Here is a 56004-nt window from a genome sequence, read left to right on the forward strand (position 1 = left end):
CCCCAACAGTCGGACACCGCCGTGAGATGCGGCGGCGCCGCAGGCGGCGAGTCCGGGCGGCCTGACGGGACGCACGTGCGGCCGGCAGAACGGGACGGCGAGGGCGCGCTGCACGCCGATGCCGCCGGGGGCCGCGTGCTGACCGGGAGCGAATACGACGGGGACGGGGTCGCGTTCCGGAGGAACCGGGCGGCGCCCGGGAGCGGTCTTGGTGGGGAGGAGGTCGCGTTCCCGGGGGAGCGGGGGGCGGCCGGGAGTGGTCTTGGCGGGGAGGGGGTCGCGTACCGGGAGGATCGGGAGGTGACGGCGCGGGAGCTGGCGGCGGACGCGCTGGCCGGGGACCCGGTGGCCGTACGGGCGATGCGGCGGGCCGGGCGGGCGCTCGGCGTGGCGATCGCCTCCGCCACGCACCTGTGCGACCTCGGCCTGGTCACCGTCGGCGGGGGGCTGGCGCAGGCGGGGGAGCCGCTGTTCGGCCCGCTGGAGGAGGCGCTGCGCGAGCACGCCAGGATGGGCTTCGCCCGGAACGTCGAGGTGCTGCCCGCCGCACTCGGCCAGGACGCGGGCCTCGTCGGCGCCGCCGCCCTCCACCTGGCCACCGACCGCTACTGGCCCACCTGACCCCCGACCCAAAAGGCCCGAAAGCAACGCTTCGGTCTGCGGGTCGGGGGAGCGGGGCGGCCTTTGGCTTGCGGAGGCTGGGGGCGGCGCGGCCTTCGGCCTGCGGGGCTCGGGATTCTACGTGCGCTTCGGTCTGCGGGTCCGGAGAGTGACGCGTCCCTTGCCTATGGAGGTCGGGGAGTCCAGTGCACGGCAGCCTAGGCCCGGTGTCTCCTCGCTGCTCGGGGAGGGGGCACCGGGCCTGGCCTCGGTCAGGGGTGGGTGGTGGTGAGGGTGGGGCCGTCGTCGGGGTCGGGGCGGGAGTTCGTTGACGGGCCCTCGTCCTGATGGCCGCCGGACCTGCCCTGGCCGGGAGGCGGCAGGGGGAGGGAGGCGGGTTCGCAGGGAGCCACCTGGCCCTCGACGATTTCCAGGCTGGTGGCGGAGGGAGGTGCCGTGTCGCCCTGGGCGCTCTTCGAGACGGTCAGGACCAGCGTGGAGCCCTTGGGGACCTGGCCCTTCTCGATGGTGAAGGCGATGCCGTCGCCGTCCTTGCGGATGCCCGTCGCGAAGGCCCCTCCCGCGTCCGCGTGACGGCCGCGCGGCGCCTTGCAGGTCTGGCCCTCGGGCAGATAGTCCACCGCCGCAGGGACGCCGGCCGCGGCCAGGTCGCGTTCGAGGCCGTCGGGGTCGGTGAAGGCGTGGATGCGTACGCTGACCCCGCCGTCGGAGCCCTTGCTGACCGCGTACGCGGGCTCCGAGCCCACCCCGGCCAGCACCACCACCGCGGTGGCGGCCGCCGCGACCCCCGCCACCGCGGCGGTCAGCCCCACCAGCCGGCGCGGGCGCCGTGCGGGCGCCGTCACTACCGCCGTCACTTCAGGCGTCACGTCCGGCGTCGTCTCTGTCGCCATCCTCGTCCTCATCTCGTCCTTGAGTGCACTGAGAAGGCGGTCCTCGAAGGTGCTCACGTCTGTCCTTCCACGTACACGGCCGATGGCGAAGCGACGCCGGAGAGGGCACGTCTGGCCCGGTGGAGTCTGACCCGCGCGGTCACCTGCCTGATGCCCAGCGCCGCGGCGGCCTCGGTGACGGTGAGCTGGTCGATCGCGACCAGCTCGAGCACCGCCCGCTCGCCCTCGGGCAGCACCGCCATGGCCTCCAGAGCGCCGCGCATCTGCCGCTCGGCGTCGATGCGCTCCTCCATCCTGGCCAGGTCGTCGTCGTCCATCAGCCGCCGCCCGGCGACCCGGCCCGTGGCCCGCGACTCGCGAGCCGCCCGCCGGTGCTGGGCCGACACCACGTTGCGTGCGATGCCGTACAGCCAGGCGACCTCGCTGCCCCGGCCGGCGCGGTAGGTGTGCGCGGAGTCGAGCACCGCCAGGAAGACGTCCGCCGTCAGGTCCGCGGCCAAGTGGGGGTCGCTGACCCGGCGGACCACGAACCGCTGGACGGCGTCGACGTGGCGGCGATAGAAGGCCTCAAAGGCCCCGGGGTCTTCGTTGAGGCGCACCGGCCTCGCTCCCTTCGTCGTTCGCCCTTACACCCCTACTTGGACCGGGCGGCGGGAAGCGTTTCCGAGCGCGGTCAGGCGGGACGGCTGGGCTGGTAGAGCCAGGCGTCGAAGAGGGGGCCGAGGTCCTTGCCCGACAGCCGCTCGGCCAGGCCGATGAACTGCTCGGTGGTGACGTTGCCGTAGCGGTGCTCGGCCGTCCAGGTCTTGAGCAGGGCGAAGAACGTGGGGTCGCCGATGGCCTTGCGCAACGCGTGGAGCGTCATGCCGCCGCGCGTGTAGACGGACTGGTTGAACAGGTCGTCGGGCTTGGCGCGGCCGGGCGGGTAGGACCACATGGGGTCGGACGCGGGCCGCGCGTGGAGCTCGTTGAACGTGGCGTCGGCGGTCTTGGTGCCCTTGTGCTCGGACCACAGCCATTCGGCGTAGGTGGCGAAGCCCTCGTTGAGCCAGAGGTCCTTCCACCGCTCGATGGTCAAACTGTTGCCGAACCACTGGTGGGCCAGCTCGTGCGCGATGATCGACTCGTCGGGCTCGAAGCCGCCGTAGAGGGGCTTGGTCTGGTTTTCCAGCGCGTAGCCGGCGGAGTAGTCGTCGACGACGCCGCCGGTGGAGGAGAACGGGTAGGGGCCGAAGACCGTCGTCCAGTAGTCGGTGATCTCGCCTGAGGCGGTGTAGAGGTGGTCGAGCGAGCGCTTGAACCTGGGGTCGGTGGCGGCGAGGTTGAGTATGCCGGCGGCGGTCCTGCCCTCGCGCAGGTCGAACTTGCCGAGCGTGGCCGTGGCGAGGTAGGTGGCCATGGGGTGGCGCTCGCTCCACTTGTAGGTGGTCAGGCCGCCCTTGGTGGCGGGCTTGGCCGTCATCTCGCCGTTGGCCAGCGCGGTCACCCCGGCGGGCACGGTGATGGTGAAGTCGAAGGTGGCCTTGTCGGCGGGGTGGTCGTTGCTGGGGAACCAGGTCTTGGAGCCGTTGGGCTCGGAGGCCACGAAGGCGCCGTCGGGGGTGGGGATGAAGCCGTAGGTGCCGAGGTTGGCGCTGTCGTTGGCGGGCCTCGGCCGGCCGGAGTAGGTGACCTTGACGGTGAAGGAGGACGAGGCGCCGATCGTCCTGGCCGGCCGCACGGTCAGCTCGGAGCCCTGCCGGGTGAAGGTGGCCGCCGCGTCGTCGACGCTCACCCCGCGCACGTGCAGGCCGGTGAGATCGAGGTTGAAGCTGGACAGGTCTTGGGTGGCGGCGGCGCGGATGGTGGCGACCCCGTCGAGGCGCTTGGCCTTGGGCGTGTAGGTGACGTCGAGGTCGTAGTGGGCGACGTCGTAGCCGCCGTTTCCGTCTTTCGGGAAGTCGGGGTCGCCGATGCCGGCCGCCCCCGCGCGCTCGCCCCCGACCACCGAGTTGCCGATCGGCGGCGGCTCGTCGCTCGCCGTACAGGCGGTCAAGGTGCTGAGCGCCGCCAGCAACGCCACCCCGCTTCTGGTGAAACGCATACGAGCCCCCTTCGTATCGTGACCAGAAGTTTACGCTGCGTCAGGCGATGACGACGACGGTCCTCGCGGCTTTGTCGTGCAGGGCCTGCTTGCGCGGGTCGAAGAGGATCCAGCCGAGATCGAGCAACGCGCCCAGACAGCAGAACCAGACGAGCACGCTCTCCACGGCCTGCCTGACGGCGACCTGCCCCACGCCCATACTGCCGCCGGATTCCGCCACGACACGGATGCCGAAGAGTTTCTTTCCCAGAGTCTGACCATTCCAGAAGGCGTGGAGCAGCCAGAAATAGAGAAAGGCGACCAGGCCGGCGAAGAAGGTGTGCTCGACGGGATAGCGCGCCCACACGCCGGCGTCCCAGGCGTAGGTCCAGGTCGTCCAGGTGAAGGGGGTGGTGATGACGTTGACGATCAGCCAGTCGAGCACGCCGGCGAACAACCGCCGCCAGCGCCCCGCCAGCCCCGGAGGCGGCAGTCCCATGCGGGGATGGATGACCGCCGCCCTCCCGAGGCAAACCACCGGCTACATCAAAGGTTGCCCCTGCGCTCCTGCTCGCGCTCGATGGCCTCGAACAGCGCCTTGAAGTTGCCCTTGCCGAAGCCGAGCGAGCCGTGCCGCTCGATGAGCTCGAAGAAGACCGTGGGCCTGTCCTGCACCGGCTCGGTGAAGATCTGCAGCAGGTAGCCGTCCTCGTCGCGGTCCACGAGGATCTTGCGATTCTTCAGCTCCTCGATCGGCACCCGCACCTGCCCGATGCGCTCGCGCAGCTCGGGATCGTCGTAGTAGGAGTCGGGGGTGTCGAGGAAGCGCACCCCGGCGGCGCGCATGTGGTCGACGGTGGTGAGGATGTCGTTGGTGGCGAGCGCGATGTGCTGCACGCCCGGCCCGCCGTAGAACTCGAGGTACTCGTCGATCTGCGACTTCTTGCGGCTGACCGCCGGCTCGTTGAGCGGGAACTTGACCTTGCGGCTGCCGTCGGCGACGACCTTGGACATGAGCGCGGAGTACTCGGTGGCGATGTCGTCGCCGATGAACTCGGCCATGTTCGTGAAGCCCATCACCTTGCGGTAGAACTCCACCCACTCGTCCATCTTGCCCAGCTCGACGTTGCCGACGCAGTGGTCGACGGCCTGGAAGAGCCGGCCGTTCTTGGTGGCGGGCGGGGCGACCAGCGGCTCGGCGGCGGCGTAGCCGGGCAGATAGGGGCCGCCGTAGTTGGACCTGTCGACCAGGGTGTGCCGGGTCTCACCGTACGTCGCGATGGCCGCGAGCTGCACCTTGCCGTGCTCGTCCTCCATCGTGTACGGCTCCACCAGCCCCCGCGCCCCGTGCGCCACGGCGTGCGCGTAGGCGGCCTCCACGTCGGGCACCTGGATGGCCAGGTCGATGACCCCGTCGCCGTGCGCGGCCACGTGCCGGGCCAGGTCGGTGCCGGGCCGCAGCGACCCGCGGAACTCGAACGTGGCGCCGCCCGAGGTCAGCACGTACGCGGCCGTGTCCCGATCACCGTTCTCCGGGCCCCGGTAGGCGACCAGTCGCATGCCGAAAGCGGTCGAGTAGTAGTGGGCCGCCTGCCTGGCGTTGCCCACGGCGAACACCACGGCGTCCATGCCGTTGACCGGAAAGACATCACTCATACCACCAACTCTCGATTTTCCTGGACGAGTTGCGCAAGAGTTACTTATATGAGTGCACAATCTGCCTAGTATCAGCCCGCCATAGACGGTAAATCTGTACAGCATGACGATCGATGACCTCGACGCCCGTCTCATCGCCCTGCTCGCCGCCGAGCCCCGGCTCGGCGTGCTGGAGTGCTCGCGCCGGCTCGGCGTGGCGCGCGGCACCGCGCAGGCCAGGCTCGACCGCCTCGTGGACCGCGGCGTGATCACCGGCTTCGGCCCCGACGTGTCGCCCGCCGCGCTCGGCTATGACGTGACGGCGTTCGTGACGATGGAGATCAGGCAGGTGGCCGGGCACGACCCGGTGGCCGACCGGCTGGCGGCCATCCCCGAGGTGCTGGAGGTGCACACGATCACCGGCGACAGCGATCTCCTCTGCCGCGTCGTGGCGCGGACGAACGCCGATTTGCAGCGGGTTATCGACTTGATCGTCGATGTACGGGGCGTACTCCGGACTAATTCGATCATCGCCCTTGACACTCCGGTTCCCTACCGAGTGCTGCCTTTGGTCGCCGATGTTCCACGTCGCGAGGGCCGCCAGTCGTAGTATCGCTAGGGACGAGGCACCGTTGTGGATCGTTTACCCTTGGCATTCGCCCAGCTTGCGGGGGTTGGGCGAGGGTCGACGAGGGGGGTGGCCGAAGGGTGCGTAGTGGCGGTGGAAAAGGAATGCGGAAGCGGCGGATTCTCCGAATAGTCCTGATATCCAGCGGCGCGGGAATCCTCGTACTGGTCGGGCTTTTCGCCGTTGCGTGGGCACTGACTCCCATTCCGGACGAGACCCAGAAGCAGGCGACCGCACAGGGTTCCGTGATCTATTACCGCGACGGAAAGAGCGTGCTCGCCCGGCAGGGCGTCGACCGCCGGCGGGTCGATCTGTCGCAGGTGCCCAAGCACGTGCGCGACGCCGTCATCGCCGCCGAGAACCGCTCCTTCTACGAGGACGCCGGCGTGTCGGTCAAGGGCACCGCGCGGGCCGTCTGGTCCACGCTCACCGGCCGCCAGCTCCAGGGCGGCTCCACCATCACCCAGCAGCTCGTCCGCAACTACTACAGCGGCCTCAGCCAGGAGCGCTCGGTCACCCGCAAGTTCAAAGAGATCCTCATCGCGATGAAGGTCGACCAGTCCAAGTCGAAGGACTGGGTGCTGGAGCAATACCTCAACACGATTTACTTCGGACGGGGCGCCAACGGCGTCCAGTCGGCCGCCCGCGCCTACTTCGGCAAGGACGTCGAGAAGCTCAGCGTGGCCGAGGGCGCCTATCTGGCGGCGGTGATCCAGCAGCCCAGCCGCTTCGCCGACCCCAAGGGCTCCGACCTCGCGGCGGCCAGGGCGCGCTGGCAGTCGGTGATCAAGGCGATGGGGCAGACCGGCGCGCTGACCCCGCAGCAGGTGGCCGCCGAGCGCTTCCCCGAGCTGGTCGAGCCGAAGAAGCCGTTCGAACTCAAGGGCCAGGCCCAATACATGCTGGAGCAGGTCACCGCCGAGCTCAACCGGCGCGGCTACAGCGACGAGGACATCAACGGCGGCGGCCTCAAGATCGTCACGACCTTCGACAAGAAGCTCATGCAGGCCGCCAAGCGGGCGGTCACCGAGGTGCTGCCCGACGCCACGCCGAAGAAGGTGCGCACCGGGCTCGCCGCCGTCGATCCCGCCACGGGCGAGGTCGTGGCCTTCTACGGCGGCAAGCCGTCACAGTCGAAGTACTACGACAGCGCGTTCTCGGCCAAGGTCATGGCGGGGTCGACGTTCAAGCCGTACACGCTGGCCGCCGCGCTCGACAACGGCTTCGACCTGTCCACCAGGGTCGACGGCAACTCGCCGCTGCGGGTCGCCTCGGCCGCACAGGCCATCCCCAACGACGGCGACCGCTCGTACGGGCAGATCAACCTCATCTCCGCCACCCAGAACTCCGTCAACACCGCCTTCGTCGACCTCGGCCAGAAGGTCGGACTCGACAAGGTGGCCGAGGTCGCCGAGGCGGCCGGCATCCCCGCGTCCCAGCTCGACCAGCACAAGCACGCCGCCGCCTTCCCGCTCGGCGTGGCGTCCGTCAGCGCCGTCCAGAACGCCTCGGGCTTCTCCACCTTCGCCAACAAGGGCGTGCACATGGAGGCCCACGTGGTGAAGTCGGTGACCGACGCCGAGGGGCGCGAGCAGGTCGTCGAGCCGGTCGCCACCAAGGTGGTCGGCGAGCAGGCCGCCGCCGACACCACGTACGCGATGCAGCAGGTCGTCAAGTACGGCACCGGCACCGCCGCCCGGCTCTACGACCGCCCCGTCGCCGGCAAGACGGGCACCACGGACGAGTCGAAGTCGGTCTGGTTCAACGGCTTCACCCCGCAGCTCTCGGTCGCGGTCGACATGTTCCGCGACGACAACGCCACCGTCACCATCCCCGGCTACGGCACGCAGTTCGGCGGGCAGCTGCCGGCGCAGATCTGGCGGGCGTTCATGACCGAGGCGATGGCGGGCAAGCCCGTCGAGGAGTTCCCCGAGCCTTCCGAGTACGGCTGGTCGTCCGGCTACACCGAGCCCGACCGCGACCGTGACCTGCCCAGGCCCGACTACACCGCGCCGCCCGCCGACCCCGGCTGGGACGACCCCGAGTCCGACCCCGTCCTGCCGCCCACCGACGAGCCGCCGACGGACGAGCTGCCCGACGACCTGGGCCGCTCGGACGGGCCGCCCGAGGAGATGGCGCCGCCGGAGACGGACGAGCCCGACCAGCCGTCCATCCAGCAGGACGACCTCCAGGACACCCGCCCCCCGGACGGCCGCAACCGCCAGCCCGTCGCTTAGCCGGCGAGCCCGGGAGGCACCGCACGAGCCTTACCCCGGCCGGTCCGGCCGTGGGGCGCCGTGCGGGCCTCAGCCGGCCGCTCAGGGCGTGCGGGGCTCAGCCGGCCAGTTCGGCTTTGAGGTCTTCGACGGTGGTCACCGGCATGCGGCAGGTGAAGCCCCTGCACACGTACGCCGCCGGTGCCCCGCCGACCGGGCCGCGCCCCTCCAGCAGGGCGGGGTAGCCGTCGCCGCCGGGCCGGCCGAGCGCCACCACAAGGCCGGGCGCGTCGGACAGCAGCGCCGCGCGGTGCAGCTCCGCCGTACGCGGGTCGTCGGCCGCACCCACCACCGCGACCTCCACGGGCCCCGACAGCGCCGCCCGCGCCACGGCCAGCCCCCACCCGGCGAACCTGGCGTGCCCGGTGGCCAGCACCGACACGGTGCCGAGCGCGGCCAGCGCGGCCTCCCGGTGCCGGGCGGACCCGGTCAGGGCGGCGTACGACAGCAGCGCCCCGGCGGCCGCGTACTGGCCTGAGGGGGTCGCGTTGTCGGTCGGGTCCTGTGGACGCTGGAAGAGGCGTTCGGCGTCGTCAGCGGTGTCGTAGAAGCCGCCGGCCCCATCGGAGAACCGGTCGAGCAGGGTGTCGAGCAGGGAGCCCGCGAGCCGGAGCCACCTGGGCTCGCCGGTGACGCCGTACAGGGAGATCAGCCCCTCGGCGAGGTCGCCGTAGTCCTCCAGCACGCCGGCGTTCGTGCCGGCCCGGCCGTCCCTGGAGGTGCGCAGCAGCCGGTCACCGTCGATGTGGACGTCCGCCAGCAGCTCGGCCGCCTGCGTGGCCGCCGCGACCAGGTCGGGCCGCTCGAACGCGACGCCGGTCTCGGCCAGCGCCGCGATGGCCAGGCCGTTCCACGCGGCCACCACCTTGTCGTCGCGGCCCGGACGGACCCGCCGCTCCCTTGCGGCCAGCAGCCGCCCCCGCACGTCCTCGTAGCGGGCCTGGTCCTCCGGGTCGCGCAGGAGCTGCAGCACCGAGGTGCCGTGCTCGAACGTCCCCTGCGGGGTCACCTCGAACAGCCCGGCCGCCCACCGGCCGTCGTCCTCGCCGAGCACCTCACGCAGCTCGTCCGGCGTCCAGACGTAGAACTTGCCCTCCACGCCCTCGCTGTCGGCGTCGAGCGCGGAGGCGAACCCGCCCTCGGCCGTGCGCAGCTCGCGCAGCATCCAGCCGGCGGTCTCCAGCGCCACCCGCCGCGCCAGGTCGCCGCCGCCGGCCCGCCACCAGTGCGTGTAGACGCGCAGCAGCAGGGCGTTGTCGTAGAGCATCTTCTCGAAGTGCGGGACCACCCAGCGGTCGTCCACGCTGTAGCGGGCGAAACCGCCGCCGAGCTGGTCGTACATGCCGCCGCGGGCCATCGACTCCAGCGTCTTGACGCTCATCTCGCGCTCGCCGGAACGCAGCAGGAACTCCAGCACCATCGACGGCGGGAACTTGGGCGCGCCGCCGAACCCGCCAGAGGCCGCGTCGAACGACTCCCGCAGATTCTGTACGGCCTGCCGCAGCGTCTCCTCACCCGGCTCAGGCCCGCTGGGCAGCGAGGTGTGCGCGTTGAGCGCCTCGACGACCTTGGCGCCCTGACTGACCACGGAGTCGCGGTCGCCCGTCCAGACGCGGTGCACCTCCTGCAGCAGCCTCCTGAACTGGGGCCGCGGGAAGTAGGTGCCGCAGTAGAACGGATGTCCTTCCGGCGTGGCGAACACCGTCATCGGCCAGCCGCCCTGACGGGTCATGGCCTGCGTGGCGTTCATGTAGACGGCATCGACGTCGGGACGTTCCTCGCGATCGACCTTGACGTTGACGAAGTGCTCGTTCATCAACGCGGCCGTCTCGGCGTCCTCGAAACTCTCGTGGGCCATGACGTGACACCAGTGACAAGCCGAGTAGCCCACGCTGATCAGCAGGGGCACATCACGCCGCCGCGCCTCCGCGAACGCCTCCTCGCCCCAGGGCCACCAGTCGACGGGGTTGGCCGAGTGCTGGAGCAGGTAGGGGCTCGTCGCGTCTTTCAAGCGGTTCATCAGGACCTCCCCGGCCCACACTAGCCACCCCGTCGTGGCGGACCTCACGGCGACGTGCGGCATCGCGCAGGCACGCGTAGGTTACGAGGGGTGGATATCAAGTTCGTCTGCGCGCACGCAGGCCGGCCGGCGACGGCCGTGACCCGCAGGGACGTCGCGCGTGCCCTGCTCGCCGTCCCCTCGGGCGTGGCGCTCGTGGCGCTGCCCGATCTGCGGCGGGCCATGGTCGCGGCGGGCAACCCGCTGTCGGTGGCCTTCTGGGAGTCGGCCAAGGCGACGCTCAGCGCGATCGAGGCGGGCGTGGCGACGGTGGGCGACGTGCAGCGGTGGGTCGAGTCCACGGGCACCGAGCCGATCCTCATGACGCCCAGCTACTTCGTCTGGCCTGAGGAGGACGAGCGCGGGCCGGTGGCGACCGAGATGTTCGCGCGGCTGGTCGCCTACCTGGAGGACAAGGTCGAGGCGGGGGAGATCGACCCAGACGCGCTGGCGGCCGGCGACCAGGAGGCGCGCGCGGCGTACGAGGAGCTGCAGGAGAGCTGGCTGAGCACGCCGCTGTCCGACGGCCGGGTGCCCGGGTTCGCGGTGAGCGACGAGCTGGACGAGGAGCTGTTCTCGGCCTGGGACGAGGAGGAGGAGTTCGCGCTGTCGGAGCTGCGGCGCATACTCGCCGAGCTGCCCAAGCAGCCCGAGCTGCCGATGGCGGAGCTGGAGACGGCGGCGACCAGGCTGCGCGCCCTGCTGGCCCTGCCCGGCTACCCCTCCAGCGTGCTGCGGGCCTGCGCGGGCTTCGACGAGCGGCCGCTGCCCGACGACGACGTGGAGCTGTGGCTGGCGGTCGCGGCGGGCATCGCGGGGCCGATCGCCGACCTGTCGGAGGGCGCCGACGTGCTGGAGGAGTTCGCCGACCTCGACAGGGAGCTGAGCGAGGAGGACACCGCACTCGCCAACCTGTGCGCCATCCAGCACGCCGACTGGCTGGCCGGAGTGGCGGCGCTGGTCAGGATGGGGCCGGGTGTGCTGGCCTCGCCCGAGCGGATGGCGCGGCTGATCGCCGAGTCGGAGGACATCGACATCGACGACCAGGACGACGAGGACCTCCACACCACCGAGAGCCTCTTCGCCTCGGTGGTGAGCCTGTGGGGCCTGCTCGGCATCGTGGACGCCGACGACGTGCTGACCCCGCTGGGCTGGTGGGGCCTGCCCAAGGCGCTGGAGCGCGCCTGGTCGGGCGAGGACTGAGCCCCGGGTCAACTCTCGGTGTCGAGGAGCTCCTGGAACTCGGGGTGCCGCTTGATGTATTTGGCGACGTACGGGCAGAGCGGCTGCACCTTCAGCCCCGTGTCGGCGCTGGCCCGCAGGGCGTGGGCGACCAGCGCGGCGGCCAGCCCCTGCCCCTCGTAGGCGGGCTTGACCTCGGTGTGCAGGAAGACGATCTTCGTGGGCAGCAGGCGATAGTCGGCGAACCCCGCGACCTCGCCGTCCACGCGGATCTCGAAGCGGCTCTCCGCCGGGTTGTCGACGACGTCGGCCATCTACTTGCCGGCCTTGTCGTCGGCGCCGCGCGCCGCCTTGCCCGACGCCTGGGCGGACGCCTGGGCCGGCTCGGCCTGGTCGCTGTCCTGCTCGTGCTCGCGCGGCACCTGGATCTTCGACATCTGCTTGTTCATCGACTTGATCAGCATGTAGAGCGCGAAACCGAGCACGGCCACGACCACGAACCCGAGCAGGCCCGGGCTGACTTCACCTGCTGCTAGAACGGTCACGACTCCAGTCTGCCACCGCGATGCCGTGGTCCGGTCAGTGGCAGGCCGGTTCGACCTCGTCGGCGTGGATGCCGGCGAACAGGTCGTCCTCGGGCACCGCGGTGTCGACCAGCGAGCGGGCCAGGTGGTAGTCCTCGGTCGGCCAGATCTCCTGCTGCAGCTCGCGCGGGCAGACGAACCAGAAGCCGTCGTCGGGGTCGACCTGGGTGGCGTGCGCCAGCAGCGCCTGGTCGCGGATCTCGAAGTAGTCGCCGCACGGCACGCGGGTGGTGACCGGCCACTTGGCGGGACGGTCCTCCCAGCGGGAGATCCAGTCGGCGTAGGGGGAGCCGAGCCCGCGCTCCATCATGGCCTCGTGCAGCGCCTCGAAGCGCTCCTTGGTGAAGCCCATGTGGTAGTAGAGCTTGAGCGGCTGCCACGGGTCACCGGTGCCGGGGTAGCGGTCGGGGTCGCCGGCCGCCTCGAACGCCTCGACCGAGACCCTGTTGGTCATGATGTGGTCGGGGTGCGGGTAGCCGCCGTCGTCGTCGTACGTGATGATCACGTGCGGCCGGAACTCGCGGATCGCGGCGACCAGCGGCGCGGTGGCGTCCTCAAGCTTCTGCACCGCGAAGCAGCCCTCTGGCAGCGCCTCGTCCTCGCTCTCCGGCAGCCCGGAGTCGACGAAGCCCATGAAACGCTGCTGCACGCCGAGGATCTCGCGGGCCCGCGCCATCTCGGCCCTGCGCACCTCCGCGATGTTGGCCACGACCTCGGGCCGGTCCATCTTCTTGTTGAGCACGGATCCTCGTTCGCCGCCCGTGCACGTACAGACCAGCACTTCCACGCCCTCGCGCACATAACGCGCCATGGTGGCGGCGCCCTTGCTCGACTCGTCGTCGGGGTGGGCGTGGACGGCCATCAGCCTCAACGGTGCACTCACGGGCTCGAAGCTCCTCAGTAGGGACCGGTCACTCGCCCAGAGAGGTTAGTTTCTGCTGGGCGGTCGCGAGGGCACACCCCTCGCGGGCGACAATTGTCTCGGATAACGCCGAGGGAGTGCAGGGAGATTCCGCCATGGTCACCAGAGATGCCGGGAACGGGCCCGTTCTCGGCACACCCGACGACTTCCCCGACCGGCCCAGGAGAGGCGGCCGGCTCGTCGTCCACGTGGTGATAGGCGTGCTGGTGGCCATCATCGCGGGCGGCTGGGGCTACGTGATGTGGTCGATGACGGCGGGCGGGTCGGAGGCGCCGTCGCAGGTGGTGACGTTCGAGATCACCGGTCCGACGCGGGCGGAGATCACCTTTGAGGTGTACAAGCCCGACGATAGGGTGGCCGTCTGCCGGATCAGGGCGCTGGACGTCGATCACGCGGAAGTGGGCAGCAAAGAAGTAAGAATCCCGGCTGGTGAGGGTAGTAAGCAGCTCAAGGAAAGCCTCGACACGAGCGGTCAGGCGACTTCCGTCCACATCCAGTACTGCAATCTCGTATAGTGAGACATTTGGGGAAGCGTTCGAGCGACGGACTTGTTAGCCTTTCGCAATTCAACCGTATGCAACCTCAAGTGATCTCAGGGCCCCCTAGGCAAGCAAGGAGAACCCGTGGCCGACTCTCGCGATGAGAACGTCACATGGCTGACGCAGGAGGCGTACGACCGTCTGAAGGCGGAGTACGAATATCTCTCTGGTCCCGGGCGCGTCGACATCGCCAAGAAGATCGAGGCCGCTCGGGAAGAGGGCGACCTGCGTGAGAACGGCGGCTATCACGCCGCCAAGGACGAGCAGGGCAAGATGGAGGCCCGGATCTTCCACCTCAGGCAGATCCTCGACAACGCCCAGGTCGGAGAGGCCCCCAAGGCCGAAGGCGTCGTCGGGCCCGGCATGACCGTGACGATCCGGTTCGTCGGTGACGACGACGAGGTCACCTTCCTGCTCGCCTCCCGCGAGGAGAGCGGAGCACCGATCGACGTCTACTCGCCCAAGTCCCCGCTCGGGGCGGCGATCAACGGCAAGAAGATCGGCGAGAAGGCGACCTACTCCATGCCCAACGGACGGCAGAACACCGTCGAGATCCTCGAGGCTGTGCCGTACATCGGCAACTGACCCCACCGAACGACGACCGCCGGGCCCCCGATGGCCCGGCGGCATTTTCGCATGGGTCCGGAATTCGCCAGGATCTGAGCTTCCTGGTCAGGAACCGGCGGCGGCGTAACACGGCCAGGCTGGTGCCGTTCATCGTGGTGGCCCTGGTCGCGGTGCTGACCGCCGACGTGCTCTTACTCGCGCAGCCCGAGAGCCTCTTAGAGCCCGAGGTGCCGCGCGCCACGCCGAAGCAGTCGCTGCTGGCGCAGAAGCGGCCGGAGCGCGTCCAGGCGTCGCCGACGGCCTCACCCACGGGTCAGGCCATTCAGCCGGTGGCGCCGCTGAGCAAGCTGCACAAGCCCAACCTGTTCGTGCTCACCCGCAAGCCCTTCACCCAGGAGCTGCTGCAGAAGGTGGCCAAGGTGCCGGGCGTGCGGGCGCTGGAGCTGGCCGACGCCGCCTCGATCATGCTGGACGGCAAGCGGGTGCAGACGCTGGCGGTCAACCCGTCCACGTTCCGCGCCTACACCCCCAAGGTGACCGCCTCGTCCGACGCGCTGTGGCAGAACGTCGCGGCCGGCGACGTGGCGGTCTCGTTCGTGCTGGGCAACGACGGCGGGCTGCCGCTGCACAGCCGGGTCTCCGCGGGGCAGGCGCTGCAACTGCGGGTCGGCGCGTACGCCACCACCGGCTTCGGCGCCGTCGACGCCGTCGTCTCCAAGGACATCGGCCGCAGCCTGGGCCTGCCGCGCGACAACGCGCTCATCGTCAGCGCGCCCAAGGCCGACTCCGACGTGCTGCGCAAGCGCATACTCGCCAGGCTGCCCAAGGGCACGCAGGTGGCGATGGTCAACCCGGTGCTGCCGCAGCCGAAGCAGAAGGTGACCCAGAACTGGCCCGCCGGGTCGTTCATGACGGGCGAGCAGCTCACGGTGGCGCTCAGGGCGGCCGTGTCGAAGCTGGGCCGCCCGTACGTGTGGGGCGCCGAGGGGCCCGACACCTTCGACTGCTCGGGACTCGTGCAGTGGGCTTTCGCGCAGGCCGGGGTGCGCATGCCCCGGGTGACGCACCAGCAGTGGGTGACGGGGCCGCAGGTGCCGTACGCGCAGGCGCAGCCGGGCGACCTGCTCTTCTGGCGAAACGACCCGACAAATCCCGCTTACATTTCCCACGTGGCGATTTATTGGGGTAACGGGAAAATGCTGCATGCGCCGCGTACCGGAGACGTCGTGAAGATCGTTCCGGTGAGCACCCGCAACCTGGCCGGAGTCGTGAGGGTCAGCCCGATCGCCGCCGCCAAGGTGCGCTGAGAACCACCCAGAAGAACCACCCCCGGAACCACCCCGCAGAACCTCCGCCTTCAAGCGCGTGCAAAAGCGCCGCAAGTATGTAATGTTGATTACATGGCAACAGATGACGTGACGGCGCAGGTGCGCGGGTGGTTCACCGGACGGCTGCCCGGCGACTGGTTCACCGGCGCTCCCGAGATCATCGTCGACCGCGAGGAGATCGCGGTCCTGGGTCCGCTCCCCGACCCGCCGCAGGACGCGCCCGAGGCCGAGCGGGCCGCGCTGATCGACGGGCTGGCCCGCCGCTTCAGGGAGGAGACCAGGGAGCGGCGGATCGAGATCGCCAGGGAGGCCGAGCACAAGTTCCGCCAGAAGGTCTCCTGGGGCGTGGTGTGCGGTGGCGAGACTGTGATGTTCACCACACTGTCGGTGCCCGTCATGACCCGGTTGCGCCAGGCCGAGCGCCAGGTGCTCGACACGCTCGTGGCCGCCGGCGTGGCAAGAAGCCGCAGCGACGCGCTCGCGTGGTGCGTGCGTCTGGTCGGCAGACACACCGACACGTGGCTGGCCGATCTGAGAGACGCGCTGCAGCACGTCGACCGCGTTCGCGCCGCGGGCCCCGACGTCAATTCCTGAGACCCGCCAGCGGAAACGGACCGGCGAATGGACTAAACCACTTCGGAAATTGGTTCAGACCAGCCGTATTGGTCTGGACCACTGCCGGGAATTGCCTCTTTTAAATCTCCTCTCCTTGGGTAGGCTCCCCCAATCGTCAGGGCCGCTGCCTGCGGCGACGGCCTGACCGACAGGTCTATGCCAATTGGCGTGAAAGCCGCTTCGTCGTTAATGATGACTGGGCCCTGGGAGAGTGGAGGAGTCAGCGCCGTGTCCGTTTCCGTAGAAGTAACCGCACCCACCAGCAATAAGGAATTGGCTGCGTGGGTGAACGAGGTCGCCGCCCTTACCCAACCGGACCGCGTCGAGTGGTGCGACGGGTCTGAGGAGGAGTGGACGCGGCTCACCAACCTCCTCGTCGAGCAGGGGACGTTCACGCGCCTGGCCGCCCGGCCCAACAGCTTCTACGCCAAGTCCGACCCGAGCGACGTGGCCCGCGTCGAGGACCGCACGTTCATCTGCTCGGAGCGCGAGGAGGACGCGGGGCCGACCAACAACTGGATCGCGCCCGCCGAGATGCGCCGCACGTTCGGCGAGCTGTTCAAGGGCTGCATGCGCGGCAGGACCATGTACGTCGTCCCGTTCTGCATGGGTCCGCTGGGCGGGGAGATCTCGCAGCTCGGGGTCGAGATCACCGACTCCCCGTACGTCGCCGTCTCCATGCGCGTGATGACCCGCATGGGCGATCGGGCGCTGCGGCTCATCGAGGAGCGCGGCGACTTCGTCAAGGCCGTGCACTCCGTCGGCGCGCCGCTGGAGCCCGGCCAGGCCGACGTGCCGTGGCCGTGCAGCTCGACGAAGTACATCAGCCACTTCCCCGAGACGCGCGAGATCTGGTCGTACGGCTCCGGCTACGGCGGCAACGCGCTGCTCGGCAAGAAGTGCTACGCCCTGCGCATCGCCAGCGTCATGGCCCGCGACGAGGGCTGGCTGGCCGAGCACATGCTCATCCTGAAGCTCACGCCGCCGTCGGGCGAGACCCGCTACATCGCCGCCGCCTTCCCGAGCGCCTGCGGCAAGACGAACCTCGCCATGCTCCAGCCCACGATCCCCGGCTGGAAGGTCGAGACGATCGGCGACGACATCGCCTGGATGCGCTTCGGCGACGACGGCCGCCTCTACGCGATCAACCCGGAGGCCGGCTTCTTCGGCGTGGCCCCCGGCACCGGCGAGGTGACCAACGCCAACGCGGTCAGGACGCTCTGGGGCAACAGCATCTTCACCAACGTCGCGCTCACCGACGACGGCGACGTGTGGTGGGAGGGGCTCACCGAGCAGCCGCCGGCGCACCTGACCGACTGGAAGGGCCGCTCGTGGACGCCGGACGGCGACGAGCCTGCCGCCCACCCGAACGCCCGCTTCACCACCCCCGCCGCGCAGTGCCCGACCATCGCGCCTGAATGGCAGGACCCCAAGGGCGTGCCCATCTCGGCGATCCTGTTCGGAGGGCGCCGGGCGACCGCCGTTCCTCTGGTGACGGAGTCGCTGAGCTGGGAGCACGGCGTCTTTCTCGGAGCCAACGTCGCCTCCGAGAAGACCGCCGCGGCCGAGGGCAAGGTGGGCGAGCTGCGTCACGACCCGTTCGCGATGCTGCCGTTCTGCGGCTACAACATGGGCGACTACTTCGGCCACTGGCTGGAGATCGGCCGTCGCAAGGGCGCGAAGCCGCCGCGCATCTACTACGTGAACTGGTTCCGCAAGAACGCCGAAGGCAGGTTCGTCTGGCCGGGCTTCGGTGAGAACAGCCGGGTGCTCAAGTGGATCGTGGAGCGCCTCAACGGCGAGGCGAAGGCCGTGCCCACGCCGATCGGGCTGCTGCCCGCCGACCTCGACACCGAGGGCCTGGACCTGTCCGATGAGGACCTGCGTACGCTGCTGAGCGTCGACAAGGACGTCTGGCGCGAGGAGGCGGCGCTGATCCCGGCCCACTTCGAGAAGTTCGGCGACCACCTGCCCAAGGAGCTGTGGGACGAGTACCACGGCCTGCTCGAGCGCCTCGGCTGATCGAGGCCCCTCGGGGCCGCCACCTCGGCGCCGGCCGTCACTGAGACGGCCGGCGCCGTTCTTCTGCGCACGGGCGGGGAGCTAAAGGAGCAAAACCCCGGTTCGAGCGGACCGTCCTTTTACCGTGCAATTCAGGAGTCACGTCTCAGGACATGACGTTGATCGACCGCACGAGGGGAGGTCGTTCATGAACCTTTTTCTGCTGATCGCCGCGGTGATCCTGGCCCTCTTCACCGTCGCCGCGGCCGCAGGACGCCGGCGGGCCGTTCGCAGCGGGACGCCCATCGAGCTCGGACGCCGCACCGTGGACCGGTACGAGCTGGCCTACCTGGCGGGCGGCCCGGTGCGGGCCGCCGAGACCGCGGTCGCGCTGCTGGTGAGCTCCGGCGCCGTGCGCCTCGGGAGCGGCGGGCGGATCTACAAGGTCAAGCGCGGCCCGGCCGGCGAGGAGTCCGTCGAGAACGTCGTCATCAACCTGGTCGTCGGCCGGTCGGGGCGGAACGTGGCCGTGCTCAAGAGCGAGGTGGCGGGCAGCATCGCCGTCGACGCGATCAGGCGCCGCCTCGCGGAGGACGGGCTGGTCGTGGGGGACGGCGGCGTGTGGCGGCTGCGCGCCTGGGCGCGCCGGCTGCTCGTGACGGCGGTGGCGGCGGTCATAGGGGCGGCTTTCGCGGGGGTGGGGCTGTCCGTCGAACCCCGTTCGTACGCGCTGCTCGCCCTGCTCGTCTTCGGGGGCACCGCCGTGGCCGCGGGGATCATGCTCCGCGGCCACCGGCGGTCGATGGCGGCGGCGCTGACGCCGGCCGGCCAAGAGGTCCTGGACGCGGCCAGGCGGGCCGCGAACGCCGACGACGAGGCCACGTCCATCGCGCTGCACGGGACGGCCGCACTGCGCGACGACACCCTGCGCAAGGAGCTCCGCCGCCAGTCACGCCGGCCCGCCCACGCGGGCCGGACCCCTGCCCGGAGGTCCAGCGGCGGCTACGTCCCCGGCGGCGCGACCTACGGCGCTTCCTCCGGTTGCGGAGGTGGCGGCTGCGGCGGCGGGAGCAGCAGTTGCGGCGGCGGGAGCGGCTGCGGAGGTGGCGGCTGCGGCGGCGGCAGCTGACCGGACCACGGCTCGCCACGGCCGGCGCAACGGGGAAGCACCGGCCGTGGCGAGCCGCTTGGAGTGGGACGGGACTTGGCGGAGCGGGATGGTTCTCGGCGGAGGTGCGGGACGGATGAGCCGGGATGAGGAGGCCGGGGTGACGCGACTGGGTGTGGGGATCGGGTGGCGGTCGGAGCTGGACCTGACGATCGAACGCATGGACGGCGTCGACTTCGTGGAAGTGGTCGCCGAGAACATCAGGCCCGCCCGCCTGCCGGAGTCCCTGCGGATCCTGCGGGGCAGGGGCCTGCCGGTGATCCCGCACGGCGTGTCGCTCGGGATCGGCGGGGCGGAGCCGCCCGACCAGGCGAGGCTCGCACACCTGGCGGCATGCGCAGAGGCACTGGGCTCGCCGCTGGTCAGCGAGCACCTGGCGTTCGTCCGCGGCGGCGGCGTGGAGGCCGGCCACCTGCTGCCGGTCCCGCGCACCCGGGACTCGCTGAGGGTCGTCATCGAGAACGTGCGCCGCGCCCAGGACGCGCTGCCCGTGCCGCTGGCCCTGGAGAACGTGGCCGCCATCTTCGGCTGGCCGGACGACGAGCTGACCGAGGCGGAGTTCCTGGCCGAGCTGGTGACGGCCACGGGCGTGGGCCTGCTCATCGACGTGGCCAACCTGCACACGAACCAGGTCAACCTGGGCCTGCCCGCCGTGAAAGCCCTGGACGTGCTCCCGCTGGAGCATCTGGCGTACGTGCACGTCGCCGGCGGCTACGAGGCCCACGGCATCTGGCACGACACCCACACCACGACCGCCCCCCAGGAGGTCCTCGACCTGCTCACCGAGCTGTGCGCCCGCACCACCCCGCCCGGGGCGCTGCTGGAGTGGGACGACGAGTACCCCAGCGACGCCGTGCTGGCGGACGAGCTGACCAGGATCAGGACGGCCATGAGCGTGGCCGGGGACCGGCGGTGACCCCTGAGCAGGAGCGGGCCAGGCTGGCGGACGCGCAGGCCAGGGTCGTGGCGGCGCTGGTCGCCGGGGGCGAGGTGCCCGGCGGGTTCGACGAGGAGCGGATGCGGGTGCAGGCCGCGAGCCTGCTGGCCAAGCGGCGGGCCATCGTGGCGCGGATCAGTCCCGACGTGGCCGCCGCCGCGGGGCAGGATCTGGCCGCCGCGTTCGAGGCGTACGCGCGAAACAGGGCCACGCCGCCGCCGGACTACCGGACGGACGCCGCCGACTTCGCCGCCTGGCTGCGGGAGCGCGGCCTGATGGAGCCGGAGCCCGTGCCGGAGAAGCCCTGGTGGAGGCGGTTGACGGCGGGGTTTAGGCGGCATCCGCCCGGAAACTGACAGGGGATGGGAGGACTACGCTGTGTCGACGGCTCTTACCTGACCGTCACTCCTGTCGCGTGCACCGACAGCGTCGGCGCGCCGTACGAGGTCACCCTTGAGCTCCACCGCGACGGCACTCCCTACGGCAGCGTGGGGGAGCGCTGCGGCTGGTTCCTGGCCCGGCTGGCCCGCGGTGTCGACGAGGCCCGCCAGGGCAGGGGCCCGGCCCGCCGCTGGGCCGATCCCGACGACCGTTTCCCGGGCGACGAGCCCGACGGCGAGCTGTTCTCCTTCCGCTACCGCACCAGGGCCGGCCTGCCGGGCGGCGAGCTGCGCTGCCAGCTCAGGACCATCCCGGTCTGGCAGGCGGGACGCGGCGAGTGGCGGCTGACCCGCAGGGCGTACGTCGAGGCGTGGGCCGCCAGCGGCGTCGGCACGAGGGCGGTGCTGACCTCGTCGGAGCTGGCGGGGTTCGTCCGCGAGCTGCTGAATGAGGCGGAAGGGTGTCTGAAAGGTAGAGATATGGCGAGGAATGCGGGAGGCGGAGCAGGCACGGGCGAAACGCGGTGATAATTGCCTGTTGGGTCAATCGACCGAAGGCATCGCACCGCTGGGGAGGCGCTCCGTGGGCCTGCGCGATCTGGTCTACCGGCTGTACGAGCACCGGCTGGAGGCCAAGCTGTCCAAGGACGGCATCCCCCGGCACGTCGGGGTCATCATCGACGGCAACCGCCGCTGGGCGCGTGCCAGGGGCATGGGAGACGTGTCCTCGGGCCACCGCAAGGGCGCGGACAAGATCTCCGAGCTGCTCGGCTGGTGCCGGGAGACCGGCGTCGAGGTCGTCACGGTCTGGATGTTGTCCAACGACAACCTCAACCGGCCGCGCGAAGAGCTGGAGCCCCTGCTGCGCATCATCGAGGACGTGACGCAGGAGCTGGTGGCCGAGGGCTGGCGGATCATCCCCGTCGGAGCGCTCGACCTGCTGCCGGACCGCACGGCGAATGTCCTGAAGAATGCAAAAGAAGCGTCATCACACCGTCCGGGCCTGATTGTGAACGTTGCAGTTGGGTATGGAGGAAGGCGTGAGATTGCCGATGCGGTGCGCTCACTGCTCCAGGAGCAAGCGAGCAGGGGAGCGAGCATCGAGGACCTCGTCGAGGTGCTCGATGTGGAGCACATCGCGGAGCATCTTTACACTCGCGGCCAGCCCGACCCGGACCTCCTCATCCGGACCTCGGGCGAGCAGCGTCTGTCGGGCTTCATGCTCTGGCAGAGCGCTCATTCCGAGTTCTACTTCCACGAGGCCTACTGGCCTGACTTCCGCAGGGTCGACTTCCTGCGGGCGCTGCGCGATTACGCTGCGAGACACCGACGTTACGGTTCCTGACGCGACAATCGGGTATCTAGGACGTAACGTTGGAAATGTCCGGTCACAGGTCGGACATTTCGGAGAGGGCCCGCCTTTGCACCATCACATGCCGAGGGGGCCGGACTCCGGCGCCGACGGCGTGAAGCGGTCGGGGACGCGGGTCCGGTCCGATTCCCACCTCGTCTGCAGGGTGCCCGCACCAAGGGGCACCCGGGGGAGAACGTGTGGCAGTGTCCTCGAGCAACCCTAATTCCCAGCCGGCGAAGCGCACGTACGTGCTGGACACCTCGGTCCTGCTGGCCGACCCGGCGGCCATGACCAGGTTCGCCGAGCACGACGTCGTCCTTCCGATCGTGGTCATCACGGAGCTGGAAGGTAAGCGGCATCATCCAGAGCTCGGCTATTTCGCCAGGAAGGCTCTGCGTTACCTCGACGAGCTTCGGGTCACGCACGGCCGGCTGGACGAGCCGATGCCCACGGGGGACGGCACGATCAGGGTTGAGCTCAACCACAGCGACCCATCCATTCTGCCGGTCGGATTCCGCCTGGGCGACAACGACACGCGCATACTCACCGTGGCCCGCTCGCTGGCCAGCGAGGGGTGCGACGTCGTCCTGGTCTCCAAGGACCTGCCGATGCGGGTCAAGGCGGCCTCGATCGGCCTGGCCGCCGAGGAGTACCGCGCCGAGCTGGTGCACGAGTCGGGCTGGACGGGGATGGCCGAGGTCCAGGTGACCGCGGAGGACGTCGAGACGCTCTTCGACGCGGGCACCGCCGACCTCGAGGAGGCCAGAGACCTGCCCGCCCACACGGGTCTGCGGCTGCTGTCGGCCAAGGGCTCGGCGCTCGGGCGGGTGCAGCCCGACAAGTCCGTCAAGCTGGTCCGCGGCGACCGCGAGGTCTTCGGCCTGCACGGCCGCTCGGCCGAGCAGCGCATCGCGCTCGACCTGCTGATGGACCCGGAGATCGGCATCGTCTCGCTGGGCGGCAGGGCCGGCACCGGCAAGTCGGCGCTGGCGCTCTGCGCGGGCCTTGAGGCGGTCCTGGAGCGCCGCCAGCACCGCAAGGTCGTCGTCTTCCGCCCGATCTACGCGGTCGGCGGGCAGGAGCTCGGCTACCTGCCCGGCACCGAGGGCGAGAAGATGGGCCCGTGGGCGCAGGCCGTCTACGACACGCTCGGCGCCATCACCTCGCCCGAGGTGATCGAGGAGGTGCTGGATCGGGGCATGCTGGAGGTGCTGCCGCTCACGCACATCCGCGGCCGGTCGCTGCACGACGCGTTCGTGATCGTGGACGAGGCCCAGTCGCTGGAGCGCGGCGTGCTGCTCACCGTGCTCAGCCGCATCGGCGCCAACTCGCGGGTGGTGCTCACCCACGACGTGGCCCAGCGTGACAACCTGCGGGTCGGCAGGCACGACGGCGTGGTCGCGGTCGTGGAGAAGCTGAAGGGCCACCCGCTCTTCGCCCACGTCACGCTGACCAGGTCCGAGCGCTCGCCCATCGCCGCGCTGGTCACGGAGATGCTCGAGGACATCACCATGTGATCATTTGAGCTCGCCGCAGGTGTACCGCCCCTCGAGCTTCGGGGGGCGGTTCGGGTTGTCGCGGATGATCTTCACCTGCTCGAACGCCGCGTCCTGCTGCGCGGTGCAGACGATCTGCGCGATGCCGATCCTGGTGAGCGTGCCCTCGCCGCGGATGTAGACGGTCAGCGTCGAGGTGCGCGGGAGCTGGATCTCGTCCCGCTGCGGCGGGTTGACGGAGTTCTTGGTCCGCAGGTACGTGAACCCGCGCAGCGCCGTGTCCCGCCCGTCGAGCAGCGGCTGCCTGGAGGCCCCGAAGAGCGCGCCGAGCAGGCTGTCCACGGTGTCGTCCTCGACGTCGGCCGGCTCCAGGGTGAGCTTGCCGTTCCTGATGAGGTAGATCGTCTTGGAGGGCGGCGGGATCTTCACGGTGGGGGCGTTGCCGCGGTCCTGCACGTCGGTGGGCGAGATGCCGCAGGCCGCCCCGGCCAGCAGGGAGACGACGGCGAGCACGCGGATGGTCTTCATGTGTGCGGCAGCCAGACGGTGAAGAGAGTGCCGGGGGTCTGAGGGCGTACGGAGATCGTGCCGCCGTGCAGCAGCACGTTGGACCGGGCGATGGCCAGGCCCAGCCCGCTGCCCTGGCTGCGGGCGCGACCCGCGCCCGCCTTGAAGAAGCGGTCGAACACGTGCGGCAGCGCCTCGTGCGGGATGCCCTTGCCGTGGTCGCGCACCTTGACCTCCAGGCCGTTCTCGGTGGCCCTGGCGCTGACCAGCACCGGGGGCAGGCCGTGCTTGAGCGCGTTGCCGACCAGGTTGGCCACGATCACGTCGAACCTGCTGGGGTCGAGGTGGGCGGTCAGGCCCTGCGACGCCTTCACCGTCACCTGGTCGCTCCAGCCGCGCACCTCCAGGCAGTCGGCGATGCTGTCGGCCACGTTGACCGGTTCCAGGTTGAGCGTGGCGGTGCCGGCGTCGAAGCGGCTGACCTCGATGAGGTGCTCGACCAGCTCGCGCAGCCGTTCGATCTCCCTGAGCACCAGCCTGACGGCCTCGGCGGGCGCCTCGGGCAGGTGGTCGGCCTCCTCCAGGAGCATGTCGGCGACGGCCGTCATCGCGGTCAGCGGCGTGCGCAGCTCGTGGGAGACGTCGGCCACGAACCTGCGTGACATGGCCTCCAGCGAGCGCAGCTCGGCCACGCTCAGCTCCAGTGCGGCGGCGGCGTCGTTGAACCTGGCGGTCAGCCCGGCCAGCTCGTCCTGGCCGTGGACGGGCAGGCGGGTGTCCAGGCGGCCCTCGCCGAGCGCCTGCGCGGCGGCGCTGAGACGGCGTACCGGCAGCAGCACCTGGCGGGCCGAGAGCAGGGCCACGACCAGCGCGATGAGCACGATGACGATGCTCGTCCTGGTGAGCGCGTTCCGCAGGGTGGCGAGCTGGGCCTCGTCGTCGCGCAGCGGGAAGAAGGCGAACGCGCGCAGCCCCGTGGCCTCGGGCACGCCGGCGTTCTCGCGGTAGACCTCGGCGCCGACGATGAGGTACAGCTCGTCCCTGATGATCTTGCGCTGGGTGACGACGCTCTGCTTGGCGCGGCCGTGCAGCTCGTTGGGCACGTCGCTCATCGACAGCGGGCCCTCGGCGGCGACCATGTTGCGGTATTCCACGAAGACGCTGCGGCCCGGCCCGCTCAGCGCGTGGGCCACGCGCTGCAGGTCGCGCTGCGACGGCGGTGCCTCTCCCGGCCTGAGCTTGCCGACCGGGAACGTGATGCTGCTCAGCTCCCTGGTCACCACGTCGAGCGCGGTGGTCTCCGCCCTGGAGACCAGCGCCGACTTGGCGAGCTCGTAGCCGATGGTCGCGACCAGCAGCGCCGCGCCGACGGCGACGAGGGTGAAGGTGATGACCAGGCGGGCGCGCAGCCCGGTGGGGCGAGGGATGCGGGGGAGCCTCACGGCGGGCTGAACCGGTAGCCGAAGCCGCGCACGGTGTGGATGAAGACGGGCTCGCCCGGCTTGGGCTCGATCTTGGCCCTGATGCGCTGCACGCAGGCGTCCACCAGGCGTGAGTCGGCGATGTGGGTGTGGTCCCAGACCGCGCGCAGCAGGTAGCGGCGGTTGAGCACCTGCCCGGGGTGGCGGACGAGCTCCAGCAGCAGCCGCAGCTCGGTCGGCGTCAGGTGGATCTCCTTGCCCGACAGCGTGACCTTCAGCGCGCCCCTGTCGATGACGAGCTCGCCGAACGTGATGCGGTCGGACGCGGCCGACTCGGCCCTGCGCAGCACGGCGCGGATACGGGCGTCGAGCACGCGCGGCTCGACCGGCTTGACCACGTAGTCGTCGGCGCCGGCCTCGAGGCCCACCACGACGTCGAGGTCGTCGCCGCGGGCGGTGAGCAGGATGACGGGGAGCTGGTCGAGCTTGCGGACGCGGCGGCACACCTCGATGCCGTCGATGCCGGGGAGCATGACGTCGAGGATCGCGATCTCCGGGCGGCGGGCTCTGATGTGGTCGAGCGCCTCCTCACCCGTCGCGTACGACGTGACGGAGTGTCCCTGCCGGGTCAGCGCCAGCTCCAGAGCCGTGCGCACCGAGGGATCGTCTTCTACAAGGAGGATGCCAGCCACGCGCACATTATTATTCCATGCCCCGATTACCCGGGTTGTGTCACCGAACTGTGACATGTCGTAGATGAGATCCGGAAGTACGCACGGAACGCTGTAAGCGGCTTCCCTTCCGTTACGGGCGCCTGAAGGGCAGCCACCCTCATTGTGACTAACATCACAATATTTCGGAAATCCGGAGCCAACCAGGTGGTTGGTGAAATTTACGGCAAGCAATTCCCGCGTTTCGGTTGCGGAGCACCCCCTAGGACAGGGCAAGCTCATGCATCGTGAGCCCCGGTCCGCAGCTGAGCGAGCGCCCCCCGAAGGAAGACCTTCCGCCGAGGCGCCGGCCTTCGCGCGTCACCCCCAAGCGGGTGATCATCACCGTGCTCTCGGTGGCCGTCGTCGCCGGCGGCGGCGGGTTCGTCGCCTACCGCGCCGTCGAGAACGCCAACACACCGGCGCAGTCCTTCACCATGGAGGACCTCGGCAAGCTGACCAGCGGCGATCTCTACGCCCCCGACCCCGAGGCCGACCTGCTCAAGGCAGAGGCCGAGCAGGCCTACCGGGCCGACCAGCTCAAGAAGAAGCGCACCGGCGCCGAGGGCAAGGGCCTCGACTGGGTCGTGCCCAAGCGGGCGCCGGGCGGTGACGGCTTCCCCGCCCAGAACTTCCCGCCCGGCACCAACCCCTCGCCGGGCAGCAACAAGGCCACCGCTAAGGCCATGCTGGCCTCGTTCGGCTTCGGCGCCGACCAGTGGGGCTGCCTGGAGCGGCTCTGGCAGAAGGAGAGCGGCTGGAACGAGCGGGCGATGAACCGCTACTCCGGCGCGTACGGCATCCCGCAGTCGCTGCCCGGCAGCAAGATGGCCAGCGCGGGCGCCGACTGGCAGGTCAACGCCGCCACCCAGATCAAGTGGGGTCTCGGCTACATCAAGGGCCGCTACGGCACACCCTGCGGCGCCTGGGGCCACTCTCAGTCCGTGGGTTGGTATTAGCGGGTCAACTTTCCTTCTCCAATCGGCAAGCCGTCGCGCCCCATCATGTATACGGGCGCACGCTGGGCCGCATGGGTGTGAAGGTCAGTGTGATCGTCGATGTCCACAATCCGGGTGACACCGCCGATGCGTGCATCCGCTCCGCGCTGGAGCAGACGATGCCCGCGGACGAATACGAAGTGATCTTCGTGGACGACGGGTCCACGGACGGGATCGCCGAGCGCCTCGACGCCATCGCCGCGATCAGGCAGAACGCTCGCGCGCTCCACCTGCCGCACACGGGCTCGCCGATGCGCGGACGCAACGTGGGCCTCGCCGCGGCCGCCGGCGACTACGTCTTCTTCCTCGGCCAGCACGACCGCCTGGAGCGGGACGCCCTGGCCCGCATGTACGAGCGCGCCGTGGAGAGCGACGCCGACGTGCTGGTGGGCCGCCTGGTACGCGACTGGGGCCCGCCGATGACCGCCTTCGAGCGCAGCACCTCGCGGGGGGACATCCTGCGCGACCGGCTGCTGACCGTGCTGACGCCGCAGCAGCTCTACCGGCGCGCGTTCCTGGAGGAGCACGAGCTGGGCTTCCCCGTGCCGGGCAGCCGCATGGGCGAGCAGGCGTTCGTGACGCGGGCGTACCTGCACGCCAAGGTCATCGCGGTGCTGGCCGAGCACGTCTGCTGCCACCTGGGGGAGCGGCCGCGCACCGAGGAGGACCCCAGGGCCATCGTCAAGGAGCTGCACCGGCTGCTCGACGACGTGGACATGTACCTCGGCGAGGGCCGCCAGCGCGACCGCGTCTACGCGCACTGGTTCCGCCAGGCGGTGCTGCGCCCGCTGGTCACCAGCAAGTTCGCGGACTCGTCCGTCGATCGGGGCGCGCACTTCAGGGTCGCCCAGGAGCTGACCGAGCGCCGCTTCCCCGAGCGGCTCGACCGCCACCTGCCGGTGCAGCTGCGCGTGGTGGCCGCGTACGTGCGCGCCGGCCGCCTCGACCAGATCGTGCTCATGGCGAACGCCACCAGGAAGGCGGGCCTGCGCGCCGACCTCACCGAGGTGCGCTGGGACGCCCACGTCCTGGTGCTGGGCCTGAGCGTCGAGGTGGTGACCGGCGACGGCACGCCCGACCGCTACCGGGTGGACGGCGAGCGCCTGCACTGGATCCCGCCGCGCGCGCTCGACACCAAGAGGCTGCCCGACGACATCACCGACATCACCGAGGCCGTCGAGCGGGCCCGCGTCGAGCTGTACGTCCGCCACACCGAGACCGGGCTCGTGCACTTCCTGCCGCTGACCCAGGAGGTCGAGCGGATCGAGGACGGCCGCCGCAGGATGCGGGTGCGCATCAAGGGCGAGACCCGGCTGGACGTCACCCAGGCGGCCCTGGGCGAGCCGCTGCGGCCAGGACAGTGGGAGGTGCACGTCCGCATGTTCTCCGGCGCCAACCAGGCGAGGAGCCGCGTCAGCCGCCCCGAGGGGCCGCTCAACTGCCTGGGCGTGCTGGCCCAGCGGCCCAGGATGCGGCTGGTGGTGCCGTGCTGGAGCGACCAGGGCGAGCTGGGGCTGGCCGTCGAGCCGCGCTCGTTCTCCGAGTCGATCGCGCTGGTCTCGCCGGGCGTGGAGGTCAAGCACATCGGCGGGCACGCGTACGTGGTGCTGCCGGTGCCGTACGTGCCGCCGAGCGGCGGGCCGCCCCTGGAGCTGGTGATGCGCGGCACCGGCAAGCGGGCCCGCGAGGTGTGCGCGCCCGCCCTGGTCGAGGCCGGGGTACCGGGCAGGTTCGCGGGCCAGCTCGTCGCCAAGGTGCCGGTCAAGCGGCTGCTGCCGGGCGTCGAGCACCTCGGGCCGGGCGCCTGGATGTGCTCGCTGCGCTCGTCCGACGAGGAGGTCGGGCTGCGCTTCGCGCTGGAGATGCGCCGGGGCAGGATCGAGGCCAGGCCGGCCGCCGCCGCGGACCCCGAGCACTCGCCCATGGGCCGCGACACGGCGCTGCACCGGCTCGGCAGGAGACTGCCCGGCGCGCGGCACATCGTGCGCCTGGCGCGCGCGGGCGGCCATCGCTACCTCAAGGACTGACCCAGCGCTCCAGCTCGCCGAAGGCGTTCCTGAAGGCCGGCAGGATGGGCTTGAGCCGGTCGGGGTAGAGATCGACGAGGCTGTCGAGGTGGTTGCCGCCCTCGATGCGGTGATAGCGGAAGGGGCGGTGCGGGCCGACCATCTTCGCGTAGACGTCGGAGTCGCGCGTGATGGGCAGCAGCGTGTCCAGCGTGCCGTGCAGCGTGATCAGCGGCTTGGTGATGCGGCCGGTCAGCCCGATCTTCGCCATGGCCGCGTACGGGCGGCGCGCGTCGTAGTCGTAGTCGGCCGGCGCGCCCGTGTACGCCGGGTCCAGCTCCTTCTGGTAGAGCTCCTGGGTCAGCTCCCAGTAGTGGTCCCGGTGGAACGGCCACAGGAACTCCGACCGGGCCGCGAACCCGGCCGCCCGCACCCCCTGCTCGTCCGGATACGCCTTGAGCGCCTGCGGCAGGAAGTTCAACAGGTTGTCGCCCTTGACCCGCCAGAGCGTGCCCTCCCAGTCGATGCCGCCGTCGTAGAGCCGGCCGCGGTTCTCCAGCTGCCACCTGACGAGGTAGCCGCCGTTGGAGATGCCGGCCGCGAACGTGCGCTTGGCCGACCGGCCGTAGTGCCGCTTGACCACGGCCTTGGCGGCCATCGTGAGCTGGGTGACCCGGTCGTTCCACTCGGCGATGGCGTCGCCCGGGCGGCGGCCGTCGAGGTGGAAGTCCACGCCCACGTTGCCCTTGTCGGTGGCGGCGAACGCGTAGCCCTTCGACAGCACCCAGTCGGAGATCGTGTAGTCGTTGGCGTACTGCTCCCTGTTGCCCGGCGTGCCGCTGACCACGAGGCCGCCGTTCCACTTCTTCGGCAGCCTGATGACGAACTGGGAGTCGTGGTTCCAGCCGTGCGTGGCGTTGCCGGTGGAGGTGTCGGGGAAGTAGCCGTCGATCTGCGTGCCAGGCACGCCGGTGGGGTTCACGGTGGCGGCCGAGTGCAGGCCCGCCCAGTCGGCGGGGTCGGTGTGACCGCTCGCGACCGTGCCCGCCGTGGTCAGGTCGGCCAGCACGGCGACCTCGGCGTGTTCCGCGCCCGGCACGGTGAGCTTCGGCACCGGCGTGAGCAGGCTCGCGACCAGGGTGAGCGCGACGAACATCTACGCCTCCCCGAGGTGCTCGGCCAGCAGGCGGCGGAAGTCCTCAGGGCGTTCGATGTGCGGGCTGTGGCCGCAGTCGTCCAGCACGACCTCGCGATAGTGGCCGTAGCGCTCCAGCAGCGCCCGCATCTGCGTCACCATGGGCTGCGCGGGCGTGCCTGGCGAGCCCGGCACCGCGCCGATCGCGCCCAGGTGGGCGAGGTCGAGCAGCGAGGTGTCGGAGACGATCACGTCGTCGGCGCCCCTGAGCCACAGGATCGGCGGCTTCGGGTCGATCTCGTGCAGGTCGTCCAGGCGGAAGTGGACGGGGGAGATGGCGTTCAGCACGCCGGTCTTGCCCGGCGCGACGCCCGGCCAGGCGTCGGAGGCGACCGCGTCGCCCGGGTAGTGCGACTCGCCGACCCGGGTGGTCAGCATCGAGCGCAGGTAGAAGTCCTCGTCGCGGACCGGGTTCTTGACGTACGTGGTCCTGAAGACGTTGCGCGGCGACGTCGGCGACTCCCCCGACAGGTCGCCGGCCTTGAGCCTGGCCACGAAGTCGGGGTTGGCCGCGCCCGCGCCTGAGCCGGTGCCGTCCTGGTGCGTCAGCCGGCCCTCGGGCCCCTCCGTGCCGCCCCAGCCGTACGGGGAGACCGGGTTGACCAGCGTGACGCTCCCGACCAGGGCCGGCCGGTCGCGCAGGAGCTGCAGCACCACGCCGCCGCCCAGGCTCCAGCCGACCAGGTGCACCCCGCCGAGGTCGAGCGCCTCGACCAGCTCGATGAGGTCGTCGGAGTAGTCGCGCAGGCCCCTGGTGGCGTCCACCGGCGCGGGGTCGCTGTCGCCGAAGCCGCGCAGGTCCACCGCGAGCGGCCGGAAGCCCTCGGGCAGCGCCGGCAGCGTGTCGCGCCAGAACGCCGACGAGGAGACGTTGCCGTGCACGAACAGCACCGGCGCGCCGGTGTCCCTCCCCTCGACGGTCATGACGTGCTGGGTGAGCCTGGATGTGGTGACCTTCATCGCGTAGTAGTCCTTTCCGCGAGGTCGCTGCCCTGAGTTTCGCGCGCCGCGTACACGGCGGCCAGCGTGAGCACCGCCGCGAGCGCGAGGTAGATGGAGATCGGCACGCTGCTGGCGTACTCGCGCAGCAGGGCCACCGCGATGATCGGGGCGAGGGCGCCCGCCACGATGGCCGACAGCTGCGCGCCGATCGAGACGCCGGTGTAGCGGGTCCTGGTGCCGAACAGCTCGGAGAAGAAGGCGGCCTGCGGGCCGTACATCATGCCGTGGAAGAGCAGGCCGACGGTGACCGCCAGCGTGATCGCGAAGAAGTTGCCGGTGCCGACCAGCGGGAAGAACGCGAAGATCCACACGCCGATCCCCGCCGCGCCGGCGAGGTAGATCGGGCGGCGGCCCACCCGGTCCGACAGGGCGCCCCACATCGGGATCGTCACGAAGTGGATGGCGGAGGAGACCAGCACCGCGTTCAGCACGGTCGAGTTGTCGATGCCGCTCTGCGTGGCGTACGTGATGACGAAGACGGTCAGCAGGTAGAAGGAGATGTTCTCGGCCAGCCGGGCGCCGATCGCCACCACCACGTCCTTGCTGTGATGGCGCAGCACCCCGACGATGGGCGCGCGCGGCTCGGGCGGCGCCGCCTGGAACACCGGCGACTCGGTGATCGTCAGCCGGATCCACAGGCCGATCAGCACCAGCACCCCCGACAGCAGGAACGGCACCCGCCACCCCCACGACAGGAACGCCTCGTCCGACTGCCAGGCGGCCAGGGCCGCCAGCACGCCGGTGGCCAGCAGGTTGCCGCCCGGAGCGCCCGCCTGCGGCCAGGAGGCCCAGAAGCCGCGCCGCGCCGTGTCGCCGTGCTCGGAGACGATCAGCACCGCGCCGCCCCACTCGCCGCCCAGCGCGAAGCCCTGCACGAGCCGCAGCGCCGTCAGCACCAGCGCGGCGGCCGGCCCGAGCGTCTCGTACGTCGGCAGGCAGCCGATCAGGAACGTCGCCGTGCCCATCATCAGCAGGCTGACGACCAGCAGCGTCTTGCGGCCGATCCGGTCGCCGAAGTGGCCGAAGACCAGACCGCCGAGTGGCCGGGCGACGAAGCCGACCGCGTAGGTGAGGAACGACAGCAGCGTGCCGGTCAGCGGGTCGGAGTCGGGGAAGAAGAGCTTGTTGAACACCAGGGCGGCTGCCGAGCCGTACAGGAAGAAGTCGTACCACTCGATGGTGGTGCCGATCAGGCTCGCGGCGACGATCTTCTTGATGGAAGTGGCCATGCCGGTCACCGTAGGGTGTGACCGGAGTCACTCATATGGTGCGAGAGCCCACAGTCTTCCGGTCAGCTGTGTGGGTCGTCGGTGCGGCCCAGCCGGTGCAGGCGCAGCGCGAGCTGGATCTCCAGGGCGCGCTCGGGGTCCGTCCAGCCGTCGCCGAGCAGCTTGGCGACACGGTCGAGCCGCTGCGTGACGGTGTTGACGTGGATGTGCAGCGCCTCGGCCGTCCGCGACGGCGAGCCGCCCGCCCCGAAGTACGCGGTCAGCGTGTCGGCCAGCGCGGTGCCCCGGCGCGCGTCGTAGTCGATGAGCGGGCCGAGCACCCGCGTGACGAAGCCGCGTACGTCGCGGCCGTCGCCCATGAGCAGCCCCACGAAGCCCAGCTCGACCGCGCCCGCCCCGTCGCCCGCGCGGCCCAGCGCGATCAGCGCGTCCGCGCATCTGCGCGCCTCCTGGTAGGCCGCCGCGACCTCGTGCGCGCCGGCCTGCTGCCGGGAATCCGCCCATGAGCCGCCCACCCGGGCCGCGCCCGCCGTCGCAGGGCTGTGCAGCGAGGCCGTCAGCTCCGCCGCCACCCGCCTGGCCACGCCGCCCGCGTCGTCGCCGGGCAGCAGCAGCACCACCTCGTCGCCGCGGCCCGCGGCCAGCCCGTGGCGTACGGCGGCCTGCGAGGACGCCCAGAACGCGGCCCGCTCGCGCTGACCCTCGTGCTTGACCACCACCACGACGTGCGGCGCGCCGAGGTCCATGCCCAGCCTGCGGGCACGGTCGGACAGGCCGGGCGACTCAGGCCGGGAGATCAGGTCGTCGAGCAACTCGCCCCTGACCCGGCCCTCGGCCTCCGCCACGCTCCTGCGGAACAGCAGCAGCAGCGCGCACACCAGCGCCGCCCGCTCCAGGATCCGCTCGTCGGCGTCGTCGCTGCGCAGGATCAGCGTGCACAGCGGCTCGCCGCCGACGTCGACCGAGGCGATCAGCAGGTCGCCCCTGCGCACCGTACGCCCCAGCGCCCGCGACGCCTGGGCCGCCTCGAACACCCCGGCGTCCAGCTCGCCCACGTCGCCGCTGATCGCCCTGCCCAGATCGTCGAGCACCGCCAGCGACCCGCCCAGCACGTCGGTCACCACGGCCGCCACGTCCTCGATGCCGCCGCCGCGCAGCACCAGCGAGGTCATGCGGTCGTGCGCCAGCGCGGCCCGCTCGACCGCCTCGCCGTGCTCCCTGGCCGTCCTGTGCGCCTGGGACAGCTCCTCCAGCGCGTTCCTGGTCTCCTGCAGCAGCCTGGCGTTGTCGATCGCGACCGCGGCGTGCGCCGCCAGGCTCGCCAGCAGCGACACCTCCTCCTGGTGGAACGGCCGCGCGCTGCGGTTGGCCGCCATCAGCACGCCGATCACCCGCTGGCCGAGCCGCAGCGGCACGCCCAGGATGGCGACCAGGCCCTCCTCGGTGACCGCCTCGTCGATGTGCTCCTTGTGCCGGAAGCGGGCGTCGGCGAAGTAGTCGGCCGTCGCGTACGGCGTCGCCGTCTGCGCCACCAGCCCGCCCAGCCCGTGCCCCATCGCCAGCCGCAGCGCACGGAACTTCGCCGAGATCGACCCGTCGGTGACCCGCATGTACGTGTCGCCCCGCTCGGGGTCGTGCAGCGTCATGTACGCGATGTCGGTCGCCAGGAGCTGCCTGGCCCGGTGCACGATGGCCTCCAGCACCGCGTCGAGGTCGCGCAGCGCGGCGAGGTCGCCGGCGGTGTCGTACAGGGCCGACAGCTCCGCCTCGCGCCGCGCCCGTCGCTTGAGCAGGTCGCGCACCTTCAGCGCCTCGACCTTGGCCTGCTCCAGCTCCTCGATCGCCGCCGGGTCCGCGCCCGCCGCCCGCGCCTGGATGATCGGCCCCTCGAACTCGACCGCCGACGCCTCCCTGGCCAGCAGCTCGAGAAACCGCCTGACCACTACCGCGCCGTCCAGCCGCCGTCCACGGGCAGCGACACGCCCGTGATGAACGACCCGCCTGGACCGCACAGGTAGGCGACCATGTCGGCCACCTCCTCCGGCTCGATCAGCCGCTTGATCGCGGCCGGCGCGAGCATGATGTCCGTCACGACCTGCTCCGGGTCGATGCCGTGCACCCGCGCCTGGTCCGCGATCTGCGCCTCGACCAGGCCGGTCCGCACGTACGCGGGGCAGACGCACACCGAGGTCACCCCATGGGGCGCCCCTTCGAGCGCCACCACCTTGGAGAACCCCTCCAGCGCGTGCTTGGCCGTCGTATAAGCCGACTTGTACGGCGAGGCCCGCAGCCCGTGCACCGACGAGATGTTCACGAACCGGCCCCAGCCCCTGGCGTACATGCCGGGCAGCACCTTCCGCGCGATGAGGAACGGCGCCTCCACCATGACTTTGAGCATCGTGGCGAACACCTCGGGCGGGAACTCCTCGATCGGCGCCACGTGCTGGAAGCCCGCGTTGTTGACCACGATGTCCACCGGCTCGCCGGGCAGCGCCGCCACGAAGCCGGGATCGCTCAGATCGGCCACCACGGCCGTGCCGCCCACCTCGCCCGCCACCTTCTCGGCGGACTCGGCCCGCACGTCCACGACCAGCACCCTGGCCCCCGCCGCGGCCAGACGCCGGGCACAGGCCGCCCCGATGCCGCCGCCGGCGCCCGTCACCAGCGCCGTCCGCCCCGTCAGCTCCTTCGCCATACCTCGCACCCTAGGCGCTCGACCCCCGCGGGCAGCATGGGGCCAAGCGACATAGATGCGCGGCATCCTATGTGGATCAGCGGCGTCTGCTATGTTGGAGGGCATGATCGCGTATTTGTCCCAGTGGTGGTCCGCCTCTTAGGCGGTCCTCCCGGCGCGATACGCACACGGCCGCCTCGACGAGGCGGCCGTCACCGTGTGGTGGGTGTCCCCCCGTCGAGCACAGACGAGAAGGGGAACCCATGACCTCCACCTGGCCGCAGCTCCTCACCACGCTGCTCGACGGCGTGTCGCTCACCTCCCGCCAGGCCGCGTGGGCGATGGACCAGATCATGTCAGGGCGCGCCACCGACGCCCAGATCGCCGCGTTCGCCGTCGCGCTGCGCGCCAAGGGCGAGAGCGTCGCCGAGGTGTCGGGCCTGGCCGACGGCATGCTGGCCAGGTCGGCGGCCATCCGGGTGCCCGGCGACCCCGTCGACCTGGTCGGCACCGGCGGCGACCGCGCGGGCACCGTGAACATCTCCACCATGGCCGCCGTCGTGGCCGCCGCCGCGGGCGCCAAGGTGGTCAAGCACGGCGGTCGCGCCGCCTCCTCCTTGGCCGGCTCCGCCGACGTGCTCGAGGCGCTGGGCGTGGTCGTCGACCTGCCGCCCGCCGCCGTCGTACGGGTGGTGGAGGAGACCGGCATCACGTTCTGCTTCGCGCCCGCCTTCAACCCGGCGCTCAAACGCACCTCGGCGCCGCGCCGCGAGCTGGGCGTGCCGACCGTCTTCAACTTCCTGGCCCCGCTCACCAACCCGGCGCTGCCGCCCGCCCAGGCCGTCGGCGTCTACCATCCGTCGATGGCGCCCGTGATCGCCGGCGTGCTGGCCGAGCGCGGCTGCTCCGCGCTCGTCTTCAGGGGCGACGACGGGCTCGACGAGCTGACCACCTGCGGCCCCTCCACGATCTGGCTGGTACGCCGCGGCACGGTCACCCGCACGACCTTCGACCCGCTCGACCTGTCGATCACCCGGGCGCGTCCCGACGACCTGCGCGGCGGCGACGCCCGGCACAACGCCGAGGTCGCCCGCGCGGTGCTCGCCGGCGAGCCGGGGCCCGTGCGCGACGTCGTCCTGCTGAACGCCGCCGCCGCGCTGGTGTCCGCCGACGGCACGCCGCCCGCCGCCGAGCTGACGCCCGCGCTGGCCGCCGCCGTCAAGCGGGCCGCCGACGCGGTCGACTCAGGCGCGGCGCTGTCGCTGCTCACCCGCTGGGCGCACGCCACCCAGGAGGCCGCCGCCCGGCTGCGGCCCGTCAGCTCCGGCTGAGCGTCATGGCCTGGTCATCGACAGGACGTCGAGGGCCGCGTCGAGCTGCTCCTCGGTCAGTGTGCCGGCGGCGACGTGGCCGCGCTCGATGACGACCTCCTTGATCGTCTTGCGCTCCGCGAGGGCCTGCTTGGCGATCTTCGCGGCCTCCTCGTAGCCGACGTAGCGGTTCAGCGGGGTCACGATGGACGGGGACGACTCGGCGTACTCACGGAGCCTGTCCACGTTCGCCGTGATCCCGGCGACGCAGCGGTCGGCGAGCAGCCGCGACACGTTCGCCAGCAGCTTGATCGACTCCAGGATGTTGCGCGCGATCACCGGCAGCTGCACGTTCAGCTCGAAGGTGCCCGACGCGCCCGCGAACGTGATCGCCGCGTCGTTGCCGATCACCTGGGCCGCGACCATCGCCGTGGCCTCGGGGATCACCGGGTTGACCTTGCCCGGCATGATCGAGGAGCCGGGCTGCAGGTCGGGCAGGTTGATCTCGCCCAGCCCCGCCCGCGGCCCCGAGCCCATCCAGCGCAGGTCGTTGGCGATCTTGGTGAGCGACACCGCCACCACCTTGAGCTGCCCCGACAGTTCCACGATCGAGTCCTGCGCGCCCTGCGCCTCGAAGTGGTCGCGCGCCTCCAGGAACGGGATGCCCGTCGCCTCGCGCAGCTTCGCGATCGCCCGCTGCGCGAAGCCCTGCGGCGTGTTGATGCCCGTGCCCACTGCGGTGCCGCCCAGCGGCAGCTCCAGGACGTGCTCCAGCGCCGCCGTCACCCGCACCACCGCGTGCTCCAGCTGCGTGGCGTACCCGCCGAACTCCTGCCCGAGCGTCACCGGCGTGGCGTCCATGAGGTGCGTACGGCCCGACTTCACCACCCCGTCGAACTCCACCGCCTTCTCCCTGAGCGCCTCCGCCAGATGGCGCAGCGAGGGCAGCAGGTGGTACGTCACCTCCGTGGCAGCCGCCACGTGGATCGACGTCGGGAACACGTCGTTGGACGACTGCGAGGCGTTCACGTGGTCGTTCGCGTGCACCGGGCGGCCCAGCCGCTCCTCGGCCAGCATCGCGATCACCTCGTTGGCGTTCATGTTGGACGAGGTGCCCGAGCCCGTCTGGAAGACGTCGATCGGGAACTGGGCGTCGTGCTCGTTCTCCGCCACGTCCGCCGCGGCCTGGGCGATGGCCTCCGCCAGGTCCTTCTCGATCACGCCCAGCTCGCCGTTGACCTCCGCCGCCACCGCCTTGACCAGGCCGAGCGCCGCGATGTGGGACGGTTCCAGCGTCCGCCCCGAGATCGGGAAGTTCTCTACGGCCCGCTGCGTCTGCGCCCGCCACTTGGCGCCGGACGGCACGCGTACCTCACCCATGGAGTCATGTTCGATCCTGAACTCACTCATGCCGTCCAGTCTTACCCACCGCGTAGCTCTCCCCCCGAACCCCACCGGCGTTTCCCCTGAGCGGGCGTGGGTGCTCTGGAGTGGGGTCAGCTGGAGAAGAGGGCCACGATGAGGACGGCGATCACCACGGCGGCCGCGGCGGCCACCGCCATCAGGACCAGCATGCCGTTGCGGTTGCCTGCCGGTTGCTTCTCCTCAGGGCCGGCGATCGCGAACAGGTCCGTGCCGAGGCCGTGGCTCTCGCTGATGCCCTGCTGCGGCCCGACCGGCTGCGGCTGGCCCGGCTGCTGGCCCGGCTGGGGCGGGGGCACCGGGTAGACCTGCTGGCCCGGTGGGTTCTTGGGCGGGGTCGGGATGCGGGTGGTGACCACCGCGCTCTCGTCGCCACCCTGGGGTGGCCGGCCGCCCGCGCCCTGGTCAGGCGCCGACGGGAAGGGGCCCTTGGGGCGCGAGATGCTGACCGTCCGCTCGGGGTCGTAGTCGCCGCCCCCTCCGCCGGCACCTCCACGAGGCCCACCCTGAGGCGCGCCGGGTCCACCCTGGGCGAACCCGTGCGGCCCGGTGGGCGCCTGAGCGCCGCTCTGGGCGGTGCCGTGCGGTCCGGTGGGTCCCTGACGGCCGCTCTGGGCGGTGCCGTGCGGTCCGGTGGGAGCTTGAGGTCCGGTGGGAGCTTGAGGGCCGCTCTGGGCACCTCCGCGCGGCCTGCCTTGGGGGCCACCGTGCGGGCCGTTGCCCGGCGCGCTGCCGTAGGGCCCGCTGCCCGGGCCGCCCGGCGTGTTGCCGTGCGGGCCGCCCGGCGCGTTCCCCTGCGGGCCGTTTCCCGGCCGGCCCGGTGCCGTACCGGGAGCGCCGCCCGGGGCCGGGGAGGCGAACGCCTGCTGCTGACCCGGTGGGGGATAGCTGGGAGGGGTGACCTGAGGCACGGTCGGCGTGTTCGAACCCCGCGCGCCGCCCTGCGGCCCTGAAGCACCCTGCGGGCCCGCGGCACCCCGAGACCCGGGGGCACCCTGCGGGCCCGTGGCGCTGTGGGGGCCTGATGCCGGGTGCGCACCCGACGCGGGGCCACGGCCGCCGGCCGCAGCGGCCGGTCGCTGGCCAGGCCCCGTGGGAGCCTGCCCGCCACCCGGGCCGCCCTGCGTCCCTGGGCCACGTTGCGAGCCCCGGCCACCTGGCGCTCCGGGGCCTTGGCCGCCCGGTCCTCCCGGCCTGCCCTGGCCGCCCTGGCCGCCCTGGCCGCTCTGTCCGCCGGGGCCGCCCTGTGCGCCTGGGGCCTGGCCTGCTGCGCCGGGGTGTTGGGAGCCGCGTCCCTGAGGTTGGGAGGTTTGGGATTGGGCGAACGGGTCGGGCAAAGCGGCCTCCTGCGCCTTAAGAGCCTCGGCCGTCAGCGCCGGCATCTCGCTCGTGGGGGTGTCGGCGACCATGCGCAGCAGGGTCTCCGCTTTGGCGGCGCCGAGGCGCTGCCGGTAGTCCTTGTTGAGCAGCCCGTTCAGCACCGGACGCAGCCGCCCCGCCTGGGTGGGCGGGTCGGCGTTCTCGGTGAGCAGCGCGGCCAGCGTCTCGGCGATCGTAGACCGCTCGTACGCGGGCCGCCCCTCGACGGCGAAGTAGAGCGTCGCCCCGAGCGACCAGATGTCGGACTCGGGCCCGGTGTACTCGCCCCGGGCCCGCTCAGGGGCGGTGTAGCCGGGTGAGCCGATGACCATGCCGGTCTTGGTGAGCCGCGAGTCGCCCTCGGCCTTGGCGATGCCGAAGTCTGTCAGCACGACGCGCCCGCTCTCGGTGATGAGCACGTTGGCCGGCTTGACGTCGCGGTGGGTGATGCCCTGGGCGTGCGCGGCGCGGAGGGCGCCGAGCAGGTCGACGCCGATCTCCGCCACGAGCCGCGGCGGCAGCGGCCCCTCCTCCTCGATCACCTGCTCAAGGGAGCGGGCCTCGATGAGCTCCATGATGATCCACGGGCTGTTGTCCTGGATGAGGACGTCGTGGATGGAGGCCACGGACGGATGGTTGATCCGCGAGGCGATACGTCCTTCGCGGACCATGCGCTCGCGCAGCTCGGCCCGCTGTTCCTCGGTGAGCCCGGGGTCCTGGCGGATTTCCTTGACCGCCACCTCGCGCCCGAGCGCGCGGTCGCGGGCGCGCCACACGGTCCCCATCGTGCCCCGGCCGAGGGGGGCGATGAGCTCGTAGCGCTCCGCGAGCAGGCGTGTCTGCTGTTCCGGCATGAGAAGAAGATATCGATTCTCGCTTGGGAAGTGCTTTACCCTCGCTTGCGAAGTTCTCTTGGCCAGAACCGCCGAGGAAGGAACAACTTTATCACCGTCGCTTTGAATCGGGCATAAGCGGACGGCGTGGGCCGCTGTTCGACACGCCTCCTGTGGACGCCTTCGCCGGATTTACGTTCGAGCCTGGGCGAGGGCACGGTGAACGGCGCGGCGGGCGGGTCGGCCCTGTGCATCCCCCGGTGCGAGGGCCGGCGTGCGAAAGAGGGCTGCGGGATCGACGCCGGGGCCCTGCCGGTGGCTTTACCTGTGGTTTTCCCTGGGCTTTTACGCGGCGGCAGCGGCTCCTCCGCCGAGCCGCCCGCGGCCACCCTGGCCAGCATGAGCGAGGCGCGTACGGAATCGAGCCTGGTCGCGGGGTCGATCCTGAGCAGCGCGTCGAGCACGGGCGCGAGCGGCCCCGCCTTGGTCATGGGGATCGGCTCGCCGCTGGTGAGCGCGGCGAGGGCGGCGGCGGCCGTACGCCTGCCGCTCAGGCCCCTGCCCTCGACGGCGGTGTAGAGGGTCGCGCCGAGCGACCACAGATCGCCGGCGGGGCTGGCCTTGGAGCCGAGCACCCGCTCTGGAGCGATGTATCCGGCGGAGCCAAGAACGATGCCCGCCTGGGTGATGGAGACGTCACCTTCGAGTGCGGCGAGGCCGAAGTCGGTCAGGACCGCGCGGTCCTCCGTCACCAGCACGTTGCTCGGCTTGACGTCGCGGTGCAGGATGCCCTTGGCGTGCACGGCGCGCAGCGCGCCGAGGATCTGCCGGCCGATCTCGGCCACTTTGCGGGGGTGGAGCGGTCCCTCCTCCTTGATGAGCTGCTCAAGGGACCTCGCATGGAGCAGCTCCATCACGATCCACGGCCGGTCGTCCTCGGTGACGACGTCGAAGACGGTGATGACGGACGGATGCGCGACCATCGCGGTGGCCCGGCCCTCGCGCTCGGTGCGCGCGCACAGCTCGGCGCGCAGCTCCTCGTCGAGAACGGTGGGCAGCCGCACCTCCTTGACCGCCACGTCACGGTCGAGCAGCTCGTCATGCGCCCGCCAGACGGTGCCCATGCCGCCACGACCAACCGGCTCAAGAAGCCGATAGCGCGCGGCGAGGAGGTAACCGGAAGGCGCACGCATGGCAGGCAGCTTACCTATTTGTGTAAACCGACCAGTAGAGGCAGGGCCGATTAATTGTTGCGAACTTAAGTCAACCCGTATGACTTGTGACGTCAGCAAACCCCCTGGTCACATCCGTGCGCCGGGGGGCTCGCGGTGCCCGCGGCCCGTCTCCGGTAGCCCAGCGTACGCGATCACCTGCGGTTCGTCGCAACCCCTGCCCGGAGTGACGGGGCGTTTTCGCAGGTCATACGCCGTATGTGTCGATCGGCACAACATTCGGCGGATTGGTTGTGCATGATGCCTGGTAGGGGACTACCAGCAGTACGGCAGGCTGGCTGACAGGAACCACCGGGGTGCCGTCAGCGAGTTGAAAGGGTGCCGTAAGAGGACGGGGGCACGGTGAAGGCGTAGACACCCGACGAAGCGCCCGGCGAACTCACCGGCGAACTCACCGGAAACTGTCGGTTCCCGACGTCAGACTGAAGTCCCATCCACCGAAGACGGACCGTCGAAGGATGTGAGGAAGATGCGCCAGACGCAGGTGCGCCGCCGGCCGAGGAAGCCGGTCAAGGTGGCGCTCGACCTCCGCACTCCGTCAGGGCGCCATCTGCCCTTCTGATCGACCAGCAACCAGGAGCGCCATCTGAGAGGTGCGCGATGTGCAGTCACCACCCCGTTTGCCCGAGTGCCGACTCTCCCGACCGTGAGCGGTCGCACGTGATCGCCGCCCACCCCGACCAGGGGTGGAGCCTGCTCTGCAACGGCGTCGTGCTGTTCGACGACACCGGCCTGTTGCTACCCGACGGCACCGTCGTGGCCCCGCACCGCGCGCCGCTGGCCGCCTGAGCTCCTGACCGCCGCGCCGCCAGGGCACAGGAGCCCCAGCGGCGGCGGTGACCCGTCCGATGAGGAGTCTCAGCGGCGGCCGATGCTCAGCACGGGGCCCGTCTTGTCGGTGAAGAAGTCCTCACCCTTGTCGTCCACGACGATGAACGCGGGGAAGTCGACGACCTCGATCTTCCACACCGCCTCCATGCCGAGCTCCGGATATTCCAGCACCTCCACCTTCTTGATGCAGTCCTGCGCCAGCCGGGCCGCGGGGCCGCCGATCGAGCCCAGGTAGAAGCCGCCGTACTTCTGGCAGGCCTCGGTGACCTGCTTCGAGCGGTTGCCCTTGGCCAGCATCACCATGGAGCCGCCGGCCGCCTGGAAGCGCTCGACGTAGGAGTCCATGCGCCCGGCCGTGGTCGGGCCGAACGAGCCGGAGGCGTAGCCTTCGGGGGTCTTGGCCGGTCCGGCGTAGTAGACCGCGTGGTCCTTGAGGTATTGCGGCATCTCGCCGCCGTCGTCGAGCAGCTCCGCGATCTTGGCGTGCGCGATGTCGCGCGCCACGACCAGCGGGCCGGTGAGCGACAGGCGGGTCTTGACCGGGTATTTCGACAGCTCGGCCAGGATCTCGGGCATCGGCCGGTTGAGGTCGATCTGCACGACGTCGTCGGACAGGTGCTCGTCGGTGGTGTCGGGCAGGAAGCGGGCCGGGTCGGTCTCCAGCTGCTCCAGGAAGACGCCCTCCGGCGTGATCTTCGCCAGCGCCTGGCGGTCGGCCGAGCAGGAGACCGCGATGGCCACGGGGCAGGACGCGCCGTGGCGGGGCAGGCGGATCACGCGGACGTCGTGGCAGAAGTATTTGCCGCCGAACTGCGCGCCGATGCCCAGCTTCTGCGTCAGCTCGAAGACCTTGGCCTCCATCTCCAGGTCACGGAACCCGTGGCCGGACGGCGAGCCCTCGGTGGGGATGGAGTCGAGGTAGCGGGCGCTGGCATATTTGGCGGTCTTGAGCGCGTACTCGGCGGAGGTGCCGCCCACGACGACGGCCAGGTGGTACGGCGGGCAGGCCGCCGTGCCGAGCGACCTGATCTTCTCCTCCAGGAAGGCCATCATGCGCTTCTCGTTGAGCACGGCCTTGGTCTCCTGGTACAGGAACGACTTGTTGGCCGAGCCGCCGCCTTTGGCCATGAACAGCAGCTTGTACTCGTCGGGGTGCCCGTGGGGGTCCTCGGCGTAGAGCTCGACCTGGGCGGGCAGGTTGCTGCCGGTGTTCTTCTCCTCCCACATGGTGATCGGGGCCATCTGGGAGTAGCGCAGGTTGAGCTTGGTGTAGGCGTCGTACACGCCGCGCGAGATGTGCTCGGCGTCGCGTCCATCGGTCAGCACGTGGCGGCCGCGCTTGCCCATGACGATGGCGGTGCCGGTGTCCTGGCACATCGGCAGCACGCCGCCGGCCGAGATGGAGGCGTTCTTCAGCAGGTCGAGGGCGACGAAGCGGTCGTTGCCGCTGGACTCGGGGTCATCGACGATCTTCCTGAGCTGGGCGAGGTGTGAGGCGCGCAGGAAGTGCGAGATGTCGTGGACGGCCGCCTCGGTCAGCAGGCGCAGCGCCTCCGGCGACACTTCGAGGAACGTACGCCCGGCCGCTTCGACCTTCCGCACCCCCTCCGAGGTGATCAGCCGGTATTCGGTGTCGTCGGCTCCAAGCGGAAGCAGGTCGGTGTAGTCGAACTCGCCCATGTCCATCCTTTCGGTCGCTCCAAGAGATTACGCGCCCTCGAAGCGGACCAGGGACCGGCTCAGGCCTCCGACGGCCGGACGGCGGGTTCGGGGCCGCCGGTGCGCGCCGCGGTGAGGCCCACCATGATGCCGGTGATCACCAGCCCGGCCCCGACCAGGTCGTACGCGCTCGGCGTGGCGACGCCGAGCACCGCGCCCGTGACGATCGCCGCCACCGGGATGAGCCCGGCGAACAGCCCGGCCCTGCCGGGGCCCAGCTTGGGCAGTGAGCGGTACCACAGGAAGAACGCGATCACCGTCACCACGATCGCGAGGTAGCCGAGCCCGAGCGCCTCGGGCAGGGTGGGCGTGCGCAGCATCGCGGGGCCCTCGCTCACCCAGCCGACCAGCGCCAGCATGGGCACGGCCAGCGTCGTCGAGTACGCCGAGACCCTGATCGCGCCGAGCCTGGGCAGCAGCGGGATGGCCAGCAGCGAGAAGCTGATCTCGCCGACGAGCGCCCCGAGCGCCCACAGCAGGCTTTCGGTGGTGCCGCTGCCGAGCCCGGTGGCCAGCGTCGCGCCGGTCACCACGACGGCGGCGCCGAGCAGCAGCCGGGGCGCCGGCCGGCCGCCGGCCAGCGCGAGCGCCAGCGGCACGGTGCCGAGCACGGTGCCGACCAGGGCGGGGCTCGAGGCGCGGGTGGACTCGATGACGCAGACGTTGAAGAACACCAGCCCGAGCAGCGCGAGCCCGGCCAGGCAGAGCACCTCGCGGCCGGTCATCCTGACGAACCGCAGGCCGAGCACCCGGGTGATGACGAGCAGAACGATCGCCGCGGCGAGATACCGGACGGCCTGTCCGCCGTATATGGGGTAAGCGCCGATCAGTCCCGCGACCCCGGCCAGGGTCCCCACCAGGAACATGGCCGCGGCGGCGCTCAGGATGCCGTTTCTCATCATGCGAAGGATGCTAGGGAGACAATGGTTCGGGAAAACAGTCCAATCTGCCGCTGGAAGACAGGACCAATATGGCCGACCTCCATATCCGGATAGACCGCGGGAAGGGAGGCATCGCCGGGCAGATCGCGTCGGAGCTGCGCGAGTCCATCCGCGGCGGGCGGCTCGCGCCTGGCACCCGCGTGCCCGCCACCCGCGACCTCGCCACCGACCTGCAGGTCTCCAGGGGCGTGGTGGTGGAGGCGTACGAGCAGCTGGTGGCCGAGGGCTTCCTGGTCTCCAGGGTCGGCGTCGGCACCCAGGTGACGCCGAAGAACACCCGGCAGCGCGCCGCCGCGCCGCCCAAGCCGCAACAGGTGCGCCGCAGGACGCCGAGCACCGTCTCCTACCATGGCCATCGCCCCACTTCCCCCGACCTCAGCCACTTCCCCCGTGAACGCTGGCTGGCGGCCGTCCGGCACGTGCTGACCACGGTACCCTCGGACGCCCTCGATTACGGGGACCCCGGCGGCGTGCCTGAGCTGCGGGAAGAGCTGGCCGGCTACCTCAGGAGGGTCAGGGCGGCCGACGTTCGCCCCGAGAACCTCGTCGTCGTGGGCGGCGTCGCCCAGGGACTGAGCCTGGCGCTGCACGTGCTCACCGGCCAGCGCCCGCTGCGGCTGGCCGTCGAGGACCCGACGAGTCACCGGCAGGTGCCGCTGCTGCGGCGGGCGGGCGCGCACGTCGTGCCGGTGCCGGTGGACGAGGAGGGCCTCGACGTGCGGCGCGTCGGCGGTGACGCGGCGCTTGTGACGCCGGCGCACCAGTTCCCGACCGGGGTGGTGCTGTCGCCGCGGCGCAGGGCGGCGCTCATGGAGTGGGCGTACGCGGGGCACCGGCTGATCATCGAGGACGACTACGACGCCGAGTTCCGCTTCGACCGCGACCCCGTCGGCTGCCTGCAGGGGCTCGCGCCCGACCGGGTGATCCTGTGCGGCAGCGTGAGCAAGGCGCTCGCGCCCGGCCTGCGCCTCGGCTGGGTGGCGGCGCCGCCCGACCTGGCCGAGGGCATCCGCAGGGCGCGCGGCGAGCTGGATCTCGGCTCACCGGTGATCGAGCAGCACGCGCTCGCGCACTTCCTGCGGACCGGCGGCTACGACCGGCACCTGCGGCGGATGCGCAGGGAGTATCGCCGCCGCCGTGACGCGCTGGTGGGCGCGCTGGCCGCGGAGCTGCCCGCCGTACGGGTGCGCGGCATCGAGGCCGGGCTGCACGTCTACCTGGAGCTGCCCGCCGGGTGGGACGAGCCCCGGACGGTGCGGGCCGCCCAGGAGCTGGGCCTGTCGGTCGAGCCGGTCGGTCCGATGCGGGAGTCCGCGGGGCCGCCGGCCGTGGTCATGGGGTTCGCCCGGCTGCCCGCGCACAAGGCAGAGGAGGCCGTACGAGGCTTGAAGGTCAGAATGTCTGGACAAATCTTGACCGGAGAGGGCAGGCGTGCCTAGAAAGAGAATCTGATCCCAGAAGCAGGGAGGCGTCATGCGGGTGGGATTGCTGGGTCTGGGCCGGATCGGCGCCTTCCACGCCGCCACCCTCGCCGCGCACCCGCTGGTGGACGAGCTGATCGTGGCCGACCCTGTGCGCACGTCCCCGTACGGCAGGCCGGGCGACCCCTTCGAGGCGGACGCCGTCGTCATCGCCACGCCGACCGGCACCCATGCCGAGCTGATCGTCGCGGCCTGCGAGCGCGGCATCCCGGCCTTCTGCGAGAAACCGGTGGCGGGCACGGTCGCCGAGACCGTCAGGGTGCTGAAGGCGCGCGGGGACAACCGGGTGCAGATCGGGTTCCAGCGGCGGTTCGACCCCGGTTACGTGGCCGCCGCCGCGGCGTTGCGCGCCGGCGAGCTGGGGGAGTTGCACCGCGTCCACATGGTGACGGCCGACCCCGCGCCGCCGCCCGCCGGCTTCCTGCCGATGTCGGGCGGGATCTTCCGCGACTGCCACATCCACGACTTCGACATCCTGCGCTGGGTCACCGGCCGGGAGGTGGTGTCGGTGTACGCGCGCGGCGCCAACCGCGGCGCCGCCTTCTTCGCCGAGGCCGGCGACGTGGACAACAGCGCCGCGCTGCTCACCCTCGACGACGGCACGCTCGCCACGCTGCAGGGCTCGCGCTACAACGGCGGCGGGTACGACGTGCGCATGGAGCTGGCCGGCACCCGGCGCACGCAGGCCGTGGGCCTCGGCCCGCGCGCCCCGCTGCACTCGGCCGAGCAGCCCGCGAGTGGCGCCGAGCCGTGGCCCGACTTCGTCACCCGCTTCGAGGCCGCCTACCGCGCCGAGATCGACGCCTTCCTCACCGGCGACCGCAGCCCGTGCTCGATCGAGGACGCCCTTGAAGCCCTGTACGTCGCCGAGGCCGCCGACCTCTCGCTCCGCGAAGCCCGCCCGGTGGAGGTGGCGGAGGTCCGCCGCTGACGCCGCAGGGACGCAGCCGGCCGGAACGGCAGGCCGTGGGCGGCGTGGCCCGTCAGGTGGTGGCCGGGGTGCTCTTGGGTTCGAAGCCGGGCGCCAGGGCGATGATCGCCGCCGCCAGCACCAGCGGCGCGGCGAACGCCACCCGCATGTCCATGGCGTCCGCGATCCCGCCCACGAGCGCCGCGCCCACGATGAACCCGACGTAGTTGAAGAGGTTCACCCGGGCGATGGCGACGCCGGTGCCCGCCGGGTCGAGCCGCCCGGCCGCCGAGAACGACTGCGGCGCCACCACCGACAGCCCCACCCCGGTCAGGCCGAACGCGACGATGCCGAGCGGCTGGTTGGGCGCCAGCACGACGCCGAGGAACCCGATCGTGGCGATCGCCCCGCCGATCCTGACGATGGCGGCCGGCCCGTAGCGGCGCACGGCCAGGTCACCGGCGAGGCGGACGGCCAGCGTGGTCGCCTGGTAGGCGACGTAGGCCAGCGGGATCACCCGGGGACCGGCCTCCAGCACATCCTTCATGAACACGGTGTTGAAGTTGGAGACGGCCGCGTCGCCGACGTACAGGAAGCCCATGGCCAGGCAGAGCGGGATGATCGGCCGCCAGGGGAAGCGGCCGGCGACCGTCTCCGCGGGCGTCTCCACCTTCTCCTCGGCGGGGCCGCACAGGTGCCGTCCCGCGTACAGCGAGCCGGCCAGCGCGAACACCATGGGCGCGCCCATGACGACCGGCAGCGGCAGGTCGGCCGCCGCCGACGCCCACAGCGCGCCGAGCATGCTGAGCACGCTCCACACGCAGTGGAAGCCGTTGAGCACCTGTATGCCGTACCGGCGCTCGACCGCCACGCCCTGCATGTTCATGCCCGCGTCCACCGCGCCCACGGCGACCCCGAACAGCAGCAGCACCGGCACCAGCAGCGGCACGTTCGGGGCGAGCCCGGCCAGCACCACGGCGGCGGCCACGGCCGGCTGCGCGACGCGCAGCAGCAGCCTGCTGCCCCGGCGGGCGGCGAACGCTCCGGCCGCCACGCTGCCCGCGCCCGCGAACACGGGCACGATGAGCAGCAGCAACGTCAGGCTGCCCTCGTCGAGGCCGTGCTTGGACTGCAGGTTCGCGACCTGGATGAGCAGCGAGGCGAAGGACAGGCCCTGGACGCCGTAGACGACGTACGTGGCGATGCGGGCCTGGCGATCACGTGAGGACGGCACGGCGGCCTCCTGGTGGGGGGAGTCAAACGTGAGGCGGAGTCAGGTTAGCGGCTGCCCCGGCCCACCACCAGCACGAGATCGGCACGTTCACGTCGAGGTCTCCACCGTCACGCCGCCCGGCCGCTCCTCCCGCCCCCGTACGTCGATCCGTCCCGCCGCCGCCCACACCCCGAGCGCCAGCAGCGCCGCCACCTCCGTCACGGCCAGACCCCGCTCCACCAGCCCCAACGGCATGACGCGATACCACGGCAGCCCCTCGGCGGACGCGATGAACATCATCGTGCCGATGCCCGCCACCCACAGCAGCGAGCACACCCCGAACCCGAACGCCACCAAAGTCGCCCGCGACCGCTGGCGGTGCCACGGCCTGGCGATCAGCAGCGCGGCCAGCGGCAGGCTGAGGAAGGCCACGAAGCTGCCCACCCGGTGGATGCTGCCGCTCATGCTCGGCCCCACCGACCAGTCGTGCTTCTCGAACCAGGCCGTCACGAACAACCCCAGGCTCCACCCCATCAGCGCGATGGTGCCGAGCACCCCGGCCAGCTTCTTCCTGGCCAGCGACACGCCGATGGCCAGCGACCCCGCCGCCAACAAGCCCACGCCGAGGCCGAAGACCCAGCCGCCGGGCCCCAGCCCGTGCTCGCTGATGGTCCGGCGGAACGGATCCATCTCGTCCAGGCTGGAGATCTCCAAGCCGATGATCACCGCTATGCCGGCGCCTGCCGCGCCGAGTCCCCACCGCGCCGGTCGATGCACGTACGCCTCCCTTTAAGCGGATCAACGGCCGTACGGACGCCTGGATTCCGCGTCATCGGCGGAGAAAACGGGACACGCGCGGCACGCCGCCGTTCGTCGGGATCCTCGGACACCTCACCTCCGGGGACGAGCGAATCCGCCGACCGCCGGATATCGTCGGAGATGTGAACGAACGCGCGGGCTCGTGGTTGCCGAAGCTGCAGGAAGTCGGAGAGCGGCTGGCCGAGGAGTGGGTCTCCGCCCGCCGGCCGCAGCCATCGGGCGACATGCCGCAGCCGCACGAGCTGCGCGCCTCCGACGCCGACCGCGAACGCATCGCCCAGGTGCTCCAGGACGCCCACGCCGACGGCCGGCTCATGCTCGACGAGCTCGAAGAGCGGCTCGGCGTGCTCTACTCCGCGCGCACGCTCGGCGAGCTGGCCGAGCTCACCACCGACCTGCTGCCGCCCGACCAGCAGCCGCTCAACCTCGACGGGCGGCCCGTCTCCGCGATCTTCAAGCAGGAGAAGCGCGGCGGGCGCTGGGTGGTGCCCGCCGAGCTGGGCGTGACCGCCATGTTCGGCACCACCAAGCTCGACTTCCGCGACGCCATCCTGCAGAACCGCCGGATCATCATCAACGCCACCCTCGTCTTCGGCGGGCTGGAGATCCACGTGCCCGAGGGGCTCGAGGTGATCAGGGTGGCGAAGGACAAGACCGTCCGACTGACCAAGCAGCCCACCGAGCCGGGCGCGCCGGTCGTCGAGGTGCGCACCACGAACTTCGCGGGCGAGGTCAAGGTCAAGGAGCCACCGCGCCGCAAGCGCCGCCGCTGAAGCGTTGTGACAGCCTCAGCCGGCGGTGTCGAAGTTGATCGCGCTGTACGCCCGCAGCTTCCACAGCTGGTGCTCGCTCTCGATCTTCCTGATCGTGCCCGACCGCCCGCGCATCACCAGTGACTGCGTGACCGCCGAGCCGGCGCGGAACCGTACGCCCTGCATCAGCTCGCCCTGCGTGATGCCCGTCGCCGCGAAGAACACGTCGTCGGACTTCACCAGGTCGTTCGTGGTGAGCACCTGGCTCAGGTCGTGACCCGCGTCCACGGCGCGGGAGCGCTCGGCGTCGTCGCGCGGCCACAGCCTGCCCTGGATGACGCCGCCCAGGCACTTGAGCGCGCACGCCGCCACGATGCCCTCGGGCGTGCCGCCGATGCCCAGCATCAGGTCGATGCCGGTGCCCTGGCGGGCCGCCATGATCGCGCCGGCCACGTCGCCGTCGGTGATGAACTTGATCCGCGCGCCCGTCTCCCTGATCTCCTTGACCAGCCGCTCGTGGCGCGGCCGGTCGAGCACGACCACGGTCACGTCGGAGGGCGAGCAGTGCTTGGCCCTGGCCACCGCGTCGATGTTGACCGCGACCGGGGCCTCGATGTCCACCACGTCGGCCGCCTCGGGGCCGGTGACCAGCTTCTCCATGTAGAAGACGGCCGACGGGTCGTACATCGAGCCGCGCTCGCTCACCGCGATCACCGACACCGCGTCCGGCATGCCGAGCGCGGTCAGCCGGGTGCCGTCGATCGGGTCGACCGCCACGTCGCAGTCGGGGCCGCTGCCGTCGCCCACCTGTTCGCCGTTGTAGAGCATCGGCGCGTGGTCCTTCTCGCCCTCGCCGATGACGACCACGCCGTTCATGGAGACCGTGCTGATGAGCTGGCGCATGGCGTTGACGGCGGCGCCGTCCGCACCGTTCTTGTCGCCACGGCCGACCCACCGGGCCGCCGCCATCGCGGCCGCCTCCGTGACGCGGACGAGTTCCAGCGCCAGGTTGCGATCAGGGGCGTGCTCGCTGGTGGCGAGCGCCGGCGGCACGGAAGTCTGGTCGGACATGATGGCTGGCCTCCTCGTGGGGACGTCTCCCTCGATCGTAGTTGCCGGTCTATTCCCGGTCGGAGGGGGATAATCTGCAAATGGTGCGTGGATTTTGTGCCATACGCTGTGCGCGCCGGGGATCGCGCCTCCAACATGGTGCGTGGCGCCCCCGCCGTGGAGGAGATCCCTGATGAGCGAAGTGGACAGCGACGTCGACGGCGACGTTCCCGCCGACGCGAGCAGCGACGGGGCCGTCGCCACCCAGCCCCGTACGTCCGAGCGCGGCGCGGCCACCCGCAGCTCACTGCTCGCCGCCGCCCGCGAGGTCTTCGTCTCCAAGGGGTTCGCCGAGGCCGGCGTGACCGACGTGGTCGCCCGGGCCGAGGCCAGCGTCGGCAGCCTCTACCACCACTTCTCCGGCAAGGCCGACCTCTATCTCACGCTGTGGGAGGAGTTCCAGGCCAGGCAGACCCAGCGCACCAAGGAGGCGGCCCGCGCGGCCCGCGCCGCCGGTGAGAGCGACCCCATGGGGGTGTTCGTGCGTGCCGCGCGCGCGTACCTGGACGGGTGCCTTGAGGAGCGCGAACTGGCCGCGCTGTTCCTGCGCGGTGACGGGCCGCCCGGGTTCGACGTCATCATGCGGGACCGGCTACGTACGTGGGCGCAGCGCAACGCCGCGCTCTTCGAGGACGACCGCGCGCTCGTCGTGGTGATCACCGGCGCGCTCGCCGCGGCCGTCTCCGAGATCGTCCTCACCGACAACCGCGGCCTGGCCGAGGATGTTCTCGCCATCATCGGCGGCATCCGCCCGGCCACTTCCGCGACCGGCCACTCCAACGGGTAACCTCGCCAAGTGTGCGACGGTTCACCCAAGGTCTCTACGGCTACGCGGTAGCCCTCTTCGTCTGCCTCGCGGGGGCCGGGCTCTTCCTGCTGGTCACCCCGCAGAGCCGCGATGAGCACATTCCGCGGCTCGACTACACCATCACCGTCGCCAACTTCGGCCACGGCGTGCCGTACGGTGTGTGGGCGCCGCAGCAGGACCCGCCCGGGTGGGTCCCCAACAGCAACAGGATCGCCGACGGCGAGAACGGCGCCAAGGTCCTCTACCTCGGCTACGCCACCGCCGAGCGCGAGCACGCGATGTTCGCGCAGAGCGACGAGCAGCCCGCCGCCGGGTTCGCCAGCCGCATGGCCAACAGCGACAAGGCCGTCGGCACCCAGCAGATCGGCGGCGTCGCCTGGGAGCAGCGCTTCCGCGAGGACAAGAACCAGCGCTCGCTCGTCCGCGTCCTGCCCGACGTCACGCTCGTCGTCACCGGCACCGCCGACTGGCCCGAACTCGCCGACCTCGCCGGCCGCCTCCAGCAGCGGCCCAAAGGCTGAGCACGGGCGCCGGCGCGTCTAGGCTGGACGGCGTGGCAGACGAGAAGGCGCCCGCGGGCGAGAAGACACTCTCCTACGAGCAGGCCCGCGAAGAGCTCACCGAGGTGGTGCGGCGGCTGGAGACCGGCGGGCTGACGCTGGAGCAGTCGATCGAGCTGTGGGAGCGGGGGGAGAAGCTGGCGGCCGTCTGCGAGGAGTGGCTGCAGGGCGCCCGCGTCAAACTCGCCGCCGCCATGGCCCGCCGCACCGACCCCACCACGTCCGACGACACCCCCTTCTAACCCCCAACCCCCCGGCGCCGGGCATCCCGTCCGACCCCCCGCTTTCAGGCGGCGGTGCGGGTGAGGGCTATGACCGGGATGCGGCGGGTGGTCTTCTTTTCGTACTCGGCGAAGCCGGGGGCCTGCTCGACCATGCGGGCGTAGAGGCGGTCGCGTTCCTCGTCGTTCACGAAGTCCGCTTTGGTCACGAAGGTCTCCTTGCCCACCTCGATGGTGGCCTCCGGGGTGGCGCGGAGGTTGTGATACCAGGCGGGGTTGTTGTCGGCGCCGCCGTTGGAGGCGATGACGACGTAGCGGTCGCCGTCGGCCAGGTACACCACGGGCGTGGTGACGTCCCTGCCGCTCTTGGCGCCCTTGGTGGTGAGCAGCAGCAGCGGCTGGCCCTCGAACATGCCACCGACCCGGCCCTCATTGGCCCGGAACTCCTCGATGATCTTCGCGTTGAAGTCGTTCACGATTCTCGGCTCCTCGTCCCACTAATCGGAGAATTCTCCGCTTGGGGCAGCCTAACCGGAATTCTCTCCGCTTGTCATCGGTATGCTCGACCCCGTGTGGGAACGTCGCCTTCTGCCCGTCATCGGCCAGCCGCAGCCGGAGCGAGCCGACGCCGTACGCAACCGGCGCAAGATCCTCGACGTGGCGGCCAGGATGATCAGCGAGCACGGCACCGACGGCCTGTCGCTCGACGAGGTGGCCCGCGCGGCGGGGGTCGGCGTGGGCACGGTCTACCGGCGCTTCGGCGACCGTACGGGCCTGCTCATGGCCCTGCTGGACGAGCACGAGCGACGCTTCCAGGAGGCGTTCCTCGCCGGCCCGCCACCGCTGGGCCCCGGCGCGCCGCCCGAGGAGCGGGTGATCGCCTTCCTGCACGCCCTCGTGGACCGCATCGTGGCCCAGGAGGACCTGTACGTGATGCTGGAGCGCAGCCGCAAGGCGAACGTCGGCATGGGCCCGTACGGGCTGCACCACGTCCACCTGGCCGCGCTGCTGACCCAGGTGCGGCCGGGCACGCCCACGGCCTACCTGGCCGACGCGCTGCTCGCCTCCGTAGGCGCCTGCCTGATGGCCTACCAGCGCCACGAACGCGGCATGACGGTCGGCGACATCAAGGCGGGACTGACCTTGCTGGCCGAGTCGGTCATGCGCTGAGGTCAGCCGGCTTCCTCCGCGCGGACGTTCAGGCGGTCGTCGCTCAGCCGGATCGTCAGGCGGGAGCCGGGTGCGACGTCCTTGGCCAGGCGGACGACGTCGCCCGACGGGTGCTGGACGATCGCGTAGCCGCGTTCGAGCGTCGCGGCGGGGGACAGGGAGATCAGCCGGGCCCGCAGATGGGCCAGGTCGTCGGCGGCCCGGTCGAGCGAGCTCGACAACGACCGCCTGGCCCGGTCGCGCAGCGCCTCCGCCTGCTCGGCGCGGCGCTCCAGCTCGCGTACGGGGTCGGCGAGCGACGGCCGGGAGCGTACGGAGGTCAGCCAGGACATCTCGCGGTCGAGCCAGCCGCTCATCACCCGGCGGCCACGGTCGCGCAACTGGCGTACCAGCGACAGCTGCTCGCCCACGTCGGGCACCACCTTCTTGGCGGCGTCGGTGGGCGTCGAGGCGCGTACGTCGGCCACCAGGTCGAGCAGCGGGCTGTCCTGCTCGTGGCCGATCGCGCTGACCACGGGGGTGCGGCAGGCGGACACGGCGCGTACCAGCGTCTCGTCGGAGAACGGCAGCAGATCCTCGAGCGAGCCGCCGCCCCGGGCGATCACGATGACCTCGACCGAGGAGTCGGCGTCGAGCTTGCGCAGCGCCTCGGTCACCTCGCCCACCGCGTACGGCCCCTGCACGGCGACTTCCTCGACTTTGAACGTCACCGCCGGCCAGCGCCGCCGGGAGTTCTCCAGCACGTCGCGCTCGGCCGCCGACTCGCGCCCGCAGATCAGCCCGATCGTGCCGGGCAGGAACGGCAGCCGCCGCTTCCTGTCGGCGTTGAACAGACCCTCGGCGGCCAGCAACTGCCGCAGCCGCTCCAGCCTGACCAGCATCTCGCCCACCCCGACGGGGCGCATCTCCAGCGCGGTGAAGGCGAACGAGCCCCTGTTGACCCAGAAGTCGGGCTTGACGTGCAGCACCACTCGCGAGCCGTTGGCCGGCCGCGGCACCGTGGCCTCGTAGACGCCGCGTGGCGCGGTGACCCTGGCGGACACGTTGGCGATCGGGTCGCGCAGGGTCAGGAACACCGTGCCGCCGCGCGCGCTCAGGTCGGTGATCTCGCCCTCGACCCAGACCGTGCCGAGTCTGCCGATCCAGCCGCCCACCATCTGCAGGACCGTGCGGATCGGCAGGGGAGACTCGGGCGAGGTCTTCGAGGTCATGCTCGGAAGACTACGGGGTCCTGGAGGGGTTACTCCGCGGCCTGGAGCTTGGCGAGGCGGTTCTCGAACATCTTGATGACCTCGGGACGCGCCGTCGTCGCCTTCTCGTACGCCAGGTAGTCGCCGATCTGCTCGGCCGTCTTGCCGCGCATCCTGGCACGCAGGGACGCGACGGTGAGCTGCCCGTAGCCCGGCAGCGGCTCGGTCATGTCCACCTTGGCGGGGGAGGCGGCCGGCTCGGGAGCGGCGGCGGGCTCGGGCGCCGGCGCGGGCTCCTCGGTCGCCGCGGCGGGCTCGGGCGCCGCGACCGGCTCAGCGGCCTTCGACTCGGTCGCCTTCGGCTTGGCGGCCTTGGAGGTCTTGGCGGCCTTGCTCTTGACCGGCTTCTCAGCGGGCTCTTCGACGGCGGGTTCGGCCACGGCCTTGGGCGCGGCTGGCGCGACCACCGGCGCAGCGGCCTCGGGAGCGGACTCGGCGGCGGGCGCTTCGGTGGCGACCTCGGCGGCCTTCGGCTCGGCGGTCTTCGGCTCGGCGGCGGCGGGCGCGGTGGGCTCGGGAGCGGCGGCGGGCTTGGGCTCGTCGGTCTTGGTGGGGGCGAAGATGACCGGGTCGGGCTTGGTCTTGGCGACGCCGTTCGGCTCGGGCCGCGGCGCGAAGATGACCGGCTCCTTGCGGGCCGGCTTGTCGTCGTCCCCGGTCTCGGCGGGCTTGGCGGCGACCTGCTCGGCGGCGGAGGGGCGGGAGTCGTGCTCCTCCTCCTCGCGCTCCTCCTTGCCGCCCAGCCCCTTGATCGAGTTCTTCATGCGATCGACGAGCAGCAGCGCCTGCCCGGCGGCGCTCAAGGTGGTCTGGACGACGAGCAGCGGCAGGTCCTTGGCCTTCTCTTTGAGCTCGTCCTTGTTGGTGACGGTTTTAGCGATGTTGCGTAGCACGTCGCTGAAGGACATGTACGTCTCCCTGGGAGGTCAGTTTTGGACGGCCAGTCTGGCGCACCGCGGGCGGGCCCGCACGCGCAGGCCGATCGGCCGCTCCACGTAGCATAAGAAGTATGGAGCCCCAGACCCCCACTTCCCGCCGAGTCCTCGTAGCCAAGCCACGGGGCTACTGCGCCGG

General features: G+C 71.2%; 55 protein-coding genes (2 of these 55 running past the window's edge). 27 read left to right on the top strand and 28 right to left on the bottom strand.

The window, feature by feature from the left end:
- A protein-coding gene (locus AB0K18_RS26540) for an ROK family protein (protein ID WP_364919049.1) crosses the window boundary here: on the top strand, positions 1-621 show its 3' end. The gene continues 660 nt to the left of window position 1, outside the view; 621 of the gene's 1281 nt are visible here — the last part of the coding sequence; its start codon lies beyond the left edge, outside the window; the stop codon is at positions 619-621.
- A 251-nt stretch (positions 622-872) separates the two neighbouring features.
- On the opposite strand, the gene AB0K18_RS26545 is transcribed toward AB0K18_RS26540, so the two are convergent.
- From AB0K18_RS26545 to hppD, 5 genes are all read right to left on the bottom strand, one after another.
- Entirely contained in the window at positions 873-1514 is a 642-nt protein-coding gene (locus AB0K18_RS26545) for a hypothetical protein (protein WP_364919052.1), read from the bottom strand.
- A gap of 53 nt (positions 1515-1567) precedes the next feature.
- Positions 1568-2113 (bottom strand): RNA polymerase sigma factor, encoded by a 546-nt coding sequence (locus AB0K18_RS26550; protein WP_364919055.1) that lies wholly within the window; start codon positions 2111-2113, stop codon positions 1568-1570.
- Between the two features lie 74 nt (positions 2114-2187).
- Entirely contained in the window at positions 2188-3597 is a 1410-nt protein-coding gene (locus AB0K18_RS26555) for a M1 family metallopeptidase (RefSeq protein ID WP_364919058.1), read from the bottom strand.
- Between the two features lie 40 nt (positions 3598-3637).
- Positions 3638-4075, bottom strand: a complete 438-nt coding sequence (locus AB0K18_RS26560; RefSeq protein WP_364919061.1) for an RDD family protein — start codon at positions 4073-4075, stop codon at positions 3638-3640.
- 47 nt (positions 4076-4122) lie between these two features.
- Entirely contained in the window at positions 4123-5232 is a 1110-nt protein-coding gene (hppD, locus tag AB0K18_RS26565; protein WP_364919064.1) for a 4-hydroxyphenylpyruvate dioxygenase, read from the bottom strand.
- Positions 5233-5335: 103 nt separating this feature from the next.
- Here hppD and AB0K18_RS26570 point away from each other — a divergent pair, with 103 nt between their 5' ends.
- Together AB0K18_RS26570 and AB0K18_RS26575 are read left to right on the top strand one after the other, a co-directional pair.
- Positions 5336-5821 carry an Lrp/AsnC family transcriptional regulator gene (locus AB0K18_RS26570; RefSeq protein ID WP_364919066.1) on the top strand — a complete coding sequence of 162 codons (486 nt, stop codon included), beginning with the start codon at positions 5336-5338 and terminating at the stop codon, positions 5819-5821.
- 263 nt (positions 5822-6084) lie between these two features.
- Positions 6085-8076 carry a transglycosylase domain-containing protein gene (locus tag AB0K18_RS26575; protein ID WP_364919069.1) on the top strand — a complete coding sequence of 664 codons (1992 nt, stop codon included), beginning with the start codon at positions 6085-6087 and terminating at the stop codon, positions 8074-8076.
- 97 nt (positions 8077-8173) lie between these two features.
- On the opposite strand, the gene AB0K18_RS26580 is transcribed toward AB0K18_RS26575, so the two are convergent.
- Positions 8174-10135 carry a thioredoxin domain-containing protein gene (locus AB0K18_RS26580; RefSeq protein ID WP_364919072.1) on the bottom strand — a complete coding sequence of 654 codons (1962 nt, stop codon included), beginning with the start codon at positions 10133-10135 and terminating at the stop codon, positions 8174-8176.
- A 90-nt stretch (positions 10136-10225) separates the two neighbouring features.
- Here AB0K18_RS26580 and AB0K18_RS26585 point away from each other — a divergent pair, with 90 nt between their 5' ends.
- Entirely contained in the window at positions 10226-11377 is a 1152-nt protein-coding gene (locus AB0K18_RS26585; RefSeq protein ID WP_364919075.1) for a hypothetical protein, read from the top strand.
- 8 nt (positions 11378-11385) lie between these two features.
- Here the strand turns inward: AB0K18_RS26585 and AB0K18_RS26590 are convergent, their stop codons facing one another.
- The 3 genes from AB0K18_RS26590 to mca are packed head-to-tail and all read right to left on the bottom strand — an operon-like array spanning position 11386 to position 12823.
- Positions 11386-11670, bottom strand: a complete 285-nt coding sequence (locus AB0K18_RS26590; protein WP_364919078.1) for a GNAT family N-acetyltransferase — start codon at positions 11668-11670, stop codon at positions 11386-11388.
- Positions 11671-11901: a hypothetical protein gene (locus tag AB0K18_RS26595; protein WP_364919080.1), complete on the bottom strand. Its 231-nt coding sequence runs from the start codon at positions 11899-11901 to the stop codon at positions 11671-11673.
- Between the two features lie 34 nt (positions 11902-11935).
- A complete protein-coding gene (gene mca / locus AB0K18_RS26600; protein ID WP_364919082.1) occupies positions 11936-12823 on the bottom strand; it encodes a mycothiol conjugate amidase Mca in 888 nt (295 codons plus the stop codon).
- Between the two features lie 134 nt (positions 12824-12957).
- Here mca and AB0K18_RS26605 point away from each other — a divergent pair, with 134 nt between their 5' ends.
- The 11 genes from AB0K18_RS26605 (at position 12958) to AB0K18_RS26655 (ending at position 23268) form a co-directional block, all read left to right on the top strand.
- Positions 12958-13377 (top strand): DUF4307 domain-containing protein, encoded by a 420-nt coding sequence (locus AB0K18_RS26605; RefSeq protein WP_345390125.1) that lies wholly within the window; start codon positions 12958-12960, stop codon positions 13375-13377.
- Positions 13378-13485: 108 nt separating this feature from the next.
- Positions 13486-13986 carry a transcription elongation factor GreA gene (gene greA, locus AB0K18_RS26610; protein WP_148437100.1) on the top strand — a complete coding sequence of 167 codons (501 nt, stop codon included), beginning with the start codon at positions 13486-13488 and terminating at the stop codon, positions 13984-13986.
- 122 nt (positions 13987-14108) lie between these two features.
- Positions 14109-15275: a C40 family peptidase gene (locus AB0K18_RS26615; protein ID WP_364919084.1), complete on the top strand. Its 1167-nt coding sequence runs from the start codon at positions 14109-14111 to the stop codon at positions 15273-15275.
- A 93-nt stretch (positions 15276-15368) separates the two neighbouring features.
- Positions 15369-15890: a hypothetical protein gene (locus tag AB0K18_RS26620; RefSeq protein WP_364919086.1), complete on the top strand. Its 522-nt coding sequence runs from the start codon at positions 15369-15371 to the stop codon at positions 15888-15890.
- Positions 15891-16103: 213 nt separating this feature from the next.
- Positions 16104-17933, top strand: a complete 1830-nt coding sequence (locus tag AB0K18_RS26625; RefSeq protein WP_364919272.1) for a phosphoenolpyruvate carboxykinase (GTP) — start codon at positions 16104-16106, stop codon at positions 17931-17933.
- 187 nt (positions 17934-18120) lie between these two features.
- On the top strand, positions 18121-19041 hold the full coding sequence (locus AB0K18_RS26630) for a TIGR04222 domain-containing membrane protein (protein ID WP_364919089.1): 921 nt from the start codon (positions 18121-18123) through the stop codon (positions 19039-19041).
- 139 nt (positions 19042-19180) lie between these two features.
- The gene (locus AB0K18_RS26635; protein ID WP_364919091.1) at positions 19181-19996 is read left to right on the top strand and encodes a DUF692 domain-containing protein; all 816 of its coding nucleotides are present in this window, start codon (positions 19181-19183) and stop codon (positions 19994-19996) included.
- The gene (locus tag AB0K18_RS26640; RefSeq protein WP_364919094.1) at positions 19993-20373 is read left to right on the top strand and encodes a hypothetical protein; all 381 of its coding nucleotides are present in this window, start codon (positions 19993-19995) and stop codon (positions 20371-20373) included. Before AB0K18_RS26635 ends, AB0K18_RS26640 begins: the two co-directional genes overlap by 4 nt.
- Positions 20374-20379: 6 nt before the next feature.
- Entirely contained in the window at positions 20380-20925 is a 546-nt protein-coding gene (locus tag AB0K18_RS26645) for a hypothetical protein (protein ID WP_364919097.1), read from the top strand.
- A 55-nt stretch (positions 20926-20980) separates the two neighbouring features.
- Entirely contained in the window at positions 20981-21742 is a 762-nt protein-coding gene (locus AB0K18_RS26650) for an isoprenyl transferase (RefSeq protein ID WP_364919100.1), read from the top strand.
- 206 nt (positions 21743-21948) lie between these two features.
- Positions 21949-23268, top strand: a complete 1320-nt coding sequence (locus AB0K18_RS26655; protein WP_364919102.1) for a PhoH family protein — start codon at positions 21949-21951, stop codon at positions 23266-23268.
- Here AB0K18_RS26655 and AB0K18_RS26660 read toward each other — a convergent pair whose 3' ends face one another.
- Genes AB0K18_RS26660 through AB0K18_RS26670 form a run of 3 tightly spaced genes read right to left on the bottom strand, consistent with a single transcriptional unit; the run spans position 23269 to position 25867 of the window.
- Positions 23269-23775: a hypothetical protein gene (locus tag AB0K18_RS26660; RefSeq protein WP_364919104.1), complete on the bottom strand. Its 507-nt coding sequence runs from the start codon at positions 23773-23775 to the stop codon at positions 23269-23271.
- A complete protein-coding gene (locus AB0K18_RS26665; RefSeq protein WP_364919106.1) occupies positions 23772-25196 on the bottom strand; it encodes a HAMP domain-containing sensor histidine kinase in 1425 nt (474 codons plus the stop codon). Before AB0K18_RS26665 ends, AB0K18_RS26660 begins: the two co-directional genes overlap by 4 nt.
- On the bottom strand, positions 25193-25867 hold the full coding sequence (locus AB0K18_RS26670) for a response regulator transcription factor (protein WP_355431278.1): 675 nt from the start codon (positions 25865-25867) through the stop codon (positions 25193-25195). Before AB0K18_RS26670 ends, AB0K18_RS26665 begins: the two co-directional genes overlap by 4 nt.
- A gap of 353 nt (positions 25868-26220) precedes the next feature.
- Between AB0K18_RS26670 and AB0K18_RS26675 the strand changes: the two genes are divergently transcribed.
- Positions 26221-26844, top strand: a complete 624-nt coding sequence (locus AB0K18_RS26675; RefSeq protein ID WP_364919108.1) for a lytic transglycosylase domain-containing protein — start codon at positions 26221-26223, stop codon at positions 26842-26844.
- Positions 26845-26915: 71 nt separating this feature from the next.
- Entirely contained in the window at positions 26916-28910 is a 1995-nt protein-coding gene (locus AB0K18_RS26680; RefSeq protein ID WP_364919110.1) for a glycosyltransferase family 2 protein, read from the top strand.
- Here AB0K18_RS26680 and AB0K18_RS26685 read toward each other — a convergent pair.
- The 5 genes from AB0K18_RS26685 to AB0K18_RS26705 form a co-directional block, all read right to left on the bottom strand.
- Positions 28900-30045, bottom strand: a complete 1146-nt coding sequence (locus tag AB0K18_RS26685) for a tannase/feruloyl esterase family alpha/beta hydrolase (protein WP_364919113.1) — start codon at positions 30043-30045, stop codon at positions 28900-28902. The two genes, AB0K18_RS26680 and AB0K18_RS26685, sit on opposite strands and share 11 nt — an antisense overlap.
- The gene (locus AB0K18_RS26690) at positions 30046-31044 is read right to left on the bottom strand and encodes an alpha/beta hydrolase (protein WP_364919116.1); all 999 of its coding nucleotides are present in this window, start codon (positions 31042-31044) and stop codon (positions 30046-30048) included.
- Entirely contained in the window at positions 31041-32315 is a 1275-nt protein-coding gene (locus AB0K18_RS26695) for an MFS transporter (RefSeq protein WP_364919119.1), read from the bottom strand. Before AB0K18_RS26695 ends, AB0K18_RS26690 begins: the two co-directional genes overlap by 4 nt.
- 62 nt (positions 32316-32377) lie before the next feature.
- Complete coding sequence (locus AB0K18_RS26700) at positions 32378-34258, bottom strand: helix-turn-helix domain-containing protein (RefSeq protein ID WP_364919122.1); 1881 nt, start codon at positions 34256-34258, stop codon at positions 32378-32380.
- Complete coding sequence (locus tag AB0K18_RS26705; RefSeq protein WP_364919125.1) at positions 34258-35010, bottom strand: 3-hydroxybutyrate dehydrogenase; 753 nt, start codon at positions 35008-35010, stop codon at positions 34258-34260. The genes AB0K18_RS26700 and AB0K18_RS26705 overlap by 1 nt, the downstream gene beginning before the upstream one ends.
- A gap of 242 nt (positions 35011-35252) precedes the next feature.
- Here AB0K18_RS26705 and trpD point away from each other — a divergent pair, with 242 nt between their 5' ends.
- Positions 35253-36320, top strand: a complete 1068-nt coding sequence (gene trpD, locus AB0K18_RS26710; protein ID WP_364919127.1) for an anthranilate phosphoribosyltransferase — start codon at positions 35253-35255, stop codon at positions 36318-36320.
- A 3-nt stretch (positions 36321-36323) separates the two neighbouring features.
- Here trpD and AB0K18_RS26715 read toward each other — a convergent pair whose 3' ends face one another.
- The 3 genes from AB0K18_RS26715 to AB0K18_RS26725 form a co-directional block, all read right to left on the bottom strand.
- Entirely contained in the window at positions 36324-37709 is a 1386-nt protein-coding gene (locus AB0K18_RS26715) for a class II fumarate hydratase (protein WP_364919130.1), read from the bottom strand.
- 86 nt (positions 37710-37795) lie between these two features.
- Positions 37796-39934, bottom strand: coding sequence for a protein kinase (locus tag AB0K18_RS26720; protein ID WP_364919133.1), 2139 nt, complete (start codon positions 39932-39934; stop codon positions 37796-37798).
- Positions 39935-39969: 35 nt separating this feature from the next.
- On the bottom strand, positions 39970-41106 hold the full coding sequence (locus AB0K18_RS26725) for a serine/threonine-protein kinase (protein ID WP_364919135.1): 1137 nt from the start codon (positions 41104-41106) through the stop codon (positions 39970-39972).
- Positions 41107-41745: 639 nt separating this feature from the next.
- Between AB0K18_RS26725 and AB0K18_RS26730 the strand changes: the two genes are divergently transcribed.
- Complete coding sequence (locus AB0K18_RS26730; RefSeq protein WP_364919138.1) at positions 41746-41934, top strand: DUF5999 family protein; 189 nt, start codon at positions 41746-41748, stop codon at positions 41932-41934.
- Between the two features lie 69 nt (positions 41935-42003).
- On the opposite strand, the gene AB0K18_RS26735 is transcribed toward AB0K18_RS26730, so the two are convergent.
- Together AB0K18_RS26735 and AB0K18_RS26740 are read right to left on the bottom strand one after the other, a co-directional pair.
- A complete protein-coding gene (locus tag AB0K18_RS26735; RefSeq protein WP_364919141.1) occupies positions 42004-43656 on the bottom strand; it encodes a fumarate hydratase in 1653 nt (550 codons plus the stop codon).
- Between the two features lie 59 nt (positions 43657-43715).
- Positions 43716-44597 carry a DMT family transporter gene (locus AB0K18_RS26740; protein ID WP_364919143.1) on the bottom strand — a complete coding sequence of 294 codons (882 nt, stop codon included), beginning with the start codon at positions 44595-44597 and terminating at the stop codon, positions 43716-43718.
- Between the two features lie 68 nt (positions 44598-44665).
- Between AB0K18_RS26740 and AB0K18_RS26745 the strand changes: the two genes are divergently transcribed.
- Positions 44666-46075, top strand: coding sequence for a PLP-dependent aminotransferase family protein (locus tag AB0K18_RS26745; protein ID WP_364919146.1), 1410 nt, complete (start codon positions 44666-44668; stop codon positions 46073-46075).
- Positions 46076-46109: 34 nt separating this feature from the next.
- Positions 46110-47048 carry a Gfo/Idh/MocA family oxidoreductase gene (locus AB0K18_RS26750; RefSeq protein WP_364919148.1) on the top strand — a complete coding sequence of 313 codons (939 nt, stop codon included), beginning with the start codon at positions 46110-46112 and terminating at the stop codon, positions 47046-47048.
- Positions 47049-47100: 52 nt separating this feature from the next.
- Here the strand turns inward: AB0K18_RS26750 and AB0K18_RS26755 are convergent, their stop codons facing one another.
- On the bottom strand, positions 47101-48261 hold the full coding sequence (locus tag AB0K18_RS26755) for an MFS transporter (RefSeq protein ID WP_364919150.1): 1161 nt from the start codon (positions 48259-48261) through the stop codon (positions 47101-47103).
- Positions 48262-48348: 87 nt separating this feature from the next.
- The gene (locus AB0K18_RS26760) at positions 48349-49017 is read right to left on the bottom strand and encodes a DUF998 domain-containing protein (RefSeq protein ID WP_364919153.1); all 669 of its coding nucleotides are present in this window, start codon (positions 49015-49017) and stop codon (positions 48349-48351) included.
- A 164-nt stretch (positions 49018-49181) separates the two neighbouring features.
- Here AB0K18_RS26760 and AB0K18_RS26765 point away from each other — a divergent pair, with 164 nt between their 5' ends.
- Positions 49182-49832 carry a DUF1707 domain-containing protein gene (locus AB0K18_RS26765; protein WP_364919155.1) on the top strand — a complete coding sequence of 217 codons (651 nt, stop codon included), beginning with the start codon at positions 49182-49184 and terminating at the stop codon, positions 49830-49832.
- Between the two features lie 15 nt (positions 49833-49847).
- Here AB0K18_RS26765 and glpX read toward each other — a convergent pair whose 3' ends face one another.
- Positions 49848-50882: a class II fructose-bisphosphatase gene (gene glpX / locus AB0K18_RS26770; protein ID WP_355432378.1), complete on the bottom strand. Its 1035-nt coding sequence runs from the start codon at positions 50880-50882 to the stop codon at positions 49848-49850.
- A gap of 172 nt (positions 50883-51054) precedes the next feature.
- Between glpX and AB0K18_RS26775 the strand changes: the two genes are divergently transcribed.
- From AB0K18_RS26775 to AB0K18_RS26785, 3 genes are read left to right on the top strand one after another with little or no spacing between them, the layout of a single operon-like run.
- Positions 51055-51708: a TetR/AcrR family transcriptional regulator gene (locus AB0K18_RS26775; RefSeq protein ID WP_364919159.1), complete on the top strand. Its 654-nt coding sequence runs from the start codon at positions 51055-51057 to the stop codon at positions 51706-51708.
- Between the two features lie 11 nt (positions 51709-51719).
- Positions 51720-52250, top strand: coding sequence for a DUF4245 domain-containing protein (locus AB0K18_RS26780; protein WP_364919161.1), 531 nt, complete (start codon positions 51720-51722; stop codon positions 52248-52250).
- A 32-nt stretch (positions 52251-52282) separates the two neighbouring features.
- Complete coding sequence (locus AB0K18_RS26785; RefSeq protein WP_364919163.1) at positions 52283-52531, top strand: exodeoxyribonuclease VII small subunit; 249 nt, start codon at positions 52283-52285, stop codon at positions 52529-52531.
- A gap of 44 nt (positions 52532-52575) precedes the next feature.
- On the opposite strand, the gene AB0K18_RS26790 is transcribed toward AB0K18_RS26785, so the two are convergent.
- Entirely contained in the window at positions 52576-52986 is a 411-nt protein-coding gene (locus AB0K18_RS26790) for a nitroreductase family deazaflavin-dependent oxidoreductase (RefSeq protein WP_364919165.1), read from the bottom strand.
- Positions 52987-53080: 94 nt separating this feature from the next.
- On the opposite strand from AB0K18_RS26790, the gene AB0K18_RS26795 reads away from it, so the two are divergent.
- Positions 53081-53680: a helix-turn-helix domain-containing protein gene (locus tag AB0K18_RS26795; RefSeq protein ID WP_364919168.1), complete on the top strand. Its 600-nt coding sequence runs from the start codon at positions 53081-53083 to the stop codon at positions 53678-53680.
- A gap of 2 nt (positions 53681-53682) precedes the next feature.
- Here AB0K18_RS26795 and xseA read toward each other — a convergent pair whose 3' ends face one another.
- Together xseA and AB0K18_RS26805 are read right to left on the bottom strand one after the other, a co-directional pair.
- Positions 53683-54891 (bottom strand): exodeoxyribonuclease VII large subunit, encoded by a 1209-nt coding sequence (gene xseA / locus AB0K18_RS26800; protein ID WP_364919171.1) that lies wholly within the window; start codon positions 54889-54891, stop codon positions 53683-53685.
- 29 nt (positions 54892-54920) lie between these two features.
- A complete protein-coding gene (locus tag AB0K18_RS26805) occupies positions 54921-55838 on the bottom strand; it encodes a hypothetical protein (RefSeq protein WP_364919174.1) in 918 nt (305 codons plus the stop codon).
- Between the two features lie 101 nt (positions 55839-55939).
- Here AB0K18_RS26805 and AB0K18_RS26810 point away from each other — a divergent pair, with 101 nt between their 5' ends.
- On the top strand, positions 55940-56004 hold the 5' end (the start) of the coding sequence (locus AB0K18_RS26810) for a 4-hydroxy-3-methylbut-2-enyl diphosphate reductase (protein WP_364371483.1). Its footprint extends 901 nt past the window's final position; 65 of the gene's 966 nt are visible here — the first part of the coding sequence; it begins with the start codon at positions 55940-55942; its stop codon lies off the right edge, out of view.

It is taken from the genome of Nonomuraea sp. NPDC049421, from assembly GCF_040677005.1.
GTDB classification, from domain to species: Bacteria; Actinomycetota; Actinomycetes; order Streptosporangiales; family Streptosporangiaceae; genus Nonomuraea; species Nonomuraea salmonea.

Excerpts from the sequence above, each read along its gene's own strand:
- xseA (WP_364919171.1), bottom strand. The coding sequence starts at position 54,891 with ATGACCTCGAAGACCTCGCCCGAGTCTCCCCTGCCGATCCGCACGGTC.
- AB0K18_RS26695 (WP_364919119.1), bottom strand. The coding sequence starts at position 32,315 with ATGGCCACTTCCATCAAGAAGATCGTCGCCGCGAGCCTGATCGGCACC.
- AB0K18_RS26735 (WP_364919141.1), bottom strand. The coding sequence starts at position 43,656 with ATGGGCGAGTTCGACTACACCGACCTGCTTCCGCTTGGAGCCGACGAC.
- AB0K18_RS26630 (WP_364919089.1), top strand. The coding sequence starts at position 18,121 with ATGAACCTTTTTCTGCTGATCGCCGCGGTGATCCTGGCCCTCTTCACC.
- AB0K18_RS26605 (WP_345390125.1), top strand. The coding sequence starts at position 12,958 with ATGGTCACCAGAGATGCCGGGAACGGGCCCGTTCTCGGCACACCCGAC.
- AB0K18_RS26580 (WP_364919072.1), bottom strand. The coding sequence starts at position 10,135 with ATGAACCGCTTGAAAGACGCGACGAGCCCCTACCTGCTCCAGCACTCG.
- AB0K18_RS26645 (WP_364919097.1), top strand. The coding sequence starts at position 20,380 with ATGGGAGGACTACGCTGTGTCGACGGCTCTTACCTGACCGTCACTCCT.
- AB0K18_RS26730 (WP_364919138.1), top strand. The coding sequence starts at position 41,746 with ATGTGCAGTCACCACCCCGTTTGCCCGAGTGCCGACTCTCCCGACCGT.
- AB0K18_RS26690 (WP_364919116.1), bottom strand. The coding sequence starts at position 31,044 with ATGAAGGTCACCACATCCAGGCTCACCCAGCACGTCATGACCGTCGAG.
- AB0K18_RS26555 (WP_364919058.1), bottom strand. The coding sequence starts at position 3,597 with ATGCGTTTCACCAGAAGCGGGGTGGCGTTGCTGGCGGCGCTCAGCACC.
- AB0K18_RS26715 (WP_364919130.1), bottom strand. The coding sequence starts at position 37,709 with ATGAGTGAGTTCAGGATCGAACATGACTCCATGGGTGAGGTACGCGTG.
- AB0K18_RS26745 (WP_364919146.1), top strand. The coding sequence starts at position 44,666 with ATGGCCGACCTCCATATCCGGATAGACCGCGGGAAGGGAGGCATCGCC.
- AB0K18_RS26680 (WP_364919110.1), top strand. The coding sequence starts at position 26,916 with ATGGGTGTGAAGGTCAGTGTGATCGTCGATGTCCACAATCCGGGTGAC.
- AB0K18_RS26620 (WP_364919086.1), top strand. The coding sequence starts at position 15,369 with ATGGCAACAGATGACGTGACGGCGCAGGTGCGCGGGTGGTTCACCGGA.
- AB0K18_RS26740 (WP_364919143.1), bottom strand. The coding sequence starts at position 44,597 with ATGATGAGAAACGGCATCCTGAGCGCCGCCGCGGCCATGTTCCTGGTG.
- AB0K18_RS26545 (WP_364919052.1), bottom strand. The coding sequence starts at position 1,514 with ATGGCGACAGAGACGACGCCGGACGTGACGCCTGAAGTGACGGCGGTA.
- hppD (WP_364919064.1), bottom strand. The coding sequence starts at position 5,232 with ATGAGTGATGTCTTTCCGGTCAACGGCATGGACGCCGTGGTGTTCGCC.
- AB0K18_RS26750 (WP_364919148.1), top strand. The coding sequence starts at position 46,110 with ATGCGGGTGGGATTGCTGGGTCTGGGCCGGATCGGCGCCTTCCACGCC.
- AB0K18_RS26560 (WP_364919061.1), bottom strand. The coding sequence starts at position 4,075 with ATGGGACTGCCGCCTCCGGGGCTGGCGGGGCGCTGGCGGCGGTTGTTC.
- AB0K18_RS26590 (WP_364919078.1), bottom strand. The coding sequence starts at position 11,670 with ATGGCCGACGTCGTCGACAACCCGGCGGAGAGCCGCTTCGAGATCCGC.
- AB0K18_RS26805 (WP_364919174.1), bottom strand. The coding sequence starts at position 55,838 with ATGTCCTTCAGCGACGTGCTACGCAACATCGCTAAAACCGTCACCAAC.
- AB0K18_RS26705 (WP_364919125.1), bottom strand. The coding sequence starts at position 35,010 with ATGGCGAAGGAGCTGACGGGGCGGACGGCGCTGGTGACGGGCGCCGGC.
- AB0K18_RS26685 (WP_364919113.1), bottom strand. The coding sequence starts at position 30,045 with ATGTTCGTCGCGCTCACCCTGGTCGCGAGCCTGCTCACGCCGGTGCCG.
- trpD (WP_364919127.1), top strand. The coding sequence starts at position 35,253 with ATGACCTCCACCTGGCCGCAGCTCCTCACCACGCTGCTCGACGGCGTG.
- AB0K18_RS26625 (WP_364919272.1), top strand. The coding sequence starts at position 16,104 with ATGACTGGGCCCTGGGAGAGTGGAGGAGTCAGCGCCGTGTCCGTTTCC.
- AB0K18_RS26720 (WP_364919133.1), bottom strand. The coding sequence starts at position 39,934 with ATGCCGGAACAGCAGACACGCCTGCTCGCGGAGCGCTACGAGCTCATC.
- AB0K18_RS26660 (WP_364919104.1), bottom strand. The coding sequence starts at position 23,775 with ATGAAGACCATCCGCGTGCTCGCCGTCGTCTCCCTGCTGGCCGGGGCG.
- AB0K18_RS26725 (WP_364919135.1), bottom strand. The coding sequence starts at position 41,106 with ATGCGTGCGCCTTCCGGTTACCTCCTCGCCGCGCGCTATCGGCTTCTT.
- AB0K18_RS26775 (WP_364919159.1), top strand. The coding sequence starts at position 51,055 with ATGAGCGAAGTGGACAGCGACGTCGACGGCGACGTTCCCGCCGACGCG.
- AB0K18_RS26570 (WP_364919066.1), top strand. The coding sequence starts at position 5,336 with ATGACGATCGATGACCTCGACGCCCGTCTCATCGCCCTGCTCGCCGCC.
- glpX (WP_355432378.1), bottom strand. The coding sequence starts at position 50,882 with ATGTCCGACCAGACTTCCGTGCCGCCGGCGCTCGCCACCAGCGAGCAC.